This window comes from Streptomyces sp. NPDC018947 (genome assembly GCF_044390505.1).
GTDB lineage: Bacteria > Actinomycetota > Actinomycetes > Streptomycetales > Streptomycetaceae > Streptomyces.
In genome coordinates this window covers 169,509-221,803 of record NZ_JBIRZD010000011.1, presented here as the reverse complement: position 1 = coordinate 221,803, position 52,295 = coordinate 169,509, and the positions used below count along the sequence as shown (strand labels likewise).

General features: G+C 71.1%; 68 protein-coding genes (2 of these 68 cut by a window edge). 10 read left to right on the top strand and 58 right to left on the bottom strand.

Annotated elements, in window-relative coordinates; translation table 11 throughout:
- A protein-coding gene (locus ACH499_RS22170) for a sigma-70 family RNA polymerase sigma factor (protein ID WP_019329587.1) crosses the window boundary here: on the bottom strand, positions 1 to 548 show its 5' portion. Its footprint begins 40 nt before the window's first position; the window shows 548 of its 588 coding nt (coding positions 1-548); its start codon is at positions 546 to 548; its stop codon lies beyond the left edge, outside the window.
- A 279-nt stretch (positions 549 to 827) separates the two neighbouring features.
- Positions 828 to 1,439, bottom strand: coding sequence for a response regulator transcription factor (locus ACH499_RS22165; RefSeq protein WP_003948568.1), 612 nt, complete (start codon positions 1,437 to 1,439; stop codon positions 828 to 830).
- A gap of 380 nt (positions 1,440 to 1,819) precedes the next feature.
- Between ACH499_RS22165 and ACH499_RS22160 the strand changes: the two genes are divergently transcribed.
- Positions 1,820 to 2,161, top strand: coding sequence for a WhiB family transcriptional regulator (locus ACH499_RS22160; protein ID WP_356197858.1), 342 nt, complete (start codon positions 1,820 to 1,822; stop codon positions 2,159 to 2,161).
- Between the two features lie 102 nt (positions 2,162 to 2,263).
- On the opposite strand, the gene ACH499_RS22155 is transcribed toward ACH499_RS22160, so the two are convergent.
- A complete protein-coding gene (locus ACH499_RS22155) occupies positions 2,264 to 3,184 on the bottom strand; it encodes a LysR family transcriptional regulator (protein ID WP_399017744.1) in 921 nt (306 codons plus the stop codon).
- Between the two features lie 81 nt (positions 3,185 to 3,265).
- Between ACH499_RS22155 and ACH499_RS22150 the strand changes: the two genes are divergently transcribed.
- The gene (locus tag ACH499_RS22150; protein WP_399017742.1) at positions 3,266 to 3,934 is read left to right on the top strand and encodes an MOSC domain-containing protein; all 669 of its coding nucleotides are present in this window, start codon (positions 3,266 to 3,268) and stop codon (positions 3,932 to 3,934) included.
- 96 nt (positions 3,935 to 4,030) lie between these two features.
- A complete protein-coding gene (locus tag ACH499_RS22145) occupies positions 4,031 to 4,804 on the top strand; it encodes an SDR family oxidoreductase (protein WP_356197851.1) in 774 nt (257 codons plus the stop codon).
- Positions 4,805 to 4,963: 159 nt separating this feature from the next.
- On the opposite strand, the gene groL is transcribed toward ACH499_RS22145, so the two are convergent.
- From groL to ACH499_RS22125, 4 genes are all read right to left on the bottom strand, one after another.
- Positions 4,964 to 6,589 carry a chaperonin GroEL gene (groL, locus tag ACH499_RS22140; protein ID WP_356197849.1) on the bottom strand — a complete coding sequence of 542 codons (1,626 nt, stop codon included), beginning with the start codon at positions 6,587 to 6,589 and terminating at the stop codon, positions 4,964 to 4,966.
- 127 nt (positions 6,590 to 6,716) lie between these two features.
- Positions 6,717 to 7,025, bottom strand: coding sequence for a co-chaperone GroES (gene groES / locus ACH499_RS22135; RefSeq protein WP_356197848.1), 309 nt, complete (start codon positions 7,023 to 7,025; stop codon positions 6,717 to 6,719).
- Between the two features lie 246 nt (positions 7,026 to 7,271).
- Complete coding sequence (locus ACH499_RS22130) at positions 7,272 to 8,036, bottom strand: polysaccharide deacetylase family protein (protein WP_399017739.1); 765 nt, start codon at positions 8,034 to 8,036, stop codon at positions 7,272 to 7,274.
- Entirely contained in the window at positions 8,033 to 8,965 is a 933-nt protein-coding gene (locus tag ACH499_RS22125) for a polysaccharide deacetylase family protein (RefSeq protein ID WP_399017737.1), read from the bottom strand. Before ACH499_RS22125 ends, ACH499_RS22130 begins: the two co-directional genes overlap by 4 nt.
- A gap of 90 nt (positions 8,966 to 9,055) precedes the next feature.
- Between ACH499_RS22125 and ACH499_RS22120 the strand changes: the two genes are divergently transcribed.
- Positions 9,056 to 10,231 carry a methyltransferase domain-containing protein gene (locus ACH499_RS22120; protein WP_399017735.1) on the top strand — a complete coding sequence of 392 codons (1,176 nt, stop codon included), beginning with the start codon at positions 9,056 to 9,058 and terminating at the stop codon, positions 10,229 to 10,231.
- 9 nt (positions 10,232 to 10,240) lie between these two features.
- Here the strand turns inward: ACH499_RS22120 and ACH499_RS22115 are convergent, their stop codons facing one another.
- The 3 genes from ACH499_RS22115 to ACH499_RS22105 all read right to left on the bottom strand — a co-directional run bounded on the left by ACH499_RS22115 (position 10,241) and on the right by ACH499_RS22105 (position 13,134).
- Positions 10,241 to 11,530, bottom strand: a complete 1,290-nt coding sequence (locus ACH499_RS22115; protein ID WP_399017733.1) for an RNA polymerase sigma factor — start codon at positions 11,528 to 11,530, stop codon at positions 10,241 to 10,243.
- Between the two features lie 44 nt (positions 11,531 to 11,574).
- Positions 11,575 to 11,931, bottom strand: a complete 357-nt coding sequence (locus ACH499_RS22110; protein WP_356197837.1) for a YciI family protein — start codon at positions 11,929 to 11,931, stop codon at positions 11,575 to 11,577.
- 129 nt (positions 11,932 to 12,060) lie between these two features.
- The gene (locus ACH499_RS22105; protein ID WP_399017730.1) at positions 12,061 to 13,134 is read right to left on the bottom strand and encodes an LCP family protein; all 1,074 of its coding nucleotides are present in this window, start codon (positions 13,132 to 13,134) and stop codon (positions 12,061 to 12,063) included.
- Between the two features lie 350 nt (positions 13,135 to 13,484).
- Between ACH499_RS22105 and ACH499_RS22100 the strand changes: the two genes are divergently transcribed.
- The gene (locus ACH499_RS22100) at positions 13,485 to 13,670 is read left to right on the top strand and encodes a hypothetical protein (protein WP_399017728.1); all 186 of its coding nucleotides are present in this window, start codon (positions 13,485 to 13,487) and stop codon (positions 13,668 to 13,670) included.
- Here the strand turns inward: ACH499_RS22100 and ACH499_RS22095 are convergent.
- The 4 genes from ACH499_RS22095 to tsaB are packed head-to-tail and all read right to left on the bottom strand — an operon-like array spanning position 13,659 to position 16,252.
- Positions 13,659 to 13,946, bottom strand: coding sequence for a hypothetical protein (locus tag ACH499_RS22095; protein WP_356197829.1), 288 nt, complete (start codon positions 13,944 to 13,946; stop codon positions 13,659 to 13,661). The two genes, ACH499_RS22100 and ACH499_RS22095, sit on opposite strands and share 12 nt — an antisense overlap.
- Positions 13,943 to 15,043: a tRNA (adenosine(37)-N6)-threonylcarbamoyltransferase complex transferase subunit TsaD gene (gene tsaD / locus ACH499_RS22090; protein ID WP_399017726.1), complete on the bottom strand. Its 1,101-nt coding sequence runs from the start codon at positions 15,041 to 15,043 to the stop codon at positions 13,943 to 13,945. The genes ACH499_RS22095 and tsaD overlap by 4 nt, the downstream gene beginning before the upstream one ends.
- Positions 15,036 to 15,602 carry a ribosomal protein S18-alanine N-acetyltransferase gene (gene rimI / locus ACH499_RS22085; protein WP_399017724.1) on the bottom strand — a complete coding sequence of 189 codons (567 nt, stop codon included), beginning with the start codon at positions 15,600 to 15,602 and terminating at the stop codon, positions 15,036 to 15,038. The genes tsaD and rimI overlap by 8 nt, the downstream gene beginning before the upstream one ends.
- Positions 15,599 to 16,252 carry a tRNA (adenosine(37)-N6)-threonylcarbamoyltransferase complex dimerization subunit type 1 TsaB gene (tsaB, locus tag ACH499_RS22080; RefSeq protein ID WP_399017722.1) on the bottom strand — a complete coding sequence of 218 codons (654 nt, stop codon included), beginning with the start codon at positions 16,250 to 16,252 and terminating at the stop codon, positions 15,599 to 15,601. Before tsaB ends, rimI begins: the two co-directional genes overlap by 4 nt.
- Positions 16,253 to 16,411: 159 nt before the next feature.
- Here tsaB and ACH499_RS22075 point away from each other — a divergent pair, with 159 nt between their 5' ends.
- Entirely contained in the window at positions 16,412 to 16,966 is a 555-nt protein-coding gene (locus tag ACH499_RS22075) for a hypothetical protein (RefSeq protein ID WP_356197822.1), read from the top strand.
- Positions 16,967 to 16,985: 19 nt separating this feature from the next.
- Here ACH499_RS22075 and ACH499_RS22070 read toward each other — a convergent pair whose 3' ends face one another.
- From ACH499_RS22070 to ACH499_RS22050, 5 genes are all read right to left on the bottom strand, one after another.
- On the bottom strand, positions 16,986 to 17,141 hold the full coding sequence (locus ACH499_RS22070) for a hypothetical protein (protein ID WP_399017719.1): 156 nt from the start codon (positions 17,139 to 17,141) through the stop codon (positions 16,986 to 16,988).
- 133 nt (positions 17,142 to 17,274) lie between these two features.
- Positions 17,275 to 17,796, bottom strand: coding sequence for a tRNA (adenosine(37)-N6)-threonylcarbamoyltransferase complex ATPase subunit type 1 TsaE (gene tsaE, locus ACH499_RS22065; protein WP_356197816.1), 522 nt, complete (start codon positions 17,794 to 17,796; stop codon positions 17,275 to 17,277).
- Between the two features lie 65 nt (positions 17,797 to 17,861).
- Positions 17,862 to 19,082, bottom strand: a complete 1,221-nt coding sequence (locus tag ACH499_RS22060; protein WP_399017717.1) for an alpha/beta fold hydrolase — start codon at positions 19,080 to 19,082, stop codon at positions 17,862 to 17,864.
- Positions 19,083 to 19,171: 89 nt separating this feature from the next.
- Positions 19,172 to 20,338 (bottom strand): alanine racemase, encoded by a 1,167-nt coding sequence (gene alr, locus ACH499_RS22055; protein WP_399017715.1) that lies wholly within the window; start codon positions 20,336 to 20,338, stop codon positions 19,172 to 19,174.
- Positions 20,339 to 20,655: 317 nt separating this feature from the next.
- Positions 20,656 to 22,107 carry an NAD(P)H-hydrate dehydratase gene (locus tag ACH499_RS22050; RefSeq protein ID WP_399017713.1) on the bottom strand — a complete coding sequence of 484 codons (1,452 nt, stop codon included), beginning with the start codon at positions 22,105 to 22,107 and terminating at the stop codon, positions 20,656 to 20,658.
- A 110-nt stretch (positions 22,108 to 22,217) separates the two neighbouring features.
- Here ACH499_RS22050 and ACH499_RS22045 point away from each other — a divergent pair, with 110 nt between their 5' ends.
- Positions 22,218 to 22,880, top strand: coding sequence for a helix-turn-helix domain-containing protein (locus ACH499_RS22045; protein WP_399017711.1), 663 nt, complete (start codon positions 22,218 to 22,220; stop codon positions 22,878 to 22,880).
- A 252-nt stretch (positions 22,881 to 23,132) separates the two neighbouring features.
- Here ACH499_RS22045 and ACH499_RS22040 read toward each other — a convergent pair whose 3' ends face one another.
- From ACH499_RS22040 to ACH499_RS22025, 4 genes are all read right to left on the bottom strand, one after another.
- Positions 23,133 to 23,504: a holo-ACP synthase gene (locus ACH499_RS22040; protein ID WP_356197807.1), complete on the bottom strand. Its 372-nt coding sequence runs from the start codon at positions 23,502 to 23,504 to the stop codon at positions 23,133 to 23,135.
- Positions 23,505 to 23,522: 18 nt separating this feature from the next.
- Complete coding sequence (glmS, locus tag ACH499_RS22035; protein WP_399017709.1) at positions 23,523 to 25,370, bottom strand: glutamine--fructose-6-phosphate transaminase (isomerizing); 1,848 nt, start codon at positions 25,368 to 25,370, stop codon at positions 23,523 to 23,525.
- A gap of 117 nt (positions 25,371 to 25,487) precedes the next feature.
- Positions 25,488 to 26,690, bottom strand: a complete 1,203-nt coding sequence (locus ACH499_RS22030) for an acyltransferase family protein (protein WP_399017707.1) — start codon at positions 26,688 to 26,690, stop codon at positions 25,488 to 25,490.
- Between the two features lie 204 nt (positions 26,691 to 26,894).
- Positions 26,895 to 27,671: a hypothetical protein gene (locus ACH499_RS22025; RefSeq protein ID WP_399017705.1), complete on the bottom strand. Its 777-nt coding sequence runs from the start codon at positions 27,669 to 27,671 to the stop codon at positions 26,895 to 26,897.
- Between the two features lie 220 nt (positions 27,672 to 27,891).
- Here ACH499_RS22025 and coaA point away from each other — a divergent pair, with 220 nt between their 5' ends.
- Positions 27,892 to 28,860: a type I pantothenate kinase gene (coaA, locus tag ACH499_RS22020; protein WP_399017703.1), complete on the top strand. Its 969-nt coding sequence runs from the start codon at positions 27,892 to 27,894 to the stop codon at positions 28,858 to 28,860.
- Positions 28,861 to 28,892: 32 nt separating this feature from the next.
- Positions 28,893 to 29,843 carry a DUF389 domain-containing protein gene (locus tag ACH499_RS22015; protein ID WP_399017701.1) on the top strand — a complete coding sequence of 317 codons (951 nt, stop codon included), beginning with the start codon at positions 28,893 to 28,895 and terminating at the stop codon, positions 29,841 to 29,843.
- A 75-nt stretch (positions 29,844 to 29,918) separates the two neighbouring features.
- On the opposite strand, the gene glmM is transcribed toward ACH499_RS22015, so the two are convergent.
- The 4 genes from glmM to ACH499_RS21995 form a co-directional block, all read right to left on the bottom strand.
- The gene (gene glmM / locus ACH499_RS22010; RefSeq protein WP_356197800.1) at positions 29,919 to 31,277 is read right to left on the bottom strand and encodes a phosphoglucosamine mutase; all 1,359 of its coding nucleotides are present in this window, start codon (positions 31,275 to 31,277) and stop codon (positions 29,919 to 29,921) included.
- A gap of 242 nt (positions 31,278 to 31,519) precedes the next feature.
- Positions 31,520 to 32,032 (bottom strand): 30S ribosomal protein S9, encoded by a 513-nt coding sequence (rpsI, locus tag ACH499_RS22005; RefSeq protein ID WP_356197799.1) that lies wholly within the window; start codon positions 32,030 to 32,032, stop codon positions 31,520 to 31,522.
- A 42-nt stretch (positions 32,033 to 32,074) separates the two neighbouring features.
- On the bottom strand, positions 32,075 to 32,518 hold the full coding sequence (rplM, locus tag ACH499_RS22000; protein ID WP_356197797.1) for a 50S ribosomal protein L13: 444 nt from the start codon (positions 32,516 to 32,518) through the stop codon (positions 32,075 to 32,077).
- 207 nt (positions 32,519 to 32,725) lie between these two features.
- Entirely contained in the window at positions 32,726 to 33,931 is a 1,206-nt protein-coding gene (locus tag ACH499_RS21995; protein WP_356197794.1) for a glycosyltransferase 87 family protein, read from the bottom strand.
- A gap of 74 nt (positions 33,932 to 34,005) precedes the next feature.
- Between ACH499_RS21995 and ACH499_RS21990 the strand changes: the two genes are divergently transcribed.
- The gene (locus ACH499_RS21990; RefSeq protein ID WP_399017697.1) at positions 34,006 to 34,890 is read left to right on the top strand and encodes a hypothetical protein; all 885 of its coding nucleotides are present in this window, start codon (positions 34,006 to 34,008) and stop codon (positions 34,888 to 34,890) included.
- A 4-nt stretch (positions 34,891 to 34,894) separates the two neighbouring features.
- On the opposite strand, the gene truA is transcribed toward ACH499_RS21990, so the two are convergent.
- The 31 genes from truA to rpsJ all read right to left on the bottom strand — a co-directional run.
- A complete protein-coding gene (gene truA / locus ACH499_RS21985) occupies positions 34,895 to 35,749 on the bottom strand; it encodes a tRNA pseudouridine(38-40) synthase TruA (RefSeq protein WP_356197790.1) in 855 nt (284 codons plus the stop codon).
- 142 nt (positions 35,750 to 35,891) lie between these two features.
- The gene (rplQ, locus tag ACH499_RS21980; protein WP_356197788.1) at positions 35,892 to 36,380 is read right to left on the bottom strand and encodes a 50S ribosomal protein L17; all 489 of its coding nucleotides are present in this window, start codon (positions 36,378 to 36,380) and stop codon (positions 35,892 to 35,894) included.
- A gap of 168 nt (positions 36,381 to 36,548) precedes the next feature.
- Entirely contained in the window at positions 36,549 to 37,571 is a 1,023-nt protein-coding gene (locus tag ACH499_RS21975; protein ID WP_003966937.1) for a DNA-directed RNA polymerase subunit alpha, read from the bottom strand.
- Positions 37,572 to 37,687: 116 nt separating this feature from the next.
- Positions 37,688 to 38,092, bottom strand: a complete 405-nt coding sequence (gene rpsK, locus ACH499_RS21970; protein ID WP_003956432.1) for a 30S ribosomal protein S11 — start codon at positions 38,090 to 38,092, stop codon at positions 37,688 to 37,690.
- Positions 38,093 to 38,158: 66 nt separating this feature from the next.
- The gene (rpsM, locus tag ACH499_RS21965) at positions 38,159 to 38,539 is read right to left on the bottom strand and encodes a 30S ribosomal protein S13 (protein ID WP_004984507.1); all 381 of its coding nucleotides are present in this window, start codon (positions 38,537 to 38,539) and stop codon (positions 38,159 to 38,161) included.
- A gap of 188 nt (positions 38,540 to 38,727) precedes the next feature.
- Positions 38,728 to 38,841, bottom strand: coding sequence for a 50S ribosomal protein L36 (gene rpmJ / locus ACH499_RS21960; protein WP_003974245.1), 114 nt, complete (start codon positions 38,839 to 38,841; stop codon positions 38,728 to 38,730).
- A gap of 63 nt (positions 38,842 to 38,904) precedes the next feature.
- Positions 38,905 to 39,126: a translation initiation factor IF-1 gene (gene infA, locus ACH499_RS21955; protein WP_003948620.1), complete on the bottom strand. Its 222-nt coding sequence runs from the start codon at positions 39,124 to 39,126 to the stop codon at positions 38,905 to 38,907.
- Between the two features lie 202 nt (positions 39,127 to 39,328).
- Positions 39,329 to 40,165 carry a type I methionyl aminopeptidase gene (gene map, locus ACH499_RS21950; protein WP_356197786.1) on the bottom strand — a complete coding sequence of 279 codons (837 nt, stop codon included), beginning with the start codon at positions 40,163 to 40,165 and terminating at the stop codon, positions 39,329 to 39,331.
- A 163-nt stretch (positions 40,166 to 40,328) separates the two neighbouring features.
- Positions 40,329 to 40,982: an adenylate kinase gene (locus tag ACH499_RS21945; RefSeq protein ID WP_356197784.1), complete on the bottom strand. Its 654-nt coding sequence runs from the start codon at positions 40,980 to 40,982 to the stop codon at positions 40,329 to 40,331.
- On the bottom strand, positions 40,982 to 42,295 hold the full coding sequence (gene secY, locus ACH499_RS21940; protein ID WP_356197782.1) for a preprotein translocase subunit SecY: 1,314 nt from the start codon (positions 42,293 to 42,295) through the stop codon (positions 40,982 to 40,984). Before secY ends, ACH499_RS21945 begins: the two co-directional genes overlap by 1 nt.
- Positions 42,296 to 42,535: 240 nt before the next feature.
- On the bottom strand, positions 42,536 to 42,991 hold the full coding sequence (gene rplO, locus ACH499_RS21935; RefSeq protein ID WP_023547373.1) for a 50S ribosomal protein L15: 456 nt from the start codon (positions 42,989 to 42,991) through the stop codon (positions 42,536 to 42,538).
- A gap of 2 nt (positions 42,992 to 42,993) precedes the next feature.
- A complete protein-coding gene (rpmD, locus tag ACH499_RS21930) occupies positions 42,994 to 43,176 on the bottom strand; it encodes a 50S ribosomal protein L30 (RefSeq protein WP_003974250.1) in 183 nt (60 codons plus the stop codon).
- Between the two features lie 2 nt (positions 43,177 to 43,178).
- A complete protein-coding gene (gene rpsE, locus ACH499_RS21925; protein WP_019753099.1) occupies positions 43,179 to 43,784 on the bottom strand; it encodes a 30S ribosomal protein S5 in 606 nt (201 codons plus the stop codon).
- 41 nt (positions 43,785 to 43,825) lie between these two features.
- Complete coding sequence (gene rplR, locus ACH499_RS21920; protein WP_030174556.1) at positions 43,826 to 44,209, bottom strand: 50S ribosomal protein L18; 384 nt, start codon at positions 44,207 to 44,209, stop codon at positions 43,826 to 43,828.
- 3 nt (positions 44,210 to 44,212) lie between these two features.
- Complete coding sequence (gene rplF / locus ACH499_RS21915) at positions 44,213 to 44,752, bottom strand: 50S ribosomal protein L6 (RefSeq protein WP_217143310.1); 540 nt, start codon at positions 44,750 to 44,752, stop codon at positions 44,213 to 44,215.
- Between the two features lie 24 nt (positions 44,753 to 44,776).
- Positions 44,777 to 45,175, bottom strand: coding sequence for a 30S ribosomal protein S8 (rpsH, locus tag ACH499_RS21910; protein WP_007384075.1), 399 nt, complete (start codon positions 45,173 to 45,175; stop codon positions 44,777 to 44,779).
- A gap of 209 nt (positions 45,176 to 45,384) precedes the next feature.
- On the bottom strand, positions 45,385 to 45,570 hold the full coding sequence (locus ACH499_RS21905) for a type Z 30S ribosomal protein S14 (protein WP_003948630.1): 186 nt from the start codon (positions 45,568 to 45,570) through the stop codon (positions 45,385 to 45,387).
- 5 nt (positions 45,571 to 45,575) lie between these two features.
- Positions 45,576 to 46,133: a 50S ribosomal protein L5 gene (gene rplE, locus ACH499_RS21900; RefSeq protein ID WP_019329632.1), complete on the bottom strand. Its 558-nt coding sequence runs from the start codon at positions 46,131 to 46,133 to the stop codon at positions 45,576 to 45,578.
- A complete protein-coding gene (gene rplX / locus ACH499_RS21895; protein WP_031477830.1) occupies positions 46,133 to 46,456 on the bottom strand; it encodes a 50S ribosomal protein L24 in 324 nt (107 codons plus the stop codon). Before rplX ends, rplE begins: the two co-directional genes overlap by 1 nt.
- Before the next feature lie 2 nt (positions 46,457 to 46,458).
- A complete protein-coding gene (rplN, locus tag ACH499_RS21890; RefSeq protein ID WP_003998823.1) occupies positions 46,459 to 46,827 on the bottom strand; it encodes a 50S ribosomal protein L14 in 369 nt (122 codons plus the stop codon).
- A 171-nt stretch (positions 46,828 to 46,998) separates the two neighbouring features.
- The gene (gene rpsQ / locus ACH499_RS21885) at positions 46,999 to 47,283 is read right to left on the bottom strand and encodes a 30S ribosomal protein S17 (protein WP_014674375.1); all 285 of its coding nucleotides are present in this window, start codon (positions 47,281 to 47,283) and stop codon (positions 46,999 to 47,001) included.
- Positions 47,283 to 47,507, bottom strand: coding sequence for a 50S ribosomal protein L29 (gene rpmC, locus ACH499_RS21880; RefSeq protein ID WP_003974259.1), 225 nt, complete (start codon positions 47,505 to 47,507; stop codon positions 47,283 to 47,285). Before rpmC ends, rpsQ begins: the two co-directional genes overlap by 1 nt.
- Entirely contained in the window at positions 47,507 to 47,926 is a 420-nt protein-coding gene (gene rplP / locus ACH499_RS21875; RefSeq protein ID WP_009190136.1) for a 50S ribosomal protein L16, read from the bottom strand. Before rplP ends, rpmC begins: the two co-directional genes overlap by 1 nt.
- 5 nt (positions 47,927 to 47,931) lie before the next feature.
- Positions 47,932 to 48,762, bottom strand: a complete 831-nt coding sequence (gene rpsC / locus ACH499_RS21870; protein ID WP_009190135.1) for a 30S ribosomal protein S3 — start codon at positions 48,760 to 48,762, stop codon at positions 47,932 to 47,934.
- The gene (gene rplV, locus ACH499_RS21865; protein ID WP_028420772.1) at positions 48,762 to 49,109 is read right to left on the bottom strand and encodes a 50S ribosomal protein L22; all 348 of its coding nucleotides are present in this window, start codon (positions 49,107 to 49,109) and stop codon (positions 48,762 to 48,764) included. Before rplV ends, rpsC begins: the two co-directional genes overlap by 1 nt.
- Positions 49,110 to 49,153: 44 nt before the next feature.
- A complete protein-coding gene (gene rpsS, locus ACH499_RS21860; protein WP_031076666.1) occupies positions 49,154 to 49,435 on the bottom strand; it encodes a 30S ribosomal protein S19 in 282 nt (93 codons plus the stop codon).
- A gap of 12 nt (positions 49,436 to 49,447) precedes the next feature.
- A complete protein-coding gene (gene rplB / locus ACH499_RS21855) occupies positions 49,448 to 50,284 on the bottom strand; it encodes a 50S ribosomal protein L2 (RefSeq protein ID WP_030400225.1) in 837 nt (278 codons plus the stop codon).
- 40 nt (positions 50,285 to 50,324) lie between these two features.
- Positions 50,325 to 50,744 carry a 50S ribosomal protein L23 gene (gene rplW / locus ACH499_RS21850; RefSeq protein ID WP_007443985.1) on the bottom strand — a complete coding sequence of 140 codons (420 nt, stop codon included), beginning with the start codon at positions 50,742 to 50,744 and terminating at the stop codon, positions 50,325 to 50,327.
- Entirely contained in the window at positions 50,744 to 51,400 is a 657-nt protein-coding gene (gene rplD, locus ACH499_RS21845) for a 50S ribosomal protein L4 (protein ID WP_356197775.1), read from the bottom strand. The genes rplW and rplD overlap by 1 nt, the downstream gene beginning before the upstream one ends.
- Before the next feature lie 8 nt (positions 51,401 to 51,408).
- The gene (rplC, locus tag ACH499_RS21840; protein WP_037858413.1) at positions 51,409 to 52,053 is read right to left on the bottom strand and encodes a 50S ribosomal protein L3; all 645 of its coding nucleotides are present in this window, start codon (positions 52,051 to 52,053) and stop codon (positions 51,409 to 51,411) included.
- A 16-nt stretch (positions 52,054 to 52,069) separates the two neighbouring features.
- A protein-coding gene (rpsJ, locus tag ACH499_RS21835) for a 30S ribosomal protein S10 (RefSeq protein ID WP_003948644.1) crosses the window boundary here: on the bottom strand, positions 52,070 to 52,295 show its 3' portion. It continues 83 nt past the right edge of the window; 226 of the gene's 309 nt are visible here — the last part of the coding sequence; the start codon falls outside the window, past its right edge; its stop codon occupies positions 52,070 to 52,072.

Here is a 52,295-nt window from a genome sequence, read left to right as displayed (position 1 = left end):
TGCTGGGCGACACGCACGGCTCCGGGTGACATTCCCAACATCTGGCCGGTCTCCTCGGCCGTGAGCCCCACGGCGATGCGCAGCAGGAGCAGCTCGCGCTGGTTCTCGGGCAGGTTGGCGAGCAGCTTCTTGGCCCACGCGGCGTCGCTGTTGAGCAGCGCCCGCTCCTCCGGGCCGAGCGAGTCGTCGGGCCGCTCGGGCATCTCGTCGGACGGCACGGCCGTGGAGCCGGGGTGCCGCATCGCCGCCCGCTGGAGGTCGGCGACCTTGTGGGCGGCGATGGCGAAGACGAAGGCCTCGAAGGGGCGGCCGGTGTCCTTGTAGCGCGGCAGCGCCAGCAGCACCGCGACGCAGACCTCCTGGGCGAGGTCCTCCACGAAGTGCCGGGCGTCGCCGGGCAGCCGGGACAGCCGCGTACGGCAGTAGCGCAGCGCCAGGGGGTGGACATGGGCGAGCAGGTCGTGCGTGGCCTGCTCGTCCCCGTCGACGGCGCGGTGTACGAGCCCGCCGACCGTCCCTTGGTCGGGGGCCGCCTCGTCGTCACGCATCGGTCCATGGTGCCTTGCGGCCGTCCGATCCGTGGCTCCGTGCCCACTGTTGTGCACCGAAGCGTTATGAGCAGGTGCGCCGGAACTCATCCCCTGCGCCCTCCCCTTCCGCTCGACCGACTCGTCCCCGAGGAACTCCACACCTCAAGGATGCGTCATCCGCGGCGAAACGAGCAGCGGGCACCCGGCGGGGCGCCTTGTCACCCCCGCCCACCTCGCGGTAAGCGGGGATCCCGGCACCCCGGTTGGGCCCTGTGGGCCTGCACCACACGGGGTTCCCTATCGGACGAGGCCCCACCGGAAGCCGAGCGCCACCGCGTGTGCCCGGTCCGAGGCGCCGAGCTTCTTGAAGAGCCGCCGGGCGTGCGTCTTGACGGTGTCCTCGGAGAGGAACAGTTCGCGCCCGATCTCCGCGTTGGACCGGCCGTGGCTCATGCCCTCCAGGACCTGGATCTCACGCGCGGTGAGCGTGGGCGCGGCGCCCATCTCGGCGGAGCGCAGCCGGCGCGGGGCCAGCCGCCAGGTCGGGTCCGCGAGGGCCTGTGTCACGGTCGCGCGCAGTTCGGCGCGCGAGGCGTCCTTGTGCAGATACCCGCGGGCACCGGCGGCGACCGCGAGGGCGACGCCGTCGAGGTCCTCGGCGACGGTGAGCATGATGATGCGCGCGCCGGGGTCGGCGGACAGCAGCCGCCGCACGGTCTCGACGCCGCCCAGACCGGGCATGCGCACGTCCATCAGGATCAGGTCCGAGCGGTCGGCGCCCCAGCGGCGGAGGACTTCCTCGCCGTTGGCGGCCGTCGTCACGCGCTCGACGCCGGGCACGGTCGCGACCGCGCGGCGGAGCGCCTCTCGGGCAAGCGGGGAGTCGTCGCAGACGAGGACGGAAGTCATGGCCGTCCTCCGGAGCTGATGCGCGTCACGTTGAGCCTCCAGGCTGGTACGAAATCTCACCTGTGCGGTCGACCGTCCCGGACGCCCGCCCGAGCACCTGTTCCTTCAACCGCCTCCGCACTCTCAACGACGGTCACTCGAAAGAGTTACGGGGCTGTGTGTCGTCTTCGGCACTCTACGTGAGGGGTCGCTCACGGTGCAGACATGCGCGTGGGACCCGCCCGCTTTCATCACAACCGGTGCCCCATTTAGCCGCTTTTCTTCCGCTTCGCTGGTGTCTGCGGCTAGATTCGCAATGAGTCATATTTTCATCTCCTTAGATCGTAGTTGTACGGTCGTGGACACCGGATCCACCCAGATCGGCTACAAGGGGTCACGCAATGGCAGATTTCTCCCGCCTTCCCGGACCGAACGCGGACCTGTGGGACTGGCAGCTCCTGGCTGCCTGCCGCGGGGTGGACAGCTCGCTCTTCTTCCATCCGGAGGGCGAGCGCGGTGCGGCCCGGAGCGCTCGTGAGAACTCGGCCAAGGAGGTCTGCATGCGATGCCCGGTACGGGCGGAGTGCGCGGCGCACGCGCTGGCGGTGCGCGAGCCGTACGGCGTGTGGGGCGGACTGACCGAGGACGAGCGCGAGGAACTCATGGGACGGGCGCGCAACCGCCTGGTGGCGGCATCGGCGCCGGCGTCGGTCGGCGGGGAATCCGCCGCCGCACACCACTGAAGGAACGTTTTTTCAGGGACTGGACGACAACTGACCGGAAACGAGCAAGGGCACGCGCCGCACGCGTGCCCCTTTTTTGTCCGGCTCCGGTCCGGCGTCCGCTCAGCGCACCCCCGCCTGCCCGGAGGCCGCCCGCGCCAGCTCGTCCAGCGTCGCCGCCACCGCGGGCACCTGGGCCAGGTCGGGCAGGGTGAGCGCGACGATCTCGCGCCGCACCTCGGGGTCCAGGGTCACCGTGCGCACACCCCGCGGCCGCACCGACTCGACGGCGAGCTGGGGCAGGACGGCCACCCCGAGGCCGGCCCCGACCAGGCCGACGACCGCCGGGTAGTCGTCGGTGGCGAAGTCGATGCGCGGGGTGAAGCCGGCGCCCTCGCAGACCTCGACGAGCTGGCCGCGACAGCGCGGGCAGCCCGCGATCCACGGCTCCCGGGCCAGCTCGCCGATGGCCACGGACCCCCCGTCCCCGGTGCGCGCGAGCCGGTGCCGCTCGGGCACCAGTGCCACGAGGCGGTCGCTCAGCAGCGGCCGTACGACCAGGTCGTCCCACTCCTCGACGTTCGCGGCACCCTCGTAGCGGAAGGCGAGGGCCACGTCGCAGTCGCCCTCGCGCAGCAACTGCACGGACTTCGGCGGCTCGGCCTCCTCCAGGTAGACGCGGGTGCCGGGGTGCGCGGCGCGCAGGGCGGCCAGGGCGGTGGGGACGAGGGTGGAGCTGCCGCTGGGGAAGGAGACCAGCCGGACCCGTCCGGCCCGCAGGCCCGCGATGGCGGCGACCTCCTCCTCTGCCGCGGTCAGCCCGGCGAGGATGCCGGAGGCGTGCCGCACCAGCGCCTCACCGGCCTGGGTCAGCCGCATCTCGCGGCCGGTGCGCACGAGCAGGGGGGTGCCGACGGAGGCCTCCAGGGCCTTCATCTGCTGGCTGACGGCGGGCTGGGTGCAGCCCAGCTCCCGCCCTGCGGCGGAGAAGGAACCGGTGGATGCCACGGCGCGCAGCACGCGGAGATGACGAGCCTCGATCACACCTTCGAGGATAAGCGACCCTTTGACCGTACGCCGGATAATGCGTCGACTCTTTGATGTGGATTGTCCTACCGTTCGGCCATGAAGCTTCTGTCTGTCAATCTCGGCCGCCCGAAGGCCGTGCCCTACACCGATCAGCCCGACGGCCTGACCGGCATCGACAAGCGGCCGGCCGACGGACCCGTCCGGGTGACGGCGCCGGGCCCGAGGGGCGTCGGCGCGAGCGGGCTGGCCGGGGACGCGGTCTGCGACACGCGGTACCACGGCGGTGACCACCAGGCCGTGTACGCGATGGCCCGGGAGGACATGGACGAGTGGGAGCGGGAGCTGGGCCGCCCGCTGCCGCACGGCGCGTTCGGCGAGAACCTCACCACGACGGGCGTGGACGTCTCCGGCGCCCTGATCGGCGAGCGCTGGCGCGTCGGCCCCGATCTGCTGCTGGAGGTCACGAGCGGCCGGATCCCGTGCCGTACCTTCCAGGGCCATCTGGGTGAGCAGCGGTGGGTGAAGCGCTTCACGGCCAAGGGCGCGCCGGGCGCCTATCTGCGGGTGATCGAGCCCGGTGAGATACGGGCGGGCGACCCGGTGGAGGTGGTGCACCGGCCCGGCCACGAGGTGACGGTGGCGGTGCAGTTCCGGGCGGTGACGACGGAGCGCGACCTGCTGCCCCGGCTGCTCGCGGCGGGCGACGCGCTTCACCCGGACGCGCTGGCGAAGGCCCGGACGTACATAGAGAAGCACGGTTCCTGACCCGGCATCAGCGGACCTTGCTCCACGGGGCCTTCACGAGGCGTGGTCCCGGTGAGCGGAACGGACCTGTCCGGTCCGGACCCATAACCTTGCGCCATGACAACGGCATTGATTACGGGATCGACGGCGGGCATCGGCGCCGCGTTCGCGCGACGGCTGGCGGCGGACGGGCACGACCTGGTGCTGGTCGCCCGCGACACCAAGCGGCTGCGCGAACAGGCGACCGAGCTGCACGACCGGCACGGCATCGAGGCCGAGGTACTGACGGCCGACCTGTCGACGGACACGGGCATCGAGGCGGTGACCGCCCGGCTGGACGACCGCAGGAACCCCGTCGACCTGCTGATCAACAACGCCGGCTTCGGCAACAAGGGCCGTTTCCTCGAGGTCTCCATGGCCGACGAGCTGACGATGCTCAAGGTGCACTGCGAGGCGGTGCTGCGGCTGACCGCCACGGCGGCGGAGGCGATGCGGGCGCGGGGACGCGGCGGCATCGTCAACGTCGCCTCGGTCGCCGCCTTCCTCCCGCGCGGCACCTACGGCGCCTCCAAGGCGTGGGTCGTGCAGTTCACGCAGGGTGTGGCGAAGGATCTGGCAGGCAGCGGCGTGCGCCTGATGGCCCTGTGCCCGGGCTTCGTGCGCACGGAGTTCCACGAGCGGGCGGGGATGGGCACGGACAACATCCCGAACTGGATGTGGCTGGACGCGGACAAGCTGGTCGCGGCGGCCCTCGCCGACCTCTCCCGCGGCAAGTCCCTCTCCATCCCGGACCCCCGCTACAAGGCCCTGATGGGCGCGGCGAAGCTGCTGCCGCGGAACCTGCTGGGCGGCATCAGCTCCCGCACGGGGCGCAAGTACGGGCCGCAGTAGGAGTGCGCCCCGCAAGGGGCGCGGGGAGCCGCGCGATCAGCCACGACGGCGCCGCGCGCGGCGACGAACCCACCGGGGCGGACGTGATGCCACCCCGGGAAAACCACGGTGCCCGGCACCCCCCACAGGGGGCGCCGGGCACCGTCGGCTCAGCTCAGCTCAGTGGGCGTGGCCGTGGCCGTGGCCCGCGGCGGCCGGCTCTTCCTCTTCCTTCTTCTCGACGACCAGGGTCTCGGTCGTCAGGAGGAGGGAGGCGATGGACGCGGCGTTCTCCAGGGCGGAGCGGGTGACCTTGACCGGGTCGATGACGCCGGCCTTGACCAGGTCGCCGTACTCGCCGGTGGCGGCGTTGTAGCCGCTGCCCTTCTCCAGCTCCGCGACCTTGGAGACGATCACGTAGCCCTCGAGGCCCGCGTTCTCGGCGATCCAGCGCAGCGGCTCGACGGCGGCCTTGCGGACGACGGAGACACCGGTGGCCTCGTCGCCGGTCTTGCCGAGGTTGCCCTCGAGGACCTTGACGGCGTGGACCAGGGCGGAGCCACCACCGGAGACGATGCCCTCCTCGACCGCGGCGCGGGTCGCGGAGATGGCGTCCTCCAGACGGTGCTTGCGCTCCTTCAGCTCCACCTCGGTGGCGGCGCCGACCTTGATCACGCACACGCCGCCGGCCAGCTTGGCGAGGCGCTCCTGGAGCTTCTCGCGGTCCCAGTCGGAGTCCGTGTTCTCGATCTCGGCCTTGATCTGGGCGATGCGGCCCTCGACCTCGTCGCGCTTGCCGGCACCGTCGACGATCGTGGTGTCGTCCTTGGTGACGGTGATGCGGCGGGCGGTGCCGAGCACGTCCAGGCCGACCTGGTCGAGCTTGAGGCCGACCTCCTCGGAGATGACGGTGGCGCCGGTGAGGACGGCCATGTCCTGGAGCATCGCCTTGCGGCGGTCGCCGAAGCCCGGGGCCTTCACCGCGACGGCGTTGAAGGTGCCGCGGATCTTGTTCACGACCAGGGTCGACAGGGCCTCGCCCTCGACGTCCTCGGCGATGATCAGCAGCGGCTTGGAGGCACCCGCCTGGATGACCTTCTCCAGCAGCGGCAGCAGGTCGGCGATGGAGGAGATCTTGCCCTGGTTGATGAGGATGTACGGGTCCTCCAGGACGGCCTCCATGCGCTCCTGGTCCGTCACGAAGTACGGCGACAGGTAGCCCTTGTCGAAGGCCATGCCCTCGGTGAAGTCCAGCTCCAGACCGAAGGTGTTGGACTCCTCGACGGTGATGACACCGTCCTTGCCGACCTTGTCCATGGCCTCGGCGATCAGCTCGCCGACCTGCTGGTCCTGGGCGGACAGCGCGGCCACGGCGGCGATGTCGGACTTCTCGTCGATCGGGCGGGCGGTGGCGAGGAGGTCGTCGGAGACGGCCTTGACGGCCGCGTCGATGCCCTTCTTCAGCAGCGCCGGGGAGGCACCGGCGGCGACGTTCTTCAGGCCCTCGCGGACCAGCGCCTGGGCCAGGACCGTGGCGGTGGTGGTGCCGTCACCCGCGATGTCGTTGGTCTTGGTCGCCACCTCCTTCACGAGCTGGGCGCCCAGGTTCTCGTACGGGTCCTCGATCTCCACCTCGCGGGCGATGGTGACGCCGTCGTTGGTGATGGTCGGGGCGCCGAACTTCTTGTCGATGACGACGTTGCGGCCCTTGGGACCGATCGTCACCTTCACCGTGTCGGCAAGCTTGTTGACGCCGCGCTCGAGGGCGCGACGGGCGTCCTCGTCGAACTTCAGGATCTTCGCCATGGGAGCGGGAGCCCTCTCGGAAATCTGGTCTAAGGGAAAACTGACTGCGCCCCTCGCGCCCGGCTTCTTATCGGTCGCGGGGGCCAGGGGCGCAGCTTCGGCAGAGTCGAGGTGAGTCGGCCGGGTCTTACTTCTCGATGATCGCGAGCACGTCGCGGGCCGAGAGGACGAGGTACTCCTCGCCGTTGTACTTCACCTCGGTGCCGCCGTACTTGCTGTAGAGCACGACGTCGCCGACCTTGACGTCGAGCGGAAGACGGTTGCCGTCCTCGAAGCGGCCCGGGCCCACGGCCAGGACGACGCCCTCCTGGGGCTTCTCCTTGGCGGTGTCCGGAATGACCAGGCCCGAAGCCGTGGTCTGCTCGGCGTCGAGCGGCTGGACCACGATGCGGTCCTCGAGCGGCTTGATGGCAACCTTGGAGCTGGCGGTCGTCACGATCCGACCTCCCCCTTCGGAGATCTCACGGGGTTAACTGTCTGAGGTGGCGACCAGGTCGATCCGTCGTCGCGGGTGCCGGACCTGCCCGTCGCTTTGTTGGCACTCTCCAGGGGGGAGTGCCAGAGCCGAGACTATGACCGCGATTAGCACTCGGTCAAGCGGAGTGCCAATGCCCGCGGCGCGTCGGCCGGATTTCCGGTGCTGAGGCCGGTTCCCGGGCGCGTCCACGCGTCCGTGCGGGCGTCACCGGGGGCTGCGCCCCGGACCCCCGCTCCGGCCTTCGGCCTCGCCCTCGAACGCCGACGGGCCGGAGTGGAGGTAGTCCTCCAGGCGGGCCACCCGCAGCCCCCGCTCCTCGATGCGCCGCAGCAGGTCCGGCGTGCGGGACGGGGACGTGACGGACACGATGTCGCCGGGGCTCAGGCGGTGTTCGCCTCGGGTGTAGGCGAGGGTGCCGTCGTCTGCCAGCGCCGCCCGCCACAGGACGACGGCGGTGATGCCGCAGTCGGCGGCGGCGCGCAGGGTCGTGTCGTCGTACCGGCCGTGGGGCGGGCGCAGGAGGTGGGGGCGGACGCCGAAGCGGGAGCCGAGCTTGGTCTGCTGCCCGCAGATCTCGGCGCGCTGGCCGGCGTAGGGCAGGCCGCGCAGGGAGCGGTGGTCGAGGGTGTGGTTCTGCAGGCCCGCGCCGACCGAGCGCAGCCGGGCGAAGTCGCCGTAGGCCGGTCCGGCGACGGCGTCGGTGAGGAACAGCGTGACGGGGAGCCGCCGTTCGCGGAGCAGGGCGGTGAGGCGGGGATCGCGGCCGGCTTCGTCGTCGTAGGTGAGGAAGACGACCCGGTCGGCGGTGCGGACGTGGTCCAGGACGGGCGGCATCTCCTGGCCCTGCCCGCCGGCCCGGGCCGGTTTCCCGGCCGGGGGCGCGGCGCCGGGGCCGGAGAACGGGGCGCAGCCGGCGAGCAGTACGGCGGCCAGGGCGGCCCCGGCCGGCCGGAGGCGCCCGCGCCTCACAGGTAGTCCTCCAGCCGGGCCACGGCGTATCCCTCGGCCGTGACGCGGTCCAGGAAGCGGCGGGCCATGTCCGTCATCGTGCCGTCCCAGGCGCCGCGGCCGCGGAAGTGGCTGAGGACGATGTCGCCGGGGTGCAGGTCCCGGTCCCACTCGCGGTACTCCCAGTGGTCGACGTAGACCTCCTCGTTCCAGATCGGCGCGTAGCGGATGCCGCAGGACTTGGCGGCGCGCAGGGTGTCGCGGTTGTAGTTGCCGTAGGGCGGGCGGAAGAGGACGGGGCGGGTTCCGTACCGCTCCTCCATCACGTCCTGCATGCCGCAGATCTCCCGCCGCTGCTCCTCGTAGGAGAGCGCGGGGAGGTAGGGGTGGTTCAGCGTGTGGTTGCTGAGGGTGACCCCGCGGGCCTGCATCTTCGAGAAGTAGCCGTAGTCGTCCCTGATCTCCTTGTCGGTGAGGAAGACCGAGTACGGGATCTTCAGCTCGCTCATCATGCGCAGGAACGCCGGGTCCTTCTCGGCGCCGTCGTCGATGGTGAGGAAGACGATCCGTTCCTTGGTGGGGACCGTGGTGAAGACCGGCGGGAGGCTCTCCTGGCCGTCCACCTCGAAGCCCTTGCGGGCGGTGATCAGCGGCTTGCGCGCGGGCGGCGCCGGCGCGGTCAGCGGGACCCGCGCGAGGTTCCAGCGCTTGGCCGCGGCGACCCGGGCGGCCTGCGCCGCGCGGAGCTTGGACGCGTAGGCGTCGAGGGCGCGGGCCGGAGGTGCCTCGAGGGGCTCCCGGCCGGGGGCGCCGCGCACCTCGGAGGTGTCCTGCGCACAGCCGGTGGCGAGGGCGGCGAGGAGGAGGACGGCGAGGCCGCCGCGCAGGCGGACACGCGACGACGCCACCCGAGATGCCCGGCATTTGTCATTTTGTACGACTACTCGCATGGTGCCGGATCCTCGCAGCCCCGGGCCCCGGCCCCCGTCCCGACACCGCGCCGGACGCACACCATCCACCGACTGGCCCACAATGGGCCGGTGAACGACCTCGACGCCCTCCTCGCCCTGCTCACCCCCGAAGGCCGCGCCCTGCTCGACGAGGTCCGCGACACCGACCCCGCGCGGGAGTTGGCGGTCGCCACCCGGCTGCGCCGCGAGCACCCGGCCGGCCTGGTGTCGGCGGCGCTCGGTCAGGCGCGGCTGCGGCAGCGGGCGGCGGCCAAGTTCGGGCCGGAGGACGCCGGCCGGATGTTCTTCACGCCGAACGGGGTGGAGCAGTCGACGCGGGCGAGCGTGGCCGCGTACCGGGCCGGCCGGCTGGCGGAGCTGGGCGTGACCTCCGTCGCCGACCTGTGCTGCGGCATCGGCGGTGACGCGATCGCGCTGGCCCGCGCAGGGATCCGGGTGCTGGCCGTCGACCGCGACCCGGTGACGGCCGCGGCGGCCCGCGCCAACACCGGGGCGCTGGGGCTCACCGGTCTGATCGAGGTGCGCGAGGCGGACGTCACCGAGGTGGACACCGCCGGGTACGACGCCGTCTTCGTCGACCCGGCGCGGCGCGGCGGACGGGGCCGCATCTTCGACCCGGAGGCCTACTCGCCGCCGCTGTCCTGGGCCGTGGAGGCCGCCCGTACCGCGTCCCGCGCCGCCGCGCTCAAGGTGGCGCCGGGCATTCCGCACGAGGCGGTGCCCGCGGACGCCGAGGCGGAGTGGATCTCGGACGGCGGGGACGTGAAGGAGGCGGTGCTGTGGTTCGGCACCGCGCCGGGGGCCGTGCGGGCCACGCTGCTGCCGGGGCCCCGCACCCTGCTCGGCACCGGCCTGCCCGACCCGGAGGTCCGCACGCCCGGCCGCTATCTGTACGAGCCCGACGGCGCCGTCATCCGGGCCCATCTGGTCGCCGAGGTCGCCGAACAGGTCGGCGGCGGGCTGCTCGACGCGACCATCGCGTACGTCACCGCCGACGCGCTGCGGCCGACGCCGTACGCGACGGCGTACGAGATCACCGACCGGATGCCGTTCAACGTCAAGAAGCTCAAGGCGCTGCTGCGCGAGCGGGAGGTCGGCACGCTGACCGTGAAGAAGCGGGGGTCGGCGGTCGAGCCCGAGGAGCTGCGCCGCAAGGTCAGGCCCCAGGGGCCGAACGCGGCGACGGTGTTCCTGACCCGTGTCGCGGGGGCGCCGTCCATGCTGATCGGGCACCCGGCGCGCTGAACCGCCCGCTCAGCCGCACTCCTCGGCCCGGCGGACCAGCAGCTCGCGTTCGCGTTCGTTGCGGGCCAGGGACGCGGCCCGTTCGAACTCCGCCCGGGCCTCGGCCGTGCGCCCCAGGCGCAGCAGGAGGTCGCCGCGGACGCTGGGCAGCAGGTGGTACCCGCGCAGCGCGGGTTCGGCGGCGAGGGCGTCGACGAGGGCGAGGGCCGGGGCGGGTCCCTCGGCCATCGACACGGCGACCGCGCGGTTGAGTTCGACCACCGGGGACGGGGCGCGGGCGGCGAGCATCCCGTACAGCGTGGCGATGCGCGGCCAGTCGGTCTCCTCGTAGCGGTACGCCGTCGCGTGGCAGGCGGCGATGGCGGCCTGGATCACGTACGGGCCCGGGGCGCCGGCCGCGTGCGCGGTGGCGCGGTCGAGGGCGGTGATGCCGCGGGCGACGAGCATGCGGTTCCAGCGGCTGCGGTTCTGGTCCTTCAGCAGGACGGGTTCCCCGTCGGGGCCGGTGCGGGCGGCGGTGCGGGACGCCTGGAACTCGAGCAGCGCGGTCAGGCCGTGCACCTCGGCTTCCTTGGGCATCAGGGCGGACAGCACGCGGGCCAGGCGCAGGGCGTCCTCGCACAGACCCGGGCGGAGCCAGTCGTCCCCGGCGGTGGCCGCGTACCCCTCGTTGAAGATCAGGTAGATGACCTCCAGGACGGAGCCGAGGCGGGCCTCGCGGTCGGGTCCGTACGGCACCTCGAAGGCGACGTTCTTCCTGGCCAGCGTGCGTTTGGCGCGCACGATGCGCTGGGCGACCGTCGGTTCGGGCGCCAGGACGGCGCGGGCGATCTCGGAGGTGGTGAGGCCGCCGAGCAGACGCAGGGTGAGGGCGATGCGGGCCTCGGCGGACAGCACCGGGTGGCAGGCGGTGAAGACGAGCCTCAGCAGGTCGTCGTCGATGCCGTCCGGGTCGGCGGGCTCCTCGGGCGGCGGCGCGGCGGCCGGCAGGTCCCGGCCGATCTCGGCCAGCTTGCGGGCGTAGGTCTCCCGGCGCCGGATCAGGTCGACGGCGCGGCGCCGGGCGGTGGTCGTCAGCCAGGCGCCGGGGTTGTCGGGCACCCCCTCCCGCGGCCACTGCTCCAGGGCCGCGACGAGGGCGTCCTGCGCGATCTCCTCGGCCACGCCCACGTCCCGCACGAGGCGGGCGACGGTGGCGATGACGCGGGGCGACTCCAGGCGGAACACGGTCTCGATGGCGTCCGCGGCCCGGTCGGGGCGGGCGGTTCCGGGCGGGGCTGCGGTGGGCTGTGGCTGCACAACCCACCATGCAACACCCTCCAGGACCCGGGGCAAAGCGGAAGTCAGCCCTCCATGATCTCCCGCACCTCACAGGTGACCGTCCAGTGCTCCTCGTGGACCTTGAGGAAGCGCTTGGTCCACTCGATCGCCTCGGCCATGTCCTTGGCCTGCATCAGCGCGTAGCCGCCGACGACCTCCTTGGACTCGGTGAACGGGCCGTCGGTGACGGACAGGTCGCCGCCCTCGTAGTGGACGCGGGTGCCCTGGGCCGTGGGGGTCAGCCCGGCGGTGTCCAGCAGGACGCCGGCCTTCGTCATCTCCTCCATCAGCTCCCCCATCCGCTGCATCAGCTCGGGGCTGGGGCCCTCGGCGGGGGCGTTGTTCTCGTCGATGCGCACGAGCGACAGGTAGCGGGGCATGGTGACTCCTCGTTCGGTGTGCCGGCCGGTCCTTCCCGGCCTCTCACCCCTGCGTCGAACGGCGGGGCCGGGGATCGACACCCCCGCCGAAAAATTCTGGAGAATTTTTCCGGACCGCGTCCGCGCAGGTCAGCGCAGTGACTCCCACAGTTCCCGGGCGTCCGGCTCCCGTGCCACCACCCGGTTGTCGTCCCAGGGCGCCGGCACGACCGGCATCGTCACCGTGCGGACGGCGTCCGCCGACAGTCCCGACAGGCTGCGGCCGAGGTCCGTCAGCTCGCCCAGCGAGTCCAGGCCGGTGTCGGTGGTGAGGCTGCCGGTGACGGCGTCGGCGACCCGGTACAGCTTCGCGGGATCGGTGAGGAGGCCGGCGTCGGAGATCCGCTCCAGCAGTGCCCTGACCAGTTTCTGCTGGAGCTCGATGCGGGCGAGGTCGCTGCCGCCGGCCAGTCCGTACCGGGTGCGGGCCAGCCCGAGGGCCTGGGTGCCGTCGAGGTGATGGGTGCCGGCGTCCAGCCGGAGGTGGCTGCGGTCGTCGTCGATGTCGGCGTCGGTGGTGACGGTGACGCCGCCGAGGGCGTCGACCAGGCGGGCGAAGCCGGAGAAGTCGATCTCGATGTAGTGGTCCATGCGGACGTCCGTGAGCGTCTCGACGGTCTTGACCGCGCAGACCGGGCCGCCCAGGGCGTACGCGGTGTTGAACATCGCGCCCTGCGCCTCGCGGGTCGTGCCGCCGGACGGCAGCGGGCAGGACGGGCGGGTGACGAGCGTGTCGCGCGGAATGCTGACGACGGTGGCGGAGGTCCGGCCGGGGTCGAGGTGGACGACCATCGCCGTGTCGGAGCGGGCGCCCTCGCTGTCGCCGCCGCCCAGTTCCCGGTTCTCCTCACCGCCGCGCGAGTCCGACCCGAGCACGAGGATGTTCAGGGCGCCGGTGGGCGGCGGGTCCTCGGACGCGGCGGCGGAGGGCGCGGTGACCGGCCGTGCGGGGCGGTCGTCGCCGAGCGCGCCGTTGATGTCGACGCTCCTGATGTTGCCGTTCAGATGCCAGTACGCCCAGCCCGCCGCGGCGGCCCCCAGCAGCAGCGCACCGGCCAGGGCGAGGCCCGCGGCCCTGAGCCCCCTCGCCCGGCCGTCCCGCTCCCCCGCGCGCCCGCTCCCCCGTTCCTCCGCGTACCCGTCCCGCCCAGCCCGCGCCACCATGCCTCAGCCCCCGCCCGTCCCGTTCGCCCGCGCCCCACACGGGCCCCCCACCTGGGAGGAACATAAGTCCGAATAATGGGACGGGGACAGACGCCGACGGCATTCTGCGGAAATTCTCAGATTCCGCGGGACGCGGCGGGAGGCCGCGCCGTCCCGTTTCCGGCGCGCGCCCGCGCCGACGGTGTTTCGTCCCGGCACCGTGCGGGGCATCCCCCCTCTACCTTGCGGCTGCTCGCCAGGAGGGGGACTGATGGAGCGGTGGGCCCCCGCAGCTACTTCGACCACGGCGCGTACGGGACGCTCCGTGCCGCCGCGGCCGCCCGCGACCGGGAGGGGACCACACCCAGCGCATGGACGCCAAGGACGTCATCCAGCGGATCCAGCAGGCTGTCCTGCGGGCCACGGAGCGGTTCCTGACGGAGCACAACGTGGACACGTCCGCCCTGCGCCCCGCCCAGGAGAGCGTGATGAAGCAGACGTACAACATCAACGGGCCGGTCAGCGGCCAGAACAACTTCCCTGTCTCACGTCCCTGACGGCGGCCCTGGGTCTGTGAGGGGCCCGTCCACCGACTCGAACCGCCACCGGTGCACCGCCCGGGTGGTCAGCCCGCCGTCGGGTTCCGGGAGTTCGGGGAGGTCGGCGTCGTAGTCGGCGTCCCACCAGGTGATGACGAGGACGCGGTCCTGCGGGGCGCGCAGGGTCTCGCGGCGCAGGGGCTCGGCGGCGAGCGGCTGGGCGCGGGCCCAGGCCAGCAGGTCCTCGCCCCGGCCGGGCACGGCCCGCGCCTCCCACATCAGGGCGACGGTCACGAGTACAGGTTCTCCTTGCCGACCTCGTGCACGTGGTCGTGCGAGTGTCCCGGCACGTGCGGGTCGGTCACCGGCAGCGACGAGTCGGCCGACAGGTCCCAGTCGGAGGCGGCCCGGTCGCGGGCGACCATCTCGGCGCCGAGCGCGGCGACCATCGCGCCGTTGTCCGTGCACAGCTTGGGCCGCGGTACGCGCAGTCGGATGCCGGCCGCCTCGCAGCGCTCCTGGGCGAGCGTTCGCAGCCGGGAGTTGGCGGCCACGCCGCCGCCGATCATCAGGTGGTCGACGCCCTGGTCCTTGCAGGCCCGTACGGCCTTGCGGGTCAGCACGTCCACGACCGCTTCCTGGAAGGAGGCCGCCACGTCCCGCACCGGCACGTCCTCGCCCGCCGCCCGCTTGGCCTCGATCCAGCGGGCCACGGCCGTCTTCAGCCCGGAGAAGGAGAAGTCGTACGCGGGGTCGCGGGGGCCGGTCAGCCCGCGCGGGAACGCGATCGCCTTCGGGTCGCCCTCGCGCGCGTACCGGTCGATGACCGGGCCGCCGGGGAAGCCCAGGTTCAGCACGCGGGCGATCTTGTCGAAGGCCTCGCCGGCCGCGTCGTCGATGGTGGCGCCCATCGGACGGACGTCGGAGGTGATGTCCGTGGACAGCAGCAGCGAGGAGTGCCCTCCGGAGACCAGCAGCGCCATCGTCGGCTCGGGCAGCGGGCCGTGTTCGAGCTGGTCGACGCAGATGTGCGAGGCGAGGTGGTTGACGCCGTACAGGGGCTTGCCGAGCGCGTAGGCGTACGCCTTCGCCGCCGAGACGCCGACCAGCAGGGCTCCGGCCAGGCCGGGGCCGGCGGTGACGGCGATGCCGTCGAGGTCGCGGGCGCTGACGCCCGCCTCCTTCAGCGCGCGGTCGATGGTGGGGACCATCGCCTCCAGGTGGGCGCGGCTCGCCACCTCGGGGACGACGCCGCCGAAGCGGGCGTGCTCGTCGACGCTGGACGCGACGGCGTCGGCCAGCAGGGTGGTGCCGCGCACGACACCGACGCCGGTCTCGTCGCAGGAGGTCTCGATCCCCAGTACGAGAGGTTCGTCGCGTGAGTCAGCCATGGTTGTCGGTTCCTTGTACGGGGTCGGCGCCCGCGGCGGGGCCGCCGTCGGGCGCTGTGGTCAGGCGCATCACCAGGGCGTCCACGTTGCCCGGCTGGTAGTAGCCGCGCCGGAAGCCGATGGGCTCGAAGCCGAAGCGCTCGTAGAGCCGCTGCGCTCGCGTGTTGTCCACCCGGCACTCCAGCAGCACTTCCGTGCACTCGAACGCGGTCGCCGCGCGCAGCAGTTCGGTCAGCAGCCGCGCGCCGAGTCCGGTGCCCCAGTGGTCGCGGGCGACGGCGATGGTCTGCACGTCGGACTGCTCGCCGGAGGCGACGAGTCCCGCGTACCCGACGATCCGCTCGCCGCCGTCCTCGCCGTCGGTGCCCGGGAGCACCGCGACGACGTATCTGCGGGTCGCGCCCGGTCCTCGCGCGTGGGCCAGCTCGGACCAGAACATCCCCCGCGACCAGGCGTCCTCCGGGAACAGCTCCCGCTCCAGCCGCAGCACGGGGTCGATGTCCCACCAGCGCATCTCGCGCAGTTCGGCACTCTGGGGCGGCGTCACGGGCTCGGTCACTTCGGGGTGACCACCTTGTAGTTCTTGGGGACCTGGGCGTCGGGCCTGCGCAGGTAGAGCGGCCGGGGCGCGGGCAGTTCCTCGCCGGCCGCCAGCTTCTCGGCGGCCAGGCAGGCCAGGGCGGCGGCGGACACGTGCTCGGGTTCGTGCACACGCGGGAAGGTGTCCGGGTACAGCAGCGCGCCCGCGCCGACGGCCGGGAGTCCGGCGACCCGGCCCGCGATGTCGGCGGGGCGGTCGACCGCCGGGTCGGTGAGGCGGGTGCGCGAGTCGGCGTAGCGCGCCCAGTAGACCTCCTTGCGGCGGGCGTCGGTCGCCACCACGAAGGGCCCCTCCAGGTCGGTGGCGTACGCCAGGCCGTCCAGGGTGCACAGGCCGTGCACGGGCACGCCGAGCGCGAGCCCGAAGGTGTCCGCGGTCATCAGGCCGACGCGCAGTCCCGTGTACGGGCCGGGGCCGATGCCGGCGACGACGCCCGTGACGGCGTCCAGGCGCAGACCGGCCTCGGCGAGCACCCGGTCGACGGCGGGCAGCAGCAGCTCACCGTGGCGGCGTGCGTCCACCTGGCTCGACGAGGCGATGACGTCCGTACCGTCGTGCAGCGCGACGGTCACGGCGGGCGTGGCGGTATCCAGAGCGAGCAAGAGCACGCAAACAGCCTACGGCGCCCGCGGGCCCGTGTCGGACGACCGGGTCGGACGGCCCCCTGCTGCTACGGTCGCCGGGAAGCACGCCGCGTCACCATCCTCGCACCCTCCGTGGCGGCGACGCGGCGCACGAGTTCGACGTACGACGCCTAGGTGGTCCCAGTGGCAAGCAGCAGCGCCGGCATGGTGGCCGCGCTCATGGCGGCGGCCCTCGGCACGGTCGGTTACCTCGCCTACCAGGCCTCGTCCCACGCCCCGGCCGGTCCGGTCCGGGCGCACGCGAGCAGTTCCCCCGCCCCCGGTGCCTCCAAGGCGCCCCGTGACGCGCGGCACCCGGACGCCCTGCCCCTCGGGTCGGGCAGGGGCGAACGGGTGGTGTACTCGCTGGACGACGACCGGGTGTGGCTGGTCGGCGCCGGCGACAGGATCCGGCACACCTTCAAGGTCACCCCCGGCGCGGTCGACCCGGTGCCGGGCACCTACGCGGTGATGTCCCGCTCGAAGCGGATCACCGGGTCGGACGGTGTCCCGGTCGAGCACGTCGTGCGCTTCACCAGCGTCAAGGGTGTGGTCATCGGGTTCAGCGCGGCCGTGGACGACTCGCCGCCGAAGCCGGATCCGGGGGTGCGGACCGGCGGCATCCGGGAGTCGCGGGCGGACGGCGACGCCATGTGGCGGTTCGCGACGATCGGCCAGCGGATCGTCGTCATCCCCTGAGCCGCCGGCCCCCGACGGGTCAGGCGGCCTCGCGGTGCTCCCGGACGGGGCGGTGCGCCTCCGGTTCCGGCGTGCGCGGCGGCGTGGAGACCGCGGCCGCCGCGGCACAGGCCCTGAGCAGTTCCTCCATGGACACCCCGGCGCCGGTGGGCGGCTGGGTCACGGGCTCCGGCATGGACGCCTCCTGAAGATCGGGGGCGGACGTGGTTAGGCATGCCTAACTACGAGCTGGATACCATGTGACCACGGGAAAGACCCGAATGGCAATATCTTGCCGACGTCTTGTCGGAAACGGGGGCGGCCCGGGCTCAGGCGGTCGCCACGCTCAGGTCCACCGCCGCCCAGCGCTCGCCGAGCCCCGTCAGCGTCACGTGGCGCACCTCGTCGGTCGTGTCGCCCACGGCCCGGTGGATCCGGAGCTGCAACCGGTCCTCGGTCAGCTCCTCCACCTTGCCCTCGCCCCACTCCACGACGATCACCGAGTCGGAGAGGGAGACGTCGAGGTCGAGGTCCTCCATCTCGTCCAGGCCGCCGGACAGCCGGTAGGCGTCGACGTGGACGAGCGGCGGGCCGTCGCCGAGCGAGGGGTGCACACGGGCGATCACGAAGGTCGGGGAGGTCACGGCGCCGCGTACGCCGAGGCCCTCGCCGAGCCCCCGGGTGAGCGTCGTCTTGCCCGCGCCCAGCTCCCCGCTGAGCATCACGAGGTCACCGGCGCGCAGCAGCTTGGCGAGGCTGCGGCCCAGCTCCCTCATCTGCTCGGGGGAGGTGACGGTGATCTCGACGGCGGGGGCGGGCCCGGCCGGGCCCCGCGGTGCTGCTGCTTCCATAACGGTCAACGGTAGCCGCTGCCCGGCGGCCCGCCCGTGTCCCGCCGCGGTCGCGGTGCGGACAGTCACACCGCGGTGCCGCGTGCCCTCTCGTGCGCGCGGGCGAGCAGGTCGGCGAGGCGGTCGGTGACCAGCTCCGGGTGCTCCAGCATCACCAGGTGCCCCGCGTCGGGGACGAGCACCAGCTCGGCGTCCGGCAGCAGGTCGGCGATGGCCTCGCTGTGCTCGCTGGGCGTCACCAGGTCCCGCACCCCGGCCAGCACCAGCACCGGGACGCCGCGGAAGCGGTCGAGGGCGGCGGTCTTGTCGTGGTCGTTGAAGGCGGGGTAGTACTCGGCGACCACGTCGATCGGCGTCGACTCGATCATCCGCTCGGCGAACCGGGCCACGGCCGGGTCGATGTCGCGGGACGCGAACGAGTACCGCTTGATGATCCCGGCGAACAGGTCGGCCGTCGCCCGCCGCCCCCTCTCCACCAGCTCGGCGCGCTGCCCCAGGGCCTTCAGCACACCGGGCAGCACCCGCCGGACCGCGTTGACGCCGGCCACGGGCAGTCCGAAGTTGACCTCGCCGAGCCGGCCGGACGAGGTGCCGACGAGGGCGACGCCCACGACGCGCTCGCCGATCAGGCCGGGGAACTGGTCGGCCAGGGCCATCACGGTCATGCCGCCCATGGAGTGCCCGACCAGCACGATCGGTCCCTCGGGCACGGCCGCGTCCAGGACGGCCTTCAGATCGCGGCCCAGTTCGTCGATGGTGACCGGCTCGCCGTCCCGCACCTGGGACACGCCCCGCCCGGACCGGCCGTGGCTGCGCTGGTCCCAGTGGACGGTGCGCACGACGCCCCTCAGCGCGGCCCGCTGGAAGTGCCAGGAGTCCTGGTTGAGGCAGTAGCCGTGGCAGAAGACGACGGTGACCGGGGCGGGCTCCCTGCGGCCGAACAGACGCCGGCGGCGCCGGGTGAGCGCGGACTCGGTCTCCGGGGCGAGGTCGTCGACCTCGTAGCACAGCTCGGTGCCGTCGTCGGCGTACGCCTTGCCGGGGGTGCCGCGCAGTTCGCCGTACGGGCCCGCCGAATCGAGGGCGAGCCGTGCCTTCTGGCGCATTCCGCGGCCGACGGTGAGCCGTTCTATCGCCACCCCGGCCGCCGCGCCCGCCGCGACGACGCCTATCGCCACCCCGGCGATACCGGTCGCCCGGCGCCAGCCCCCGGCGGCGGCGTCGGTGGCGGCCTCCGTGGCGGAGGCGACGGCCGCCGCGACGGCCTCCGCGTTGCTCTCGCTCACGTGCTCCGCTCCTCTTCGCCGGGCCGCTGCGCGATGCCCGCTGGTCGCTGATTCACCTGGACGTGGGGGTCACGCCGTGGACGGACGCGTCACTTGTCGACGTAGACGCGCGGGACGCGTGTTCCGACCCGGGTGACGATCTCGTAAGCGATGGTGCCGGCCGCCTGGGCCCAGTCCTCTGCGGTCGGCTCACCGCGGTCGCCGGGGCCGAACAGCACCGCCTCGGCGCCGGGCCCGGGCCGGTCCCCGCCCAGGTCGACGACGAACTGGTCCATCGCCACCCGGCCCGCGACCGTACGCCATTTGCCGTCGACGAGCACGGGGCCGCTGGAGGAGGCGTGGCGCGGGATGCCGTCCGCGTAGCCGAGGGGGACGAGGCCGAGGGTGGTCTCGCCGGGGGTGGTGTAGTGGTGCCCGTAGCTCACGCCGTGGCCGCCGGGGACCTGCTTGACCAGGGCCAGCGAGGCGGACAGCGTCATCACGGGGCGCAGTCCGAAGTCGGCGGGGGTGCCGATCTCGGGGCTGGGCGAGACGCCGTACATCGCGATGCCGGGGCGTACGAGGTCGAAGTGGGACTCGGGGAGCGTGAGCGTGGCCGGCGAGTTGGCGATGTGGCGCACCTCGGGGCGCACGCCCTGCCCTTCGGCGTACGCCGTCATCTCCCGGAAGCGGGTGAGCTGGGCGGCGATGGAGGGGTGCCCGGGCTCGTCGGCGCAGGCGAAGTGGGACCACAGTCCGGTGACGCGGAGCAGGCCCTCGCTCTCGGCGCGCAGGGCCTCGCGGACCAGTTCCTCCCAGTCCCCGCCGGGCTGGCAGCCGCTGCGGCCGAGGCCGGTGTCGGCCTTGAGCTGCACGCGTGCGGGAAGCCCGGCCTGTCGTGCCGCCGCGGTGACCTCGTCCAGGGCCCACATGCCGCTGACGGACACGTCGAGACCGGCCTCGACGGCTTCCCGCCAGGGGCCACCGGGCGTCCACAGCCAGCACATGATGCGCACGTCGTCGGGGAGTCCGGCCTCCGCACGCAGCGCGAGGGCCTCCTGCGGCGTGGCGGTGCCGAGCCAGGTCGCGCCCGCGGCGACGGCCGCGCGGGCGCAGGGGATCGCGCCGTGGCCGTAGGCGTCGGCCTTGACGACGGCCATGAGGGCCGCACCGGGCGCCCGTTCACGCAGCGCGCGCACGTTGGCCCGCAGTGCGGCCAGATCGATCTCGGCACGGCCCCGCAAGGACGCGCCCCACTGGGCGGAAGTCTCACTCATCGTCCCCACAGTCTCTCAGAGCCCCGATCCCCCAGTCCGCACACCGCCGTACGTACCTCGGGCAACCCCACCACGGGGAGACCCGCCGCCCCCCGGCCGGCGCGGCGCATCCGCACCGCCGCAGCCGTCCGAGCCGCGGGCAGTCGCGGCTCCCCCAGTGCCTGAACGGCCTGGGAGGTACCCCCGGGGCGGCACGGGTGGGCGCAGCGGCACCCTGTCGGCGCCGGACAGCGCACCCACCCCCGCAGCCGGCGGCACCCGACGAAACGCCGGACCACACCGACACCCCGCCCCGGCACCGTCCACCGACCCCCCGCTCAAACCCCCCGCACGTCCCGCCAAGCCAACGGCACCGCCTCCGCCACCTCGTGCGCCCCCACCGGCGCCCCCCGCGCCGCCAACCGCCCCGCCAGCCCGTGCAGATACGCCCCCGCGCTCCCCGCGTCCACCGCCGACAGCCCCGCCGCCAGCAACGACCCCGCCACCCCCGACAGCACGTCCCCGCTCCCGGCCGTGGCGAGCCACGACGTCCCCGTGGCGTTGACCCGTACGACCCCCCGTCCCCCCGCCCCGGCCACCACCGTCGTCGACCCCTTCAGCAGCACCGCCGCCCCGTACCGCCCCGCCAGCTCCCGCACCGCCGCCAGCCGAGCGCGCTCGACCTCCTCCCGGCTCACCCCGAGCAGCGCCGCCGCCTCCCCCGCGTGCGGCGTCATCAGCGTCGGCGCCGTACGCCCCCGCACCGCCTCCGCGTCCGCCAGCCGCAGCCCGTCCGCGTCGATCAGCACCGGCACCTCGGCCTCCAGCACCTCCGCCACGGTCGCGGCGTCGTCCCCGGCACCCGGCCCGACGACCCACGCCTGCACGCGCCCCGCCCGCCTGGGCCCCCGGTCCGACACCAGCGTCTCCGGGTACCGCGCGATCACCGCGTCCCCGGCCGGCCCGACGTACCGCACCGCACCGGCCCCGCCCCGCAGCGCCCCGGAGACGGCGAGCACGGCGGCCCCCGGATAGCGCGCCGACCCGGCGGCGATGCCGACGACACCGCGCCGGTACTTGTCGCTCTCCGCCACCGGCACCGGCAGCAGCCGGGCCACGTCCGCGTGCTGGAGCGCCTCCAGTTCGGCCGCGTCGTTCGGCAGGGCCAGCCCGATGTCCACCAGCCGCACCGACCCGGCGTACTCCCGCGCCGGATCGACCAGCAGCCCCGGCTTGTGCGTGCCGAAGGTCACCGTCAGGTCGGCCCGGACCGCCTCCCCCCGTACCTCCCCCGTGTCGGCGTCCACCCCGCTCGGCAGGTCCACGGCGACGACCGCGGCCCGTGACCGTCCGGCCGCGGCGGCGAGCGGCACCGCCTCCGCCCGCAGCCCGCCCCGGCCGCCGATCCCGACGATGCCGTCCACGACCAGGTCGGCGCGCTCGATCAGCCGCTCCCCCGCGCCGTCCGCCGCGACGCGCCCGCCGGCCCGCTCGAGCGCCGTGAGCCCGCCGGCGTGCGCGCGCCCGGGCGTCAGCAGCACCGCCGTCACACCCGCCCCGCGCCGCGCGAGCCGCGCCCCGGCGTACAGGGCGTCACCGCCGTTGTCGCCGCTGCCGACCAGCAGCACGACCCGGCTGCCGTAGACCCGCCCGGCCACGCGGCCGAGCACCTCCGCGCAGGCGGCGGCGAGCCCGGCCGCCGCCCGCTGCATCAGGGCCCCCTCCGGCAGCCGTGCCATCGACTCCCGTTCGGCCGTCCTGACCGTCTCCACGCTGTACGCAGTCCGCATGGGGTCGAGTCTTCCCTGTCCGCCGCGAACGTCACGGACCGCACCGGTCGCGTCGGCACTCGGCCGGGGCTCGCTTGACAGACGCGTTTGCCGGGGCGGCAAATGACCCCATGGGCGAAGACGATCACCGTGCGGACGCCGGCGGCCCGGACGGTCCCCGGGCCGGGGAGGGCCCGGCGGACGACGACCTGACGGCACCCGTACTGGCGGCCCTCGGCCCGCGCCTGCGTGCCCTGCGCCGGGCCCGCGGGACGACGCTGGCGCGGCTGAGCGCGACGACGGGGATCTCGGTGAGCACGCTGTCCCGGCTGGAGTCGGGCCTGCGGGAGCCGACGCTGCGTCACCTCCTGCCCCTGGCCAGGGCGTACCGCCTCCCCCTGGACGAACTGGTCGGCTCCGAGACCGGCGACCCCAGGGTCCACCCGCGCCCCTTCGTGCACGGCAACGGCCAGACCTGGATCCCGCTGACCCAGTACCTCGGCGGCGGGCTGCACGCGTACAAGCAGGTCCTCCCCGCCGGGGCGGCCGGGCGGACGGCCCGCCCCGAACAGGGCTCGCACGAGGGCCACGTGTGGATCTACGTGCTCTCCGGCCGGCTCCTCCTCGCCCTGGGCGACCACGACCTCGTGCTGACGGCCGGCGAGACGGCGGAGTTCGACACGCGCGTCCCGCACGGCACCGCCAACGCGGGCGACCGCCCCGTCGAGTGGCTCGCCCTGTACGGCGCCCAGGGCGAGCGCATGCGCCCCCGGGTCCAGCCGTCGAAGGACTGAGCACACCCGGACGGGACCTCCCCGTCGCGCGGAACCGGCGACAGCCGTACGGGCCCCGGGCCGCCCTCTTCAGCCCCGCCTCCGGCACACCTCGGCGGACGGGCCCCGCCCCCGACCACCCTCCGCGCCCACGAACCCGGCACCGGCCGCGACCCACCGAGACCTGGAGCCCCGTCCCCGGGCCGCCCTGCGCAGCCCACGAACCCGGCACCGGCCGCGACCCCGGGTCCCCGCGAGCCCCCACCCCCCGGCCTACCCCTCCGCGATCACCACCGCCGAGGCCACCCCCGCGTCGTGGCTCAGCGACACGTGCCACGACCTCACCCCCAGTTCCGCCGCCCGCGCCGCCACCGTCCCGGTCACCCGCAGCCGTGGCCGCCCGCTGTCCTCGACGTACACCTCGGCGTCCGTCCACAGCAGTCCCGCCGGCGCGCCGAGGGCCTTGGCCAGCGCCTCCTTCGCCGCGAAGCGGGCGGCGAGCGAGGCGACGCCCCGGCGTTCGCCGCCCGGCAGCAGCAACTCGCTGTCCAGGAAAAGCCGTCGTGCCATGGCCGGCGTGCGCTCCAGCGACGCCCGGAACCGCTCGATCTCGGCCACGTCGATCCCGACCCCGATGATGCTCATGCCGGGCAGCCTAGAACCTCACTCCACGGTGACCGACTTCGCCAGGTTCCTCGGCTGGTCCACCTCGTTGCCGCGGGCCGTGGCCAGTTCGCAGGCGAAGACCTGCAACGGGACGGTGGCGACCAGCGGTTGCAGCAGCGTCGGCGTCGCGGGGACGCGGACGAGGTGGTCGGCGTAGGGGACGACCGCCTCGTCGCCCTCCTCGGCGATGACGATGGTCCGGGCGCCCCGGGCGCGGATCTCCTGGATGTTCGACACGATCTTGTCGTGGAGCACGGAACGGCCGCGCGGCGACGGGACGACCACGACGACCGGCAGGTCCTCCTCGATCAGCGCGATCGGCCCGTGCTTCAGCTCGCCCGCCGCGAAGCCCTCGGCGTGCATGTACGCCAGCTCCTTGAGCTTCAGGGCGCCTTCGAGCGCGACGGGGTAGCCGACGTGCCGGCCCAGGAACAGCACCGTGTTCTTGTGGGAGAGCGAGCGCGCCAGTTCCCGCACCGGCTCCATGGTCTCCAGGACCCGCTCGACCGCGCCGGACATCCGGGAGAGGTCGCGAACCACGTCCCGGATCTCGTCGCCGTACTTCGTGCCACGCACCTGGCCGAGGTAGAGGGCGACCAGGTAGCAGGCGACGAGCTGGGTCAGGAACGCCTTCGTCGAGGCGACGGCGACCTCGGGACCGGCGTGCGTGTAGAGCACCGCGTCGGACTCGCGCGGGATGGTGGAACCGTTGGTGTTGCAGATGGCCAGCACCTTGGCGCCCTGTTCGCGGGCGTGCCGCAGGGCCATGAGGGTGTCCATGGTCTCGCCGGACTGGGAGATGGCGACGACCAGGGTCCGCTGGTCGAGGATGGGGTCGCGGTAGCGGAACTCGCTGGCCAGCTCCACCTCGCAGGGGATGCGGGTCCAGTGCTCGATGGCGTACTTGGCGATCAGCCCGGAGTGGAAGGCCGTGCCGCAGGCGACGATGACGACCTTGTCGACCTCGCGCAGCACCTGCGGCGGGATGCGCACCTCGTCCAGGCTCAGGGTGCCGGAGCCGTCGATGCGGCCGAGGAGGGTGTCGGCGACCGCCTTGGGCTGCTCGGCGATCTCCTTGAGCATGAAGTAGTCGTAGCCGCCCTTCTCGGCGGCCGAGGCGTCCCAGTCGACGTGGTACGAGCGCACGTCCGCCGGGCTGCCGTCGAAGCCGGTGACCGTCACGCCGTCCCGGCGCAGCTCGACGACCTGGTCCTGGCCCAGCTCGACGGCGTCCCGGGTGTGGGCGATGAACGCGGCGACGTCGGAGGCGAGGAAGGCTTCGCCGTCCCCGACGCCGACCACGAGGGGCGAGTTGCGCCGGGCGCCCACGACGACGTCCGGCTCGTCGGCGTGCACGGCGACCAGCGTGAAGGCGCCCTCCAGGCGGCGGCACACCAGCCGCATCGACTCGGCCAGGTCGGCGCAGGCGGAGTACTCCTCGGCGAGCAGGTGGGCGACGACCTCGGTGTCGGTCTCGGAGACCAGCTCGTGGCCGCGCTCCTCCAGCTCGGCCCGCAGGTGCGCGAAGTTCTCGATGATGCCGTTGTGGACCACGGCCACCCGCCCGGCGTTGTCGAGGTGCGGGTGGGCGTTGGCGTCGGTGGGTCCGCCGTGCGTGGCCCAGCGGGTGTGGCCGATGCCGGTCGCGGCGGCCGGCAGGGGGCGTTCGGCCAGCTCCTTGTCGAGGTTGACGAGCTTGCCGGCCCGCTTGGCGGTGGCGAGCCCGCCGTCGGCGAGCACCGCGACGCCGGCCGAGTCGTATCCCCGGTACTCCAGCCGCTTGAGTCCGGCCACCACGACATCGAGTGCCGACTGCGACCCCACGTATCCCACGATTCCGCACATGACCGGCAGCCTACGGTCAGGTTCGATCACGAACCCGTTGTCGCGTGCCCGAAATCGGAAATTCCCACCGGGGTACGAACGCCGTGGCGGGCCCGCTCGCGGGCCGCCCGACCGCTGTCAGCGGCGTCGCGCCGGCTGGTTCCAGCCGAAGTCGGCGCTCTTGAGCCACCGCCGCGAGGCCACGGCCAGGGGGCGCTCGACGAAGCGCTGGACGACGTACGACAAGGCGATCAGTCCCGCCGTGGTCGCCCCCACCAGCACCCACGGGTCCGCGCGGTCCGCGTAGCGGTGCAGGACGGTGATGCCGATGATGTCGTGCAGCAGGTACAGCGGGAAGGTCAGCGTTCCCGCGACGGTCAGCCAGCGCCAGCGGATCCTGCTGGACCAGCCGAGCGCGATCGCGGCGATCAGGGCGAAGAACACCGTGGTCACGAGGATCAGCGAGCTGTACGACGGCGACCAGGTCTCCCAGCTGATGCGGCCGCCGCGCGGGGCCAGCAGGAAGTGCAGCGCCAGCAGCCACGACATCGCGACGACACCCCACAGCAGCGGCGTCGGCCGGAAGCGGTACATGAGGTAGAACGCCATGCCGGCGATGAAGTACGGGGCGGACTGCGGGTTGACCAGGAGCGTGAGCAACGGCAGGTCGGCGGCCGGGGCGAGCACCGCGGCCACGGTCCACAGCCCGGCGAAGACGACCACGCGCTGGTAGGTGAGGCCCTTCCAGACCACGACCGAGAAGGTCAGGTAGAAGCAGAGCTCCGGCCAGAGCGTCCAGTACACCGCGTCGAGATTGTTGACGCCCAGCGGCCGCTGCATCATCGTGAGGTTCGCGAAGATCACCCGCGGGTCGCGGTCCGCGAACGGGGTGTCGACGAAGAACAGCACGCCCGCGGAGATCAGGATCGCCACCCAGTACATGGGGTACAGGCGGGTGACGCGCGAGATGAAGAAGTCGCGCGGAGTCCGGCCCCACGCGCTCATGCAGATCACGAAGCCGCTGATCAGGAAGAACAGGTCGACCCCGAACTGGCCGTACGCGAAGTACCCGTGAACCCGGGGGAAGGTCTCCTGGTACGGCCGCCCCCAGAAGACCTCCATCGTCCGGGGCTTCTGACCGACGAAGTGGAAGAGCACCACCGCGAGCGCCGCCAGGAACCGCAGCCCGTCCAGCGCGGCGAGCCGGCCGCCGCCGCGGACGGACGCACCGGCCTCGACGGGCACCCGCGCCGCTTCCGCCAAGGGCGTCTGCGCCGCCGGGCCCCGCCCGGATCCCCCTTCGGCGTCGTCGACGACAGTCGTTCTCTCCGTCTGGGTCATCCTCCACCGTTCCGGTGTCGTCCTCGTTGACAGGGGCGGTGCTCCGCTCGGTCCGGACAAGACCTGCGGGCCACCGGGCCGCCCTGGTCCCGCGAACCCCTCGGCCCGGCGGCGCGGGCACACCGGCCAGGGCGCCACACGGCGGAACGATAGCCTCACGGCATCGCTCCGCGGCGGGCGCCCCGCCCTCGCGCGCCGCGGTGCTCAGCCCAGCTTGGCGAGCTGGGCGTCGCTGATCTCCGTCGGGAACGGGAAGTCCTTGCCGGTGGCGGCCGCGGACAGGTTGAGGACGACGAAGGAGGCGACGGTGGAGCCCTTGCGGCTGACCAGGGCCTTGACCGGGAAGGAGTCGCCCTCGTCGCCGACCACGGTCAGCGTCACCGCGACCGACTCGTCCCCGCCGCCGGGCGCCTTGTCCTCGGTCACCTTGGCGACCTTGGCCTTCTGGCCCGCCGCGGTGTAACCGAAGCCGCCGGCGCAGGTGCCGAGGGAGGCCTTGAGATCCTCGACGACCGACTCGGCGCCGCCGTCCTCGTAGGAGGAGAGCATGACCAGCACCTTGTCCAGGTCGAACGCGTCGCCGAGGGCCTCCTCGGTCAGCTCGTCCCCGGACGGCTTCTTCGGCTCCTCGGTCCAGGACCGCTTCACCGTGGCCGCCGGCTCGCCCGCGGCGACGCCGGTCTGGGCGTAGGCGAGCGGCGCGCACGCCTCCTGCTCCGCCTTCACCTTGTCCTGACCGATGTCGTCCGTGGCGGCGGCCTTGGTGACCTTGCCGTTCTTGACGTCGGCCTGGGCGAGGACGGCCGTCTCCAGCTCGGCGGCGGTCAGCGCCTTGGCCGCCGCGGCGCTCTCGCCGCCCTTGGCCTTGCCGTCGGCGGCCTTGTCACCGTCGTCGGACGATCCGCCGCAGGCGGTCACGAGGAGGGCCAGGGCGGCGGCGGAGGCCGCGAGGGCGGTGCGGCGGACAGCGGTCGATGTCACGTGGGGGCTCTTTCTGCCAGTACTGCGGAGGGGCTCCGCATGTTTCGCGCGCACTCTACGCACAGGGAATCCACAGTCGATCAACGAGGATCCACCCGGTATCCGACCGTGACGTGTACGTGATCATGACAGGACCGGCGCGGCTTCGGCGTGACGCAGCACACCCGCCGCCCTGTTCGAACTCCGTTAACAATGGACTGTGATCTCTCCGGTCCCCTCGATGCCCCGGAGCGCCCACCGGCAGCGGCCGGAGGCGACTCCCTACGTCGACCTCACCCGTTCCGAGTGGAGCGCGCTGCGCGACAAGACGCCGCTGCCGCTCACCGCCGAGGAGGTCGAGAAGCTGCGCGGCCTCGGCGACGTCATCGACCTCGACGAGGTGCGGGACATCTACCTCCCGCTGTCCCGGCTGCTCAACCTCTACGTCGGTGCCACGGACGGGCTGCGCGGCGCGCTGAACACGTTCCTCGGCGAGCAGGGCTCCCAGTCGGGCACGCCCTTCGTCATAGGGGTCGCCGGCTCGGTCGCGGTCGGCAAGTCCACCGTCGCCCGCCTGCTCCAGGCGCTGCTGTCCCGCTGGCCCGAGCATCCGCGCGTCGAGCTGGTCACCACCGACGGCTTCCTGCTGCCCACCAAGGAGCTGGAGGCCCGCGGCCTGATGTCGCGGAAAGGTTTCCCCGAGTCGTACGACCGCCGGGCGCTGACCCGTTTCGTCGCCGACATCAAGGCGGGCAAGGCCGAGGTGACCGCCCCCGTCTACTCCCACCTCATCTACGACATCGTCCCGGACGAGAAGCTGGTGGTGCGCCGCCCCGACATCCTGATCGTCGAGGGCCTGAACGTGCTCCAGCCCGCGCTGCCCGGCAAGGACGGCCGCACCAGGGTCGGTCTCGCCGACTACTTCGACTTCAGCGTGTACGTCGACGCGCGCACCGAGGACATCGAGCGGTGGTACCTCAGCCGCTTCCGCAAGCTGCGGGCGACCGCGTTCCAGAACCCGTCCTCGTACTTCCGCAGGTACACCCAGGTGTCGGAGGAGGAGGCCCTCGACTACGCCCGCACCACCTGGCGCACCATCAACAAGCCGAACCTGCTGGAGAACGTGGCCCCCACCCGCGGCCGGGCGACCCTGATCCTGCGCAAGGGGCCGGACCACAAGGTGCAGCGCCTGCGCCTGCGGAAGCTGTGACGCCGCCCGCCGGCTGCCGGTAGAAATACCGGATGCTGCATCTGCGCCTGATCACCCCGGCCGACCGGACCGACGAGGTGGTGCACCTGATCGGCCGGACGGTCGGCACCGCTCACCTCGTCGTCCTGCCCGGCGCCGCCCGCGATCCCGAGGGCGACGTCGTCCTGTGCGACGTGGCCCGCGAGGCGGCCGACGAACTCATCGGGCGGCTGAGGGCGCTGGACCTCGACGACTGCGGCGCCATCACCGCCGAGAACCTCGACCTGTCGCTGTCCAGGCGCGCCGACAGGGCCGAGGAGGACGCCCCCGGCGAGCCCGCGGACGCGGTGCTGTGGGAGCAGTTGCGGGAGGCGACGCAGGAGGAGTCGACGCTGTCGGTCACCTACGTCGCCTTCATCACGCTGGCCACGATGATCGCGGCGTGCGGTGTGGTGCTCGACAACGCCGTACTGATCGTCGGCGCGATGGCGGTCGGGCCGGAGTTCGGCCCGCTGGCCGGCATCTGCACGGCCCTCGTGCAACGGGCGGGGCGCCCGGCACTGCGCTCGGTGACCGCGCTGCTGGTGGGCTTCGCGGTGGCGATGGCGGTGACGGCAGGCTTCAGCCTGGTCATGGCCGCCTTCGGTCTGTTCAGCGAGGCCAAGCTGGAGGGCGACCGGCCCAACACCGGCTTCGTCTACGCCCCCGACGCCTTCTCCTTCGTGGTGGCGGTCCTCGCCGGTGTCGCGGGCGTGCTGTCCCTGACCTCGGCGAAGTCCGGTGCCCTGGTGGGCGTCGCCATCTCCGTCACCACGGTCCCGGCCGCCGCGAACGCGGCCGTGGCCCTGAGCTTCGGCGACACCCGGCAGACCGTGGGCTCGTCCGAGCAGCTCCTGCTCAACCTGTCCGGCATCGTCCTGGCCGGCACCCTGACCCTGTTGGTCCAGAAGGCCCTGTGGGCGACGCTGCGCGGCCGTCCGACCAAGACCGACAACGCCGGGTGAGTGAATCCCGAAGGGGCGGGGCAACCGCGCGGCCGGCCCCGGACAGGACCCCCGCCCCGCACCGCCCCCGCGGAACTACCCCAGCGCCGACTTCACCGAATCGGCCAGCCGCCCCGCGACGGCCCGGGCCTGCTCGATGTCGGCCGCCTCGACCATCACCCGCACCAACGGCTCGGTCCCGGAGGGACGCAGCAGCACCCGCCCGGTGCTTCCCAGCTCCCGCTCCGCCTCCGTGACGGCGGTCGCCAGCTCCGCGGAGGTCGTGACCCGCGCCTTGTCCACGTCGGGCACGTTGATCAGCACCTGCGGCAGCCGCTCCATGACGGACGCGAGGTCCTGGAGCGAACGGCCGGTCTGCGCGACCCGCGCCGCCAGCATCAGGCCGGTGAGCGTGCCGTCGCCGGTGGTGGCGTGGTCGAGGATGATGACGTGGCCGGACTGCTCGCCGCCGAGGGCGTAGCCCTTGGCCTTCATCTCCTCCAGGACGTACCGGTCGCCGACCGACGTCTGCACGAACCGGATGCCCTCGCGCTCCATGGCGAGCTTGAAGCCCAGGTTCGACATGACGGTGGCGACGACGGTGTCCTCGCGCAGGGCGTTCCGCTCCCGCATCGCCAGCGCGAGCACGGCGAGGATCTGGTCGCCGTCCACCTCGGCGCCGGTGTGGTCCACGGCCAGGCAGCGGTCGGCGTCCCCGTCGTGGGCGATGCCGAGGTCGGCGCCGTGCTCGACGACGGCGGCCTTGAGCAGGTCGAGGTGGGTGGAGCCGCAGCCGTCGTTGATGTTGAGGCCGTCGGGCACCGCGCCGATGGTGACGAGTTCCGCACCGGCCCGCGCGAACGCCTCCGGCGACACCCGGGAGGCCGCGCCGTGCGCCTCGTCCAGGACGATCTTCAGCCCGTCGAGCCGGTTGGGGAGCACGCCGACGAGGTGGGCGACGTACTGGTCGAGCCCCTCGTCGTAGTCGCGGACGCGGCCGACGCCGGCGCCGGTCGGGCGGTCCCACGGCGCGCCGGTGCGGTGCTCGGCGTAGACGGCCTCGATGCGGTCCTCCAGCTCGTCGGCGAGCTTGTGGCCGCCGCGGGCGAAGAACTTGATGCCGTTGTCGGGCATGGCGTTGTGGCTCGCGGAGAGCATCACACCGAGGTCGGCGCCCAGGGCGCCGGTGAGGTGGGCCACGGCGGGCGTCGGCAGCACGCCGACCCGCAGCACGTCCACGCCGGCGCTGGCCAGGCCCGCGACCACGGCGGCCTCCAGGAACTCCCCGGAGGCGCGCGGGTCCCGGCCGACGACGGCGGTCGGCCGGTGTCCGGCGAAGGTGCCCGCCTCGGCCAGTACGTGCGCCGCGGCGACGGAGAGGCCGAGCGCCAGCTCGGCCGTCAGATCCGCGTTGGCGACACCGCGCACGCCGTCCGTGCCGAAGAGTCGTCCCACTTGTCCTCCTGAGGAAACGTCAGTTCCGGAAGCGGCTGCCGGTGCGGCCCAGGCGGTCTGCTCCCGCGGTCCCGGACACGCGTCACAACGCAGCGCCCGAAAACCATCCGATCACACAAGCCTTTGAACGTCTGAGCGTCTGAACGTCTTGTGCCGTTATACGCCCAACGTCGGGGATAGACGAACGCCCCGGCAGCACAGTGGCGTGCCGCCGGGGCGTTCGGAGTACAGGCAGGCGCGACTTAGCGCTTGCTGTACTGCGGGGCCTTACGGGCCTTCTTCAGACCGGCCTTCTTGCGCTCGACCGCACGGTCGTCGCGGCGCAGGAAGCCGGCCTTCTTCAGCGGGCCGCGGTTGTTGTCGACGTCCGCCTCGTTCAGCGCACGGGCGACACCGAGACGGAGCGCACCGGCCTGACCGGAGACACCGCCACCCGCGATGCGGGCGATGACGTCGTAACGGCCTTCGAGCTCGAGCACCTTGAAGGGCTCGTTGACTTCCTGCTGGTGCACCTTGTTCGGGAAGTAGTCCTCGAGGGTGCGACCGTTGATCTTCCACTTGCCGGTGCCCGGGACGATCCGGACACGGGCGATGGCGTTCTTGCGGCGGCCCAGGCCGGCGGCCGGCTGGGGCTCGCCGAAGCGGGAGGCCATGGACTCCGAGGTGTACTCGCCCTCGACGGGGACCTCGGACTCGGTGGTGTAGCTGTCGATGTCGATCTCTTCGAGCGGCTGCTCGGCAGTGGTCTCGGCCACGATGCTCCTCAGATTCTCTTCAGTCTTAGGGGGTGGCCGGACTTACTGCGCGACCTGGGTGATCTCGAACGGCTGCGGCTGCTGCGCGCCGTGCGGGTGCTGGTCACCCTTGTAGACCTTCAGCTTCGAGAGCATCTGACGGCCCAGCGTGTTCTTGGGGAGCATGCCCTTGACGGCCTTCTCGATGGCCTTCTCCGGGTTCTTCTCCAGCAGCTCGTCGTAGCGCACGGAGCGCAGACCGCCCGGGTAGCCGGAGTGGCGGTACGCCATCTTCTGGGTCCGCTTGTTGCCGGAGAGGTGCACCTTGTCGGCGTTGATGATGATGACGAAGTCACCGGTGTCGACGTGGGGCGCGTAGATCGCCTTGTGCTTGCCACGCAGGATGGAGGCGGCGGTGGAGGCCAGACGACCCAGGACGACGTCCTGAGCGTCGATGACGTGCCACTGGCGCGTCACATCGCCGGGCTTGGGGCTGTACGTACGCACGGTTCGTAGCCTTCGCTTCTTCAGTGAATGGTCCTGACAAGGTCACCGAAGACGATCACGACAGCCCTGACCGCACCGCGGTGACGCAAACCGCGTGCTGGTCGCTGGTCATCGGTCCCGGTGGACCGGTGTAAGGGCCCCTCACGTGAGAATGAGCAAGCCAATACACATACGACTGTGCAGAGTACCCGGCGTGCCCCAGCCGGGTCAAAACGGGGCCGCGGGCTCCCCGACCGGCTCCGACGGCCGGCCCGCGCCGGTGCGGTCGCCGCCCGGTTTCCGGCCGCCGAGGCCCTGCCGCGCCACCACGACCGCCAGCACCGCCAGGGTGAAGGCGTCCTTGAAGGCCCGCTGCCGCACCGGCTCCAGCCAGGGCCAGGCGAGCCCCGGCACCTGCGGCACCAGGGCGAGCCAGAACCAGGGCCCGCGCGCCACCGCGCCCGGACGCGGCAGCCCGGCGAGCAGCAGCGGCAGCACGACCAGCAGGTAGTGGTCGTAGGAGGGCCGGGAGACGAGGAACGCCGACAGCATCAGGCCCGCGCCGGTCTCGGCGTAGCGCAGCGGCCCGGCATCGGCGCGGCGCCAGCGCAGGTACGCGCACAGCACCCCGGCCCCGGACGCCGTCACGGCGAGCCCCTGCGCGAGGGGTCCCGGCACCCCGAGCCGGGGCAGCACGGCCGCCGGGGACGCCTCGTAGAGCCGTACGAACGTGTCGTCGCCGCGCAGCAGGAACGGCAGGGTACGGGTGAGGAAGCCCGCCGGGTCGGGCATCAGCAGCGCCGCCGCCCCGGAGGCCAGCGCGGGCACCAGGACGGCCGCCGCGAGGGCCCGCCACCGCCCGGCGAACACGAACAGCAGGGCCACGGGCGCCAGCAGCGGCTTGAGCGCCACGGCCGCCCCGATGACCGCGCCCGCCGCCGTCCACCGCCCCCGGCCGGCCAGCAGCAGGGACAGCGGCAGGGCCACCGCCGCCGTCACCGTCCAGTTCCCGAGCCGGACCAGGTGCCCGAACGGCGCGAAGCCCGCCGCGAGCCCGGTCAGTCCGAGGACGGCGAGGCGGCTGCCGAGCGGCACCCGGTGCAGGCGCAGCGCGCAGCCCCAGCCGACGGCCAGCAGCCCGGCCACCGCGAACGGCACCAGCACCCGCAGCACGGCCCCCGGCAGCACCGCCTGCGGCACGGCGGCCAGGACCGCGCTCGGCAGGTACAGGAAGTGCGGGTCGTCGTACGGGGAGCCGCCGGCCAGCCAGGTCCGGGCGGCCCGGACGACGATCGCGTTGTCCATGCCCCCGTCCGGGGCCGCCCGTGCCGCGCTCAGCGCCGACGCCCCCAGCACCGCCACGAGCGCCGCCCACGCGTGCCGCCCGGCGGGTCGCGCCAACCACCCGGAGATGTCGCCTTTGCCCGTCCGCATGAGGGGAACGCTAGGCGCTGCGGCCCCTTCTCAGCCGGACCAGCGCGCCTCGCGGCCCGTCTAAGATGCCGCCCATGAGCTTTGGGCAGGGGGGACCTCAGTCGCAGTGGGATCCCTGGAATCCGCACTCACAGCAGCAGCCCGGGAACGGCGGCGCGGGGGACACCCCGGACTGGGCGGCCCTCGCCGAGGCCTCCGAGGCCCGTAACAAGCGGCGTCGGCTGATGTTCATCGGCGGCGGTGCGCTGGCCACCGTGGCGGTCGCCGGTGCCGTCGCCGTGGCCGTCGTCTCGGCGAACGGTTCCGGGCAGGCGTCGAAGACGCCCTCTTCCCAGCTCCCCACGAGCGCCGGCCTGCCCAGCCAGTCGGCCGCGGGCCCGTCCTTCGCTCCGACCAGCGCGCCGCCTCCCCTGGACCCGGAGGATTTCGTCTCCAGCGTCGAGAAGGACAAGGCCCCGCTGGGCCCGGACATCCTCTTCCCGGGCACCCGGCTCACCATGGGCGACGTCGTCTACGAGAAGGGCCCGACGGCCGACACCCGCACCTGCGCCTCCGCGGCCAAGGGCACCCTGCCGAAGGCTCTGGCCGCGGGCGGCTGCACCCGGCTGATGCGCGTCACCTACACCAGGGGCGACGTCGCCGTGACCGTCGGTGTCGCCGTCTTCGACGAGGCGTCGCAGGCCCGGAAGGCCAGGGGCGAGACCGACACGAAGAGCATCGTGCGCTCGCTGTCGGGCGGCGGCGTCAAGTCCTTCTGCACGGGTGCCGTCTGCCGCTCCACCACCAACTCCTACGGCCGCTACGCCTACTTCACCATCGCGGGCTTCCCCAGCGGCGAGGACGTCACCCAGAAGTCCACGGACGTCTTCCGCGCCGGCGACGACCTGCGCGAGTTCGCCCGCCGCCAGATCCACCGCCGCGGGGAGGCCCAGGCGTCGGCGGCGGCGCAGGCCGGATAGCGGTTCAGCAGCAGCCGCCCGCGGGCAGGGAGCGCCGGTTGCGGGCCTCCTTGCTGCGGGCCGCCAGGAGGTCGTCGGCCGGGTAGCCGACCTCCTCCAGGGTCAGCCCGTGCGGCCGTACGACGTGGACGGCGGAGTCCCGGACACCGGCGGCGAGCACCTTGGCGGGCCAGTCCGGAGTGCGGTGGCCGTCGCCGACGAACAGCAGGGCCCCGATCAGGGAGCGCACCATGTTGTGGCAGAAGGCGTCGGCCCGGACGGTGGCGGTGATGACCCCGTCGTCCCCGCGCACGAGGCTCAGCTCCTGGAGCGTGCGGATCGTGGTGGCACCCTCGCGGCGCTTGCAGTAGGCGGCGAAGTCGTGCTCGCCCAGCAGCCCCCGGGCCGCCTCGTTCATGGCGTCCACGTCGAGCGGCCAGTCGTGCCACAGCACGTGGCCGCGCAGCAGCGGGTCCACGCCGCCGGGGTTGTCGGTGACCCGGTAGGCGTAGCGCCGCCAGATCGCGGAGAACCGGGCGTTGAAGCCGCTGGGCGCCTCCCTGAGGGCCCACACCCGGACGTCCCTGGAGAGCCGCCCGGCGAGCCGCTTGAGCAGCTTCCCGTGGTGTTCGACCCACACCTCGCGCGGCAGGTCGACGTGCGCGACCTGGCCCCGGGCGTGCACCCCGGCGTCGGTCCGCCCCGCCACGGTCAGCTCGTACGTCTCACGGGACCGCGTCACCGTCCGCAGCGCGTCCTCGATCTCGCCCTGCACGGTCCGCCGCCCGCCGGCCTGCTTGGCCCAGCCGGAGAACTCGGTCCCGTCGTACGACAGGTCCAGCCGCACCCGTACGAACCCGGCCTCTACTTCGTCACTCACTCGAGGATCCTCTCACCGACACGAAGGCGGGCCCGCTCCCGTGAAGGAACGGACCCGCCAACGCCCTCAAGGGGCGCGGGGAACTGCGCGACCGGACACGACGAAAGCCGCACCTGCGACCGCACAGCCACCGGCAGAACGCTTACGCGTCCTTCGACTCCTCGGCGGCGTCGTCGGCCTTGGCCGTGTCGACCTTGGTCTCGGCGGCCTCGGCGTCCTTGGCGGCACGCTTGGTGGCGGCCTCGGCCTCACCGGTGGCCTGCTGGGCCACGGTCAGCGCCTCGACCAGCTCGATGACGGCCATGGGCGCGTTGTCGCCGCGACGGTTGCCGATCTTGGTGATCCGGGTGTAGCCACCGGGACGGTTCTCGTACCGGGGACCGATCTCGGTGAAGAGCGTGTGGACGATGCTCTTGTCCGTGATGACCTGGAGCACCTGACGGCGGTTGTGAAGGTCGCCCTTCTTCGCCTTGGTGACCAGACGCTCGGCGTACGGACGCAGCTTGCGCGCCTTCGCCTCGGTCGTGGTGATGCGGCCGTGCTCGAACAGCGACTTCGCGAGGTTCGCGAGGAGCAGCTTCTCGTGCGCGGCGCTGCCGCCCAGACGGGCACCCTTGGTGGGCTTCGGCATGGTGTTTCTCCTAGGTGTCTGCCCCGGCCGTATCAGGTACCGGAGTCAGTATCCGAGCAGGCGGTCGCCTGTCGGAGATCCGGGGCGCCTTCTCGGGCGCCCCGGAGGATCCGCGCCCCGAAGGGGCGCGGGGAACCGAGCGACCGGCCACGAGGACCGGCAGCCGGATCAGTACTGCTCGGTCTCCACGAAACCGGCGTCCGCGTCGTCGTCGGCGCCGAAGGCGTCCGCGGCGGCGGTCGGGTCGAACCCGGGAGGCGAGTCCTTGAGCGCGAGGCCCATACCGGCCAGCTTCGCCTTGACCTCGTCGATCGACTTCGCACCGAAGTTGCGGATGTCGAGCAGGTCGGCCTCGGAACGCGCCACGAGCTCACCCACGGAGTGGATGCCCTCGCGCTTGAGGCAGTTGTACGACCGGACGGTCAGCTCGAGCTCCTCGATCGGGAGCGCGAGGTCGGCCGCCAGCGCCGCGTCCGTCGGGGACGGACCCATGTCGATGCCCTCGGCGTCGATGTTCAGCTCGCGGGCGAGACCGAACAGCTCGACCAGGGTCTTGCCGGCGGACGCCATGGCGTCGCGCGGCCGCATGGCCTGCTTCGTCTCGACGTCGACGATCAGCTTGTCGAAGTCGGTGCGCTGCTCGACACGCGTGGCCTCGACCTTGTACGTGACCTTGAGAACCGGCGAGTAGATCGAGTCGACCGGGATACGGCCGATCTCCTGGCCCACCTGCTTGTTCTGCACGGCGGAGACGTAACCGCGACCGCGCTCGACGGTCAGCTCCATCTCCAGCTTGCCCTTGCCGTTGAGCGTGGCGAGGACGAGGTCGGGGTTGTGCACCTCGACACCGGCCGGGGGCGCGATGTCGGCGGCGGTGACCAGACCCGGGCCCTGCTTGCGCAGGTACATCACGACCGGCTCGTCGTGCTCCGAGGAGACCACGAGCTGCTTGATGTTGAGGATGAGGTCGGTGACGTCCTCCTTGACGCCCGGCACGGTGGTGAACTCGTGCAGGACGCCGTCGATGCGGATGCTGGTGACAGCAGCGCCGGGGATCGACGACAGGAGGGTGCGGCGGAGGGAGTTGCCGAGGGTGTAGCCGAAGCCCGGCTCCAGCGGCTCGATGACGAACCGGGAGCGGAACTCGTCGACGACCTCTTCGGTCAACGAGGGACGCTGAGCGATCAGCATGTGGTGATCCTTCAGTCAGGGGCGCCCGCTATTTGACGCCCGACTCTGTACTGCAAGGGTACGGGCGGCACGACCCGAAAGAGCCGTACCGCCCGGAAATCCCTGGCGAAGCGAGGTCAGACGCGACGACGCTTCGGCGGACGGCAGCCGTTGTGCGGGGTGGGCGTGACGTCCTGGATGGAGCCGACCTCGAGGCCGGTCGCCTGGAGGGAGCGGATCGCGGTCTCACGACCGGAGCCCGGGCCCTTGACGAACACGTCGACCTTGCGCATGCCGTGCTCCTGGGCGCGGCGGGCAGCCGACTCGGCGGCCATCTGCGCGGCGAACGGCGTGGACTTCCGGGAGCCCTTGAAGCCGACGTGGCCGGCGGAGGCCCAGGAGATCACGTTGCCGGACGGGTCCGTGATCGACACGATGGTGTTGTTGAACGTGCTCTTGATGTGCGCGTGGCCGTGAGCGACGTTCTTCTTTTCCTTGCGGCGCACCTTCTTGGCAGCGCCCTGACGTCCCTTGGGGGGCATGTCGTTCTCCTACGGGAGGTGGTCGGTCCTACAGCGAAGACCGCTGGACGGCGAGTCCGCTGCGGACTACTTCTTGCCCGGCTTCTTCTTACCGGCGATGGCGCGACGCGGGCCCTTGCGGGTGCGGGCGTTGGTGCTGGTGCGCTGACCGCGGACGGGCAGACCGCGGCGGTGACGCAGACCCTGGTAGGTGCCGATCTCGACCTTGCGGCGGATGTCGGCCTGGATCTCGCGACGGAGGTCACCCTCGGTCTTGATGTTGTTGTCGACGTACTCGCGGATCGCGACGAGCTGCTCCTCGGAGAGGTCGCGGACGCGGGTGTTCGGGTCGACGCCGGTGGCGGCCAGCGTCTGCTGCGAAAGGGTCCGGCCGATGCCGAACACGTAGGTGAGGGCGATCTCCACGCGCTTTTCGCGCGGGATGTCAACACCGGAAACGCGTGCCATTCAATGGCTCCAGTTGATTGTCGGAGGTCTTCCACAGAACCGGTTCCCGGCCGCCGTATCAGGTACGAACCGGGTCCCCGGCCTCCGAACCGGGGGTGTCGGGCACCTGGGTGCCCGGGTCCTGCGTATGAACATGTTCAGCTCGCGTCGCGCGAAGTCATGCGAATCGCGGAGGGAACGGTCGTGCGTCAGCCCTGGCGCTGCTTGTGGCGCGGGTTGTCGCAGATGACCATGACCCGACCGTGACGGCGGATCACCCTGCACTTGTCGCAGATCTTCTTGACGCTCGGCTTGACCTTCATGGGGTGAGGTTCTCCGGGTCAGTTGCCGGCGGCCCCACGGAGACCGCGGGGCGTGGGCAAGATCTACTTGTACCGGTAGACGATCCGGCCACGCGTCAGGTCGTACGGAGACAGCTCCACCACGACCCGGTCGTCAGGGAGGATGCGGATGTAGTGCATGCGCATCTTGCCGCTGATGTGTGCCAGGACCTGGTGGCCGTTCTGGAGCTCGACCTTGAACATGGCGTTCGGAAGAGACTCGACGACAGTGCCCTCGATCTCGATGGCACCTTGCTTCTTGGCCACGCTTCGCCCTTCGAATCGACTACCTTGATCGACTCCGTTGCGCCCTGCGAGCTGATGCAGGCATACGGGTGCACTGGAGCCGACGAGTCAGTCTACGTCAGCATCCCCGAAAAGACGAAACGAGGAAGTCTGCCCCACGCCCGAGATCCTTATGCAACCGGGTGGCCACCCGGCACCGGCGGAGGCTTTCGGACACCGACGCTCAGCCCAGCGGGTCCGGTGCCGCCGTGATCCCGAGTTCCGCGAGCTTCGCCTTGCCGCCGTCCGGCGCCGTCAGCACCAGCGGGCCCTGCTCCGTCAGCGCCACCGAGTGCTCCCAGTGCGAGGACCACGTCCCGTCGGTCGTGATGACCGTCCAGTCGTCCTCCAGGACCTCGGTGCGCGGGGTGCCGAGGGAGACCATCGGCTCGATGGCGAGGCAGAAGCCGGGGACCAGCTTGGGACCCTTGCCGCGGCGGCGGTCGACGTAGTTCAGCAGGTGCGGGTCCATGTGCATCTCGGTGCCGATGCCGTGGCCGCCGTAGTCCTCGATGATCCCGTACTTGCCGCCGCCGGGCTTGGGCTGGCGGCGGATGTAGGTCTCGACGGCGCGGGAGATGTCGACCAGCCGGTTGCCCTGCTTCATGGCAGCGATGCCGGCCCACATCGACTCCTCGGTCACCCGGGAGAGCTCGACCAGCTCCGGGGCGTGACCGGAGCCGACGAAGGCCGTGTAGGCGGCGTCGCCGTGCCAGCCGTCGATGATCGCGCCGCAGTCGATGGAGATGATGTCCCCGTCCTTGAGGACCACCTCGTCGGACGGGATGCCGTGGACGACGACCTCGTTGACGGACGTGCAGATGGTCGCCGGGAAGCCGCCGTAGCCGAGGAAGTTCGGCTTGGCGTTGTGCTCCGCGAGCACCTTGCGGGCGACCTGGTCCAGGTCCTTGGTCGTGGCGCCGGGCACGGCGGCCTCCCGCGTCGCCGCGTGGATGGCGGCGACGACCAGCCCCGCCTCACGCATCTTGGCGATCTGCTCGGGGCTCTTGATCTGCACCATGGGGGCTGCGGCCTTTCTGGACCGGAAGGGAACGGACTCACCCAACGATACGGGGCCCGCGCCGGTCCCCTGCCGCGGGCGGCCGCCGCGGCACCCCTCCCCACCACGCACCACAGCCGCGGCCCCCGGAGGGAACCGCGGCTGTGGCCACGCGCGAGGAGAACTACTTGTCCCGCTTCAGCGCCTCCAGCGCCCGAGCGGTGACCTCGTCCACCGGCCCCATCGCGGAGATGGTGACCACGAGGCCCTGCGCCTTGTAGTAGTCGATGATCGGCTCGGTCTGCGTGTGGTAGACCTCGAGCCGCTTGCGGACCGTCCCCTCGGAGTCGTCGTCCCGCTGGTACAGCTCGCCGCCGCAGACGTCGCAGACGCCTTCCTGCTTCGGCGGCGTGTACGTCACGTGGAAGACGTGCGCCGAGTTGTTGCGGCACACACGCCGGCCGGCGATCCGCTTGACGACCTCGTCCTCGGGGGCCTCGAGGTCCAGCACCGCGTCGAGCTGCATGTTCTCGGTCTCGAGGAGCTGGTCCAGCGCCTCGGCCTGCGAGACGTTGCGGGGGAAGCCGTCCAGCAGGAAGCCGCCCTCGGCGTCGGGCTGCTCCATCCTGTCCTTCGCCATGGCGATGGTGACCTCGTCCGGGACGAGGTTTCCGGCGTCCATGTAGGACTTGGCGAGCTTGCCCAGCTCGGTCTGCCGGCTGATGTTCGCGCGGAACAGGTCGCCCGTGGAGATGTGCGGAATGTGCAGCGTCTCGGCAAGGCGGGTGGCTTGCGTTCCCTTTCCGGCACCCGGCGGCCCGACGAGGACGATTCGCATCAGCGGAGGAACCCTTCGTAATTGCGCTGCTGGAGCTGGCTCTCGATCTGCTTCACCGTCTCGAGACCGACACCCACGATGATCAGGATGCTGGTACCACCGAACGGGAAGTTCTGGTTTGCCCCGAAACCAGCCAACGCCATTGTCGGGACGAGAGCGATCAGACCCAGATACAGCGAACCCGGCCAGGTGATCCGATTGAGTACGTAGCTCAGATACTCAGCGGTCGGTCGGCCAGCCCGGATGCCCGGGATGAAGCCACCATACTTCTTCATGTTGTCCGCGACTTCCTCGGGGTTGAACGAGATGGCCACGTAGAAGAAGGCGAAGAAGACGATCAAGAAGAAGTACAGAATGATGTGCGGCGTCGCGGCCGTGTCGGCGAGGTTCTTCGTGATCCAGGTGGCCCAGCCCGCCTGGGAGTTGGAGAACTGGACGATCAGCGCCGGAATGTAGAGCAGCGACGAGGCGAAGATGACGGGGATCACACCCGCCTGGTTCACCTTGAGCGGGATGTAGGTGGACGTGCCGCCGTAGGAACGGCGTCCGATCATGCGCTTCGCGTACTGGACGGGAATGCGCCGCTGGGCCTGCTCGACGAAGACCACGAGACCGACCATCACCAGGCCGACCAGGATGACCGTGCCGAACTCGATCCAGCCGCCGGCCAGGTCGCCCTGCTTCTTGATGGCCCACAGGGCGGACGGGAAGGTCGCGGCGATCGAGATGAACATCAGGATCGACATGCCGTTGCCGACACCGCGGTCGGTGATCAGCTCGCCGAGCCACATCACGACGGCCGTACCGGCGGTCATGCAGATCACCATCACGACGGTGGTGAAGATGGCCTGGTCGGGAACGATCTGGCCGGCGACGGTGCAGCCGGAGAACAGGGCGCCGCTGCGCGCGGTGGCCACCAGGCCGGTGCCCTGGAGGATGGCGAGCGCCATGGTCAGGTAGCGGGTGTACTGCGTGATCTTCGCCGTACCCGCCTGGCCTTCCTTCTTCAGGGCCTCCAGGCGCGGGATCACCACGGTCAGCAGCTGCAGAATGATGCTCGCCGTGATGTACGGCATGATGCCGAGCGCGAAGACCGTGATCTGCAGCAGCGCGCCACCGCTGAACATGTTGACCAGACCGAAGAGGCCCTGGTTGCCGGACGCCTGGTCCACGCACTCCTGGACGCTCTTGTAGTCGACGCCGGGAATGGGGATGTGGGTACCGAGTCGGTACACCACGATGATGCCGAGCGTGAAGAGCAGCTTCTTGCGCAGGTCGGGCGTCTTGAACGCCCGGGCGAACGCGGTGAGCACGGTGCCTCCTGCGACCCCCGCGCTTCTGCGTCAAGGGTGACGGTCTTGAGGTTCGACTGACGACTAAGGGATAACGGTCAACTGCCGCTCAGGGTGCCCCATGTGTAGCACCCGTGAAAGAGGGCAGCGCAGGCCACCTTACCGGCGGGACCACCACCCTTGGAACGACCAACCGGGGATACCCCATTTGTGGGGTATCCCCGGTCGGGATCGCTCAAGTCATCGAGACGCCTGAAAGGTTCAGACGAGCTCGGTGACGGTACCGCCGGCGGCGGTGATCTTCTCCTTGGCGGAGCCGGAGACGGCGTCGACCGTCACCTGCAGCGCCACGGAGATCTCGCCCTGGCCGAGGACCTTGACGAGGCTGTTCTTGCGAACGGCACCCTTGGCCACGAGGCCCTCGACGGTGACCTCGCCACCCTCGGGGTACAGCGCGGCCAGCTTGTCGAGGTTCACGACCTGGAACTCGGTCTTGAACGGGTTCTTGAAGCCCTTCAGCTTCGGGAGGCGCATGTGGAGCGGCATCTGGCCACCCTCGAAGCGCTCCGGAACCTGGTAACGGGCCTTCGTGCCCTTCGTACCACGACCGGCCGTCTTACCCTTCGACGCCTCACCACGACCGACGCGGGTCTTGGCGGTCTTGGCGCCCGGGGCGGGACGGAGGTTGTGGATCTTGAGCGGGTTCTGCTCCGCCATGATCAGTCGACCTCCTCGACCGTCACGAGGTGGCGGACGGTGTGCACCATGCCGCGGAACTCGGGACGGTCCTCCTTGACGACCTGCGTGTTGATGCCCTTGAGACCAAGGCTGCGCAGGGTGTCGCGGTGGTTCTGCTTGCTGCCGATGTAGGACTTGACCTGCGTAATCTTGAGCTGCGCCATGATTACGCACCCGCCCCGGCACGCGCACGCAGCAGAGCCGCGGGGGCGACGTCCTCGAGCGGCAGACCACGGCGGGCCGCGATCTCCTCGGGACGCTGCAGGCCCTTCAGGGCCTCCACGGTCGCGTGCACGATGTTGATCGCGTTGTCGGAGCCGAGCGACTTCGACAGCACGTCGTGAATACCGGCGCACTCGAGCACGGCACGCACCGGACCACCGGCGATAACACCGGTACCCGGGGACGCGGGCTTGAGCAGCACGACGCCGGCAGCCTTCTCACCCTGGATGGGGTGCGGGATGGTGCCCTGGATGCGGGGGACCTTGAAGAAGTGCTTCTTGGCCTCCTCAACGCCCTTGGCGATGGCGGCCGGCACCTCCTTGGCCTTGCCGTAACCGACACCCACGGTGCCGTCACCGTCGCCCACCACGACCAGCGCGGTGAAGCTGAAGCGACGACCACCCTTCACAACCTTGGCGACGCGGTTGATCGCGACGACGCGCTCAACGTACGCGGTCTTCTCGGCGGCAGCAGCGCCGCCGTCACGGCCCTTCCGGTCCCGCCGCTCGCCGCCACCGGCACCGCTTCCGCGGCGCTGGGGTCCAGCCATTGGAATTACCTCTCTCTGTTTCCGCTAGCTCCGGAACCGGCTCAGAACTTGAGCCCGGCCTCGCGGGCGGCGTCGGCCAGGGCGGCGATGCGCCCGGCGTACTGGTTGCCACCACGGTCGAACACGACGGCCTCGACACCGGCGGCCTTGGCGCGCTCGGCGACCAGGGCACCGACCTGCTTGGCCTGGGCCGACTTGTCGCCCTCGCCACCACGGATCGAGGTGTCCAGGGTGGACGCCGACGCCAGGGTGTGACCCTTGAGGTCGTCGATCACCTGCGCCACGATGTGGCGGTTGGAGCGGGTCACGACCAGACGGGGACGCTCCGCGGTACCCGCGATCCGCTTGCGGATCCGGATGTGACGGCGCTTGATCGCGGCGCGCTTGTAGGCGTCGCCCTTGAGGATCTTCTGCCCGTATGCCATGGCTTACTTACCCGCCTTTCCGACCTTGCGGCGGATGACTTCGCCCTCGTACTTGACGCCCTTGGCCTTGTACGGGTCGGGCTTGCGGAGCTTGCGGATGTTGGCCGCAACCTCGCCGACCTTCTGCTTGTCGATGCCCTCGACCGAGAAACGGGTCGGGGACTCCACCTTGAAGGTGATGCCCTCGGGGGCCTCGACGGTGATCGGGTGGCTGTAGCCGAGGGAGAACTCCAGGTTCGAACCCTTGGCGACCACGCGGTAACCGACACCGCTGATCTCGAGCTTCTTCACGTAACCCTGGGTCACGCCGGTGATCATGTTCGCCACCAGCGTGCGGGACAGGCCGTGCAGGGCCTTGCTCTGACGCTCGTCGTTGGGGCGGGTGACGTTCAGAACGCCGTCCTCACCCTTGGCGATGTCGATCGGCGCCACGACGGTGTGGGTCAGCGTGCCCTTGGGGCCCTTGACCGCGACCGTACGGCCGTCGATGGTGACGTCCACGCCGGCGGGAACCGCGATGGGGAGCTTGCCGATGCGCGACATAGCTGTTTCCTCCGTTCCCTTCCGCTACCAGACGTAGGCGAGGACTTCCCCACCCACGCCCTTCTTGCCGGCCTGCTTGTCGGTGAGGAGCCCGTGCGACGTGGAGATGATGGCCACGCCGAGGCCGCCCAGCACCTTGGGCAGGTTGGTGGACTTCGCGTACACCCGGAGACCGGGCTTGGAGATCCGCTTGATGCCCGCGATGGAGCGCTCACGGTTCGGGCCGAACTTCAGCTCGAGGACGAGGTTCTTGCCGACCTCGGCGTCCTCGACCTTCCAGCCCGTGATGAAGCCCTCCTGCTGGAGGATCTCCGCGATGTGAGACTTGATCTTGGACGCCGGCATCGTCACGGAGTCGTGGTACGCCGAGTTCGCGTTCCGCAGACGCGTAAGCATGTCTGCGATCGGATCAGTCATGGTCATGAATTGGCCTTCGGCCTCTCTCGCCGGGGTTTCCTGGTGCGCCATCCCTCTCCCCGATCCGAGACGGGACGGGTGCGGCGCGGTGGACCTACGGCGTAGTAAGTCGTACGGGCGGCAGACGCCCAACCCCACAAGCCTAAGGCATGGGGAGCCGGGCCTCTGCCGACCCAGATGCTTACCGAGAGTCTGAATAACCCGGAATTACCGGATTACCAGGAGCTCTTGGTCACGCCCGGCAGCTCGCCACGGTGAGCCATCTCACGAAGGCACACGCGGCACAGGCCGAACTTGCGGTAGACGGAGTGGGGGCGGCCGCAGCGCTGGCAGCGGGTGTAGCCACGCACACCGAACTTGGGCTTGCGAGCAGCCTTAGCGATCAGAGCCTTCTTCGCCATCTCGCTCACGCCTCCTTGAACGGGAAGCCGAGGTGACGAAGGAGCGCGCGGCCCTCAGCGTCGTTGGTCGCCGTGGTGACCACGGTGATGTCCATACCCCGGACGCGGTCGATCTTGTCCTGGTCGATCTCGTGGAACATGACCTGCTCCGTGAGACCGAAGGTGTAGTTGCCACGGCCGTCGAACTGCTTGGGGGACAGGCCGCGGAAGTCGCGGATGCGCGGCAGCGCGAGCGACAGGGTGCGGTCCAGGAACTCCCACATGCGGTCGCCACGGAGCGTGACGTGGGCACCGATCGGCTGGCCCTCACGCAGCTTGAACTGCGCGATGGACTTGCGGGCCTTGGTGACGGCCGGCTTCTGACCGGTGATCGTGGTGAGGTCGCGGATGGCGCCCTCGATCAGCTTGGAGTCGCGGGCGGCGTCGCCCACACCCATGTTGACCACGATCTTGACGAGGCCGGGAACCTGCATGACGTTCTCGTAGGAGAACTCCTCACGCAGCTTGCCCGCGATCTCCTCGCGGTACTTCGTCTTCAGACGCGGAGTGGTGGTGGTCGCCATCAGATGTCCTCACCCGTCCGCTTGGCAACGCGGATCTTGTTGCCCTCGTCGTCGAAGCGGTAACCGACGCGCGTGACGACCTTGTTGCCGTCCTTCTCCACGACCAGCTGGACGTTGGAGACGTGGATCGGGGCCTCGGTGGTCACGATGCCGCCGGCCTGCGAACCGCGAGCGGTCGGACCGGCCTTGGTGTGCTTCTTGACCCGGTTGACACCCTCGACCAGGACGCGCTCCTCGCGCGGGTAAGCGGCAATGACCTTGCCCTGCTTGCCCTTGTCCTTGCCGGTGATGACCTGGACCAGGTCGCCCTTCTTGATCTTCATGCTCACAGCACCTCCGGCGCGAGGGAGATGATCTTCATGAACTTCTTCTCGCGCAGCTCACGGCCGACCGGGCCGAAGATACGGGTGCCACGAGGGTCGCCGTCGTTCTTCAGAATGACGGCGGCGTTCTCGTCGAAGCGGATGTACGAGCCGTCCGGACGGCGGCGCTCCTTGACGGTGCGAACGATGACCGCCTTGACGACGTCACCCTTCTTCACGTTGCCACCGGGGATCGCGTCCTTGACGGTGGCGACGATGACGTCACCGATACCCGCGTAGCGGCGACCGGAGCCACCGAGCACACGGATGCAGAGGATCTCCTTCGCACCCGTGTTGTCGGCGACACGCAGTCGCGACTCCTGCTGGATCACGTCTATCTCCTGATTGTCTGCCGGTTCCCTCCGGGAGTTGGTCCGGAGAGCCTGGCGGAACCGTCCTGCGGGGAGCTCCCGCAGGAATTACTTGTGCCTCTGGGAGGGCGAACCCGCCGCCGGGGGCCTGGGCCCCCGGCGGGGGTCGGCGGGGGCGAAGGCCCCGGCCGATTACTTCGCCTTCTCGAGGATCTCTACGACGCGCCAGCGCTTCGTCGCGGACAGCGGCCGGGTCTCCATGAGGAGGACGCGGTCGCCGACACCCGCGGCGTTCTGCTCGTCGTGGGCCTTGAGCTTGTTCGTACGGCGGATGACCTTGCCGTACAGCGCGTGCTTGACGCGGTCCTCGACGGCGACGACGACGGTCTTGTCCATCTTGTCGCTGACGACCAGACCCTCACGGGTCTTGCGGAATCCGCGTGCCTCGGTGTTCTCAGTCACGTTGCTCTCGCTCATCAGGCGCTCTCCACCGTCTCGATGCCCAGCTCGCGCTCACGCATCAGGGTGTAGATCCGCGCGATGTCCTTACGGACGGCCTTGAGCCGACCGTGGTTCTCGAGCTGACCGGTCGCCGCCTGGAAGCGGAGGTTGAACAGCTCTTCCTTGGCCTCGCGGAGCTTCGCGAGAAGCTCCTCGTTGCCCAGCTCGCGCAGCTCGGACGCCTTGGTACCGGCCGACATCACGCTTCACCTGCCTCGCGCTTGACGATCCGGCACTTCATCGGCAGCTTGTGGGCCGCACGAGTCAGCGCCTCACGGGCGATCTTCTCGTTGGGGTACGACAGCTCGAACATGACGCGTCCGGGCTTGACGTTGGCGATCCACCACTCCGGAGAACCCTTACCGGAACCCATGCGGGTCTCGGCCGGCTTCTTGGTGAGCGGACGGTCCGGGTAGATGTTGATCCAGACCTTGCCGCCACGCTTGATGTGACGGGTCATGGCGATACGAGCCGCTTCGATCTGGCGGTTCGTGACGTAGGCCGGGGTCAGCGCCTGGATGCCGTACTCGCCGAACGCAACCTGCGTTCCACCCTTGGACATGCCGTTGCGCTTCGGGTGGTGCTGCTTGCGGTGCTTGACCCTACGGGGGATCAGCATTTCGGTCAGGCCTCCGTTCCGGTGCTCTCAGCCGGAGCGGCAGCGGCGGGCGCCTCGGCCTTGGGGGCCTCGGCGGCCGGAGCCGACTGCTGCTGCGGCTTGCGACCGCGCCGCTCGCCACCGCGGCCACCACGGGCCGGGCGGTCGGCGCCACCGCGGGCCGGGCGGTTACCCGCACGGGCGGCAGCGTTCTCGGCGCGGACCTCGGCGATGTTCTTGACGTCGCCCTTGTAGATCCAGACCTTCACACCGATGCGGCCGAAGGTCGTCTTGGCCTCGAAGAAGCCGTAGTCCACGTTCGCGCGGAGCGTGTGCAGGGGCACGCGGCCCTCGCGGTAGAACTCCGAGCGGGACATCTCGGCGCCGCCGAGGCGGCCACCGCACTGGATCTTGATGCCCTTGGCGCCGGCCTTCATCGCCGACTGCATGCTCTTGCGCATGGCACGGCGGAAGGAGACGCGGGAGGAGAGCTGCTCGGCGACGGCCTGGGCCACGAGCTGAGCATCCGTCTCGGGGTTCTTGACCTCGAGGATGTTCAGCTGGACCTGCTTGCCGGTGAGCTTCTCGAGGTCGCCGCGGATGCGGTCGGCCTCGGCGCCGCGGCGGCCGATGACGATGCCCGGACGAGCGGTGTGGATGTCCACACGCACGCGGTCACGGGTGCGTTCGATCTCGACCTTGGAGATGCCGGCGCGCTCCATGCCGGACGTCATCATCCGACGGATGGCGACGTCTTCCTTGACGTAGTCCTTGTACAGCTTGTCGGCGTACCAACGCGACTTGAAGTCGGTCGTGACACCGAGCCGGAACCCGTGCGGGTTTACCTTCTGGCCCATTACCGGGTTCCTTCCTTGCTGCTGACGACCACGGTGATGTGGCTGGTCCGCTTGCGGATCCGGTAGGCGCGGCCCTGGGCGCGCGGACGGAACCGCTTCAGGGTCGGGCCCTCGTCGACGTAGGCCTCGGAGATGTAGAGGCTGTCGACATCGGTGTGGTCGTAGTTGTGCGCGGCGTTGGCAATGGCGCTGTCCAGCACCTTGCCCACCGGCACGCTCGCGGCCTGCGGGGCGAAACGCAGGACCGCCTGAGCCTCCGTGGCGTCCATGCCACGGATGAGGTCCACCACGCGGCGGGCCTTCATGGGCGTGACGCGGATGTACCGCGCCTGGGCCCTGGCTTCCATGGTTGTCCCTTCAGTGTCTGTCATTGGTCATTCCACCCCGCTGGTTAGCGGCGCTTCGACTTCCGGTCGTCCTTGACGTGACCCCGGAAGGTGCGCGTCGGCGAGAACTCGCCGAGCTTGTGGCCGACCATGGACTCGGTGACAAACACCGGGATGTGGGTCTTGCCGTTGTGCACCGCGATCGTGTGGCCGAGCATCGCCGGGACGATCATCGAGCGACGGGACCAGGTCTTGATGACGTTCTTGGTACCGGCTTCGTTCTGCGAGTCCACCTTCTTGATCAGGTGGTCGTCGACGAAGGGTCCCTTCTTCAAGCTACGAGGCATCTCAACCCGTCCTTAGCGCTTCTTGTTCGTCTTGCGGCGGCGGACGATGTACTTGTTCGACGCCTTCTTGGGCGAACGAGTACGGCCTTCCTTCTTGCCCCACGGGGACACGGGGTGACGACCACCGGAGGTCCGGCCCTCACCACCACCGTGCGGGTGGTCCACCGGGTTCATGACCACACCACGGACGGTCGGGCGAACGCCCAGCCACCGCTTGCGGCCCGCCTTGCCCCAGTTGATGTTGCTCTGCTCGGCGTTGCCGACCTCGCCGACCGTGGCGCGGCAGCGCTGGTCGACCAGGCGGATCTCTCCGGACGGCATGCGCAGGTGGGCCATGGAGCCCTCCTTCGCGAGCAGCTGCACGGAGGCGCCGGCGGAGCGGGCGAACTTGGCGCCGCCACCGGGACGGAGCTCGATCGCGTGGATCGTGGTACCGACCGGGATGTTGCGGAGGGCCAGGTTGTTGCCCGGCTTGATGTCGGCCCCGGGACCGTTCTCGACGCGGTCACCCTGCTGCAGGTTGCGCGGGGCGAGGATGTAGCGCTTCTCGCCGTCGGCGTAGTGCAGCAGCGCGATGCGCGCGGTGCGGTTGGGGTCGTACTCGATGTGCGCGACCTTCGCCGGCACGCCGTCCTTGTCGTGACGACGGAAGTCGATCACGCGGTAGGCGCGCTTGTGTCCGCCACCCTGGTGGCGAACGGTCACACGACCGGCGTTGTTACGGCCGCCCTTGCTGTGCAGCGGGCGGACCAGCGACTTCTCCGGCGTGGACCGCGTGACCTCGACGAAGTCGGCGACGCTGGAGCCACGACGGCCCGGAGTCGTCGGCTTGTACTTGCGGATACCCATTTCTCAGTCCTCGTCCGATATCGGACGATCCGGACCTCCGTCAGGAGGTCGGACCGCCGAAGATGTCGATACGGTCGCCCTCGGCGAGGGTCACGATCGCGCGCTTGCTGTCGGCACGCTTGCCGAAGCCCGTGCGGGTCCGCTTGCGCTTGCCCTGGCGGTTGATCGTGTTGACCCCGGTGACCTTGACCGAGAAGACCGCCTGGACGGCCTCCTTGATCTGGGTCTTGTTGGAGCCCGGCGCGACGATGAACGTGTACTTGTTCTCGTCGAGGAGCGCGTAGCTCTTCTCGGACACGACCGGCTTGAGCAGCACGTCACGGGGGTCCGTGAACGCCTTGCTCGCCGGGGTGACGACGGTGTTCTTGCCCTCGGCCTCGTGGCGGCGCGCCTTGGCGACGCGCGCGGCCTTGGCCGCCTTGGCGGCCTTCGAGGCGATGCTCGGGTGACGCGTAGCCATCAGGCCTCGCTCCCTTCGGTGTCAGCGGCCTTGGGGCCAGACACGAAGGACTCGAAAGCGGCCTGGGTGAAGACCACGTCGTCCGAGACGAGAACGTCGTACGTGTTCAGCTGGCCCGGCTCCAGAATGTGGATCTGGGGCAGGTTGCGGGCGGACAGCCACGCGGCCTCGTCGGAGCGGTCGGCGACGAGCAGCAGGTTCTTACGCTCGCTGATCTTGCCGAACAGGCTCTTGGCGGCCTTGGTGGAGGGGGTCTCGCCCTCGATCACGCCGGTGACGACGTGGATGCGGTTGTGGCGGGCCCGGTCGGTGAGGGCGTGGCGCAGGGCCGCGGCCTTCATCTTCTTCGGGGTCCGCTGCGAGTAGTCGCGCGGCACGGGGCCGTGGACGACGCCACCGCCGGCGAACTGCGGCGCACGGGTCGAACCCTGACGGGCGCGGCCGGTGCCCTTCTGGCGGTACGGCTTCTTGCCGCCACCACGGACTTCACCGCGGGTCTTGGTCTTGTGCGTGCCCTGGCGGGCAGCGGCGAGCTGCGCGACGACGACCTGGTGGATCAGCGGAACGCTGACCTTCTCAACGCCGAAGATCTCCGCGGGGAGCTCGACGGTACCGGCCTTGTCGCCCGCCGGCGAAAGGATGTCAACAGTGCTCATCGGTTACCTCAGGCCCCCTTGGCCGCGGTGCGGACCAGGACGAGGCCGCCGTTCGGACCGGGAACCGCGCCCTTGATGAGCAGCAGACCCTTCTCCGCGTCAACGGCGTGGACGGTCAGGTTCTGGGTGGTGACCCGCTCGTTGCCCATGCGGCCGGCCATGCGGAGGCCCTTGAACACGCGGCCCGGGGTGGCGCAGCCACCGATGGAACCGGGAGAGCGGTGCTTGCGCTGGGTGCCGTGACCGGCGCCGAGGCCCTTGAAGTTGTGACGCTTCATGACACCGGCGAAGCCCTTGCCCTTGCTCTTGCCGGTCACGTCGACCTTGACACCGGACTCGAACACCTCAGCGGTGATCTCCTGGCCCAGGGTGTACTCGGCGGCGTCCGCGGTGCGGATCTCGACAAGGTGGCGGCGGGGGGTGACGTCGGCCTTGGCGAAGTGGCCCTTGAGGGGCTTGTTCACCTTGCGCGGGTCGATCTCGCCGAAGGCGATCTGGACGGACTCGTAGCCGTCGACGTCGTTCGTACGGACCTGGGTCACGACATTCGGCCCGGCCTTGACGACGGTGACGGGAACAACGCGGTTGTTCTCGTCCCACACCTGCGTCATGCCGAGCTTCTCGCCCAGGATGCCCTTGATCTGCTTGGTCATCTTCAGATCACCGGCCTCAGAGCTTGATCTCGATGTCGACACCGGCCGGGAGGTCGAGTCGCATCAGAGAGTCAACGGTCTTGGGGGTCGGGTCGAGGATGTCGATCAGGCGCTTGTGCGTGCGCATCTCGAAGTGCTCGCGCGAGTCCTTGTACTTGTGCGGCGACTTGATGACGCAGTACACGTTCTTCTCAGTGGGCAGCGGCACCGGGCCCGCGACCGACGCACCAGTACGCGTCACC

Excerpts from the sequence above, each read along its gene's own strand:
- rpmC (WP_003974259.1), bottom strand. The coding sequence starts at position 47,507 with ATGTCGGCCGGTACCAAGGCGTCCGAGCTGCGCGAGCTGGGCAACGAG.
- rplE (WP_019329632.1), bottom strand. The coding sequence starts at position 46,133 with ATGGCGACCACCACCACTCCGCGTCTGAAGACGAAGTACCGCGAGGAG.
- alr (WP_399017715.1), bottom strand. The coding sequence starts at position 20,338 with ATGAGTGAGACTTCCGCCCAGTGGGGCGCGTCCTTGCGGGGCCGTGCC.
- rplD (WP_356197775.1), bottom strand. The coding sequence starts at position 51,400 with ATGAGCACTGTTGACATCCTTTCGCCGGCGGGCGACAAGGCCGGTACC.
- ACH499_RS21995 (WP_356197794.1), bottom strand. The coding sequence starts at position 33,931 with ATGCGGACGGGCAAAGGCGACATCTCCGGGTGGTTGGCGCGACCCGCC.
- ACH499_RS22100 (WP_399017728.1), top strand. The coding sequence starts at position 13,485 with ATGGACGCCAAGGACGTCATCCAGCGGATCCAGCAGGCTGTCCTGCGG.
- ACH499_RS22160 (WP_356197858.1), top strand. The coding sequence starts at position 1,820 with ATGGCAGATTTCTCCCGCCTTCCCGGACCGAACGCGGACCTGTGGGAC.
- ACH499_RS21905 (WP_003948630.1), bottom strand. The coding sequence starts at position 45,570 with ATGGCGAAGAAGGCTCTGATCGCTAAGGCTGCTCGCAAGCCCAAGTTC.
- rpsM (WP_004984507.1), bottom strand. The coding sequence starts at position 38,539 with ATGGCACGCGTTTCCGGTGTTGACATCCCGCGCGAAAAGCGCGTGGAG.
- rpsH (WP_007384075.1), bottom strand. The coding sequence starts at position 45,175 with ATGACCATGACTGATCCGATCGCAGACATGCTTACGCGTCTGCGGAAC.
- rpsC (WP_009190135.1), bottom strand. The coding sequence starts at position 48,762 with ATGGGCCAGAAGGTAAACCCGCACGGGTTCCGGCTCGGTGTCACGACC.
- ACH499_RS22015 (WP_399017701.1), top strand. The coding sequence starts at position 28,893 with ATGCTGCATCTGCGCCTGATCACCCCGGCCGACCGGACCGACGAGGTG.
- rplB (WP_030400225.1), bottom strand. The coding sequence starts at position 50,284 with ATGGGTATCCGCAAGTACAAGCCGACGACTCCGGGCCGTCGTGGCTCC.
- ACH499_RS22150 (WP_399017742.1), top strand. The coding sequence starts at position 3,266 with ATGAAGCTTCTGTCTGTCAATCTCGGCCGCCCGAAGGCCGTGCCCTAC.
- ACH499_RS21990 (WP_399017697.1), top strand. The coding sequence starts at position 34,006 with ATGAGCTTTGGGCAGGGGGGACCTCAGTCGCAGTGGGATCCCTGGAAT.
- rplF (WP_217143310.1), bottom strand. The coding sequence starts at position 44,752 with ATGTCGCGCATCGGCAAGCTCCCCATCGCGGTTCCCGCCGGCGTGGAC.
- rplQ (WP_356197788.1), bottom strand. The coding sequence starts at position 36,380 with ATGCCGAAGCCCACCAAGGGTGCCCGTCTGGGCGGCAGCGCCGCGCAC.
- rpsK (WP_003956432.1), bottom strand. The coding sequence starts at position 38,092 with ATGCCCCCCAAGGGACGTCAGGGCGCTGCCAAGAAGGTGCGCCGCAAG.
- glmS (WP_399017709.1), bottom strand. The coding sequence starts at position 25,370 with ATGTGCGGAATCGTGGGATACGTGGGGTCGCAGTCGGCACTCGATGTC.
- ACH499_RS22040 (WP_356197807.1), bottom strand. The coding sequence starts at position 23,504 with ATGAGCATCATCGGGGTCGGGATCGACGTGGCCGAGATCGAGCGGTTC.
- ACH499_RS22050 (WP_399017713.1), bottom strand. The coding sequence starts at position 22,107 with ATGCGGACTGCGTACAGCGTGGAGACGGTCAGGACGGCCGAACGGGAG.
- rplC (WP_037858413.1), bottom strand. The coding sequence starts at position 52,053 with ATGACCAAGCAGATCAAGGGCATCCTGGGCGAGAAGCTCGGCATGACG.
- tsaE (WP_356197816.1), bottom strand. The coding sequence starts at position 17,796 with ATGGAAGCAGCAGCACCGCGGGGCCCGGCCGGGCCCGCCCCCGCCGTC.
- map (WP_356197786.1), bottom strand. The coding sequence starts at position 40,165 with ATGGTGCAGATCAAGAGCCCCGAGCAGATCGCCAAGATGCGTGAGGCG.
- ACH499_RS22125 (WP_399017737.1), bottom strand. The coding sequence starts at position 8,965 with ATGCGAGTAGTCGTACAAAATGACAAATGCCGGGCATCTCGGGTGGCG.
- rpmD (WP_003974250.1), bottom strand. The coding sequence starts at position 43,176 with ATGGCGCAGCTCAAGATTACGCAGGTCAAGTCCTACATCGGCAGCAAG.
- rpsE (WP_019753099.1), bottom strand. The coding sequence starts at position 43,784 with ATGGCTGGACCCCAGCGCCGCGGAAGCGGTGCCGGTGGCGGCGAGCGG.
- ACH499_RS22110 (WP_356197837.1), bottom strand. The coding sequence starts at position 11,931 with ATGCCCCGCTACCTGTCGCTCGTGCGCATCGACGAGAACAACGCCCCC.
- rplV (WP_028420772.1), bottom strand. The coding sequence starts at position 49,109 with ATGGAAGCCAGGGCCCAGGCGCGGTACATCCGCGTCACGCCCATGAAG.
- groL (WP_356197849.1), bottom strand. The coding sequence starts at position 6,589 with ATGGCGAAGATCCTGAAGTTCGACGAGGACGCCCGTCGCGCCCTCGAG.
- ACH499_RS21975 (WP_003966937.1), bottom strand. The coding sequence starts at position 37,571 with ATGCTGATCGCTCAGCGTCCCTCGTTGACCGAAGAGGTCGTCGACGAG.
- rpsS (WP_031076666.1), bottom strand. The coding sequence starts at position 49,435 with ATGCCTCGTAGCTTGAAGAAGGGACCCTTCGTCGACGACCACCTGATC.
- rplW (WP_007443985.1), bottom strand. The coding sequence starts at position 50,744 with ATGGCTACGCGTCACCCGAGCATCGCCTCGAAGGCCGCCAAGGCGGCC.
- rplX (WP_031477830.1), bottom strand. The coding sequence starts at position 46,456 with ATGAAGATCAAGAAGGGCGACCTGGTCCAGGTCATCACCGGCAAGGAC.
- ACH499_RS22145 (WP_356197851.1), top strand. The coding sequence starts at position 4,031 with ATGACAACGGCATTGATTACGGGATCGACGGCGGGCATCGGCGCCGCG.
- rplP (WP_009190136.1), bottom strand. The coding sequence starts at position 47,926 with ATGCTGATCCCCCGTAGGGTCAAGCACCGCAAGCAGCACCACCCGAAG.
- rplR (WP_030174556.1), bottom strand. The coding sequence starts at position 44,209 with ATGGCATACGGGCAGAAGATCCTCAAGGGCGACGCCTACAAGCGCGCC.
- ACH499_RS22105 (WP_399017730.1), bottom strand. The coding sequence starts at position 13,134 with ATGGTGGCGCGGGCTGGGCGGGACGGGTACGCGGAGGAACGGGGGAGC.
- ACH499_RS22045 (WP_399017711.1), top strand. The coding sequence starts at position 22,218 with ATGGGCGAAGACGATCACCGTGCGGACGCCGGCGGCCCGGACGGTCCC.
- rplO (WP_023547373.1), bottom strand. The coding sequence starts at position 42,991 with ATGGCGGAGCAGAACCCGCTCAAGATCCACAACCTCCGTCCCGCCCCG.
- ACH499_RS22165 (WP_003948568.1), bottom strand. The coding sequence starts at position 1,439 with ATGACTTCCGTCCTCGTCTGCGACGACTCCCCGCTTGCCCGAGAGGCG.
- coaA (WP_399017703.1), top strand. The coding sequence starts at position 27,892 with ATGCCCCGGAGCGCCCACCGGCAGCGGCCGGAGGCGACTCCCTACGTC.
- rpsQ (WP_014674375.1), bottom strand. The coding sequence starts at position 47,283 with ATGAGCGAGAGCAACGTGACTGAGAACACCGAGGCACGCGGATTCCGC.
- ACH499_RS22070 (WP_399017719.1), bottom strand. The coding sequence starts at position 17,141 with ATGCCGGAGCCCGTGACCCAGCCGCCCACCGGCGCCGGGGTGTCCATG.
- rpmJ (WP_003974245.1), bottom strand. The coding sequence starts at position 38,841 with ATGAAGGTCAAGCCGAGCGTCAAGAAGATCTGCGACAAGTGCAGGGTG.
- tsaD (WP_399017726.1), bottom strand. The coding sequence starts at position 15,043 with ATGGCTGACTCACGCGACGAACCTCTCGTACTGGGGATCGAGACCTCC.
- ACH499_RS21945 (WP_356197784.1), bottom strand. The coding sequence starts at position 40,982 with ATGCGAATCGTCCTCGTCGGGCCGCCGGGTGCCGGAAAGGGAACGCAA.
- ACH499_RS22030 (WP_399017707.1), bottom strand. The coding sequence starts at position 26,690 with ATGACCCAGACGGAGAGAACGACTGTCGTCGACGACGCCGAAGGGGGA.